The organism is Sebaldella sp. S0638, from assembly GCF_024158605.1.
Taxonomy (GTDB): Bacteria; Fusobacteriota; Fusobacteriia; order Fusobacteriales; family Leptotrichiaceae; genus Sebaldella.
Genome location: NZ_JAMZGM010000004.1, coordinates 1 through 57,671, shown reverse-complemented (window position 1 = coordinate 57,671; position 57,671 = coordinate 1). Strand labels below are relative to the sequence as shown.

Below are 57,671 nucleotides of genomic sequence, written 5' to 3'. Positions count from 1 at the left end.
GCTTTTCAGCAGAACAGGCCCTGTGAGATAATCCCCTTCGGGAATCTCTATTACGGAATTATCAGGCGCAGAATGTATTGCTGTCTGAATGGCAAAAGTATTTAATGTTTTTCCGTCTCCTACAGCTCCAAACTCTCTGATATCCAGAATAAAAGCCGCAAATTCTGTTTTTACTTCCAGTTTGTTACTTTCACCGTCAGAATTTTTCACATAAACAGTATAATCTTTATCAGGTGTAAGATTATAAACTGTATTTATATTCTTCAAAGTTATAAATTCTTTCTTTCCGTTTACATACACTTCTGTGTTTTCTTCAGAATAAAAGCATTTTTCATTTACTATCTGAAATGTAATTGTTTTTGCTGTTTTACAAAGCAGCTTTATTTCCATTTTATCTTCCTTTCTTATTCTTTCAGTCCGCTTGAAGATACACCGTCAACAAAGTATTTTTGCGCAAAGAAGAAGATTATTAGCGAAGGCAGCAATACAATTACAGACATTGCAAGAATTTTATTCCATTCCACTGCGGCACTTGCATCCATTGATATTTTCAGTGCTATGGAAACAGGATATTTTTCTACACTGGACAGATATATCAAAGGACTCATAAAATCATTCATTGTCCACATAAACTGAAATAATGCCACTGATATTATTGCCGGTTTCAAAACAGGAACCAACACATAAATCAAAGTCTGAAAAGTATTACATCCGTCTATCTCCGCTGCTTCTTCCAGATCTTTAGGTATTCCTCTGAAAAACTGCACAAGCATAAATACGAAGAATGCATCCACCCCAAATGCCGAAGGTACTATCAGAGGCAGATAAGTATCCAGCCAGCCAAACTGTTTATATATCAGATACTGAGGTATTCTTACTACTATTTCAGGCAGAAGCAATGTTCCTATTAATATTCCGAAAAGTATTTTTTTTCCGGGAATTTTGAACCTTGCGAATGCATATGCTGTAATAACAGTGGAAATTATAGTAAAGAAAACTTTTGGAACAAGTATCTTAAAAGTATTTATAAAATATGTGGTAAAACTATATTCTGTCGAAGTCGCCCATCCTTTTGCATAGTTATCAAAGTTAAAAGATTTTGGAATAAAACCTACAGAACTGAAAATTTCCGCATTGGTCTTAAAAGATGAACCAATCATCCATAAAAGAGGATAAAGCATTATAAATCCTACTATTATAAGGACAAAATATCTTAGAGCCGAATTTATGCTGTTTTTCATTTTCATTTTTTTCAGTCTTTTTTCGTTCATTTCCATTACATCTTTATCTATAACGATATTTTCATTCATGTTATGCCTCCCCGTCTGAATAATACACCCAGTGTTTTGAAGTCTTAAATGTAAGTGCAGTAAATATAAGAATAATTACGAATAATATCCATGAAAGCGCACTTCCATAACCCATACTGAAGTATTTGAATGAATTGTCATATATAAGCAGTGAATACAGGTATGTCGAATTCAGCGGTCCGCCGTTTGTAATAATGTAAGGCCCGTTAAATTCCTGGAATGCCTGTACCAGCTGCATAATAAAGTTAAAGAATATTACTGGTGTCAAAAGCGGTATTGTTATACTAAAGAACATTTTCATTTTTGATGCCCCGTCTATCTGTGCAGCTTCATAAAGCGTTTCCGGTATATTTTTCAGTGCCGCAAGAAATATAACCATTGCAGAACCAAACTGCCACACTCTCAGTAATGTAAGTGTAAACAGTGCCGTTGACGGATCACCAAGCCAGCTTATAGTCCCAAGTCCTATTTTTGTTGTCAAAACATTCATTAACCCCGTATCTGCAAATAAAAATCTCCATAAAACCGCAATAGCTACATTTCCTCCCAGTATAGAAGGAATATAATAAGCTGTTCTGAAAAAGTTTACCCCTTTTAGCTTAAAATTCAGTATATATGCTATAAATAGCGCAAAAGCAAGTTTTATAGGAACTGTTAAAAACACATACTTAAATGTAACAATTAATGATGCAAGAAACTTTTTATCCTGTGTAAAAATCTTTATATAATTTTGAAACCCAATAAATCTTGGCGCAGTTATAAGGTCGTAATCTGCAAAACTCAAGACCAGCGTCGATACAAACGGAACCAGCTTAAATACCAAAATACCGATAATCCAAGGTGTCAGGTAGATCATTCCCATCTGTTTTTTGGTTAGTTTCATCTTATTTCACCTCTCTTTATATAGCTTTATTAATTTTTTATACAGGAAAGTCTTGAGTTACAGACTTTCCTGTATACTTCTGCCATTCTATCTTGTTATGCTGGCCAATATATCATTTCCGTCAGTTAATAATCTTTTTGCTGCCTGTTCTGCAGTTATTTTTCCATATCCTAATTCTTCAAATGTAGAATTATAAAGTTCCTTAAATTTGCTGTGCTCTACAAGTGTAGAAAGTCCGAATCCCTGACTTGCCTGCATTTTTAAGTATCCTTCATATGAAAGTCCTTTCAACATATCTTTGCTTTTTAACACATCCTGTGCTGCCTTGCTCGAAGGTATCCCTCTTGAAAGCCCTAATATTTCCACTGCTTCCGGGTCATTAAGCATAAAGTCGATGAATTTTGCCGCCATTTCAGGATTTTTTGTTTTCTTATTTATTGCAAAAGCCAGTGAAACTTTTACTAAAGCTGCATTTTCTTTAGCTGCTCCGTTAAGGGTAGGAAATTCCCCTACTACTAACTGCTGACCCTCTTCAAGAGTTCCCTGATATTTTTCCACAGAACTGTCCCACTCATAAACTCCTGCATATTTACCTTTTATCCAGTTTACATCTTCATTCAAAGGTACATTTCCCGCTGATAATTTCACAGGTAACGGAACTAATACATGCTCGCTTACAAGTCTCTCAAAAAACTTCATACCGTCTGCAAGTTCTTCTTCTGTATAGTTGATCTGTTTCTGATCGTTAATAAAAGGTTTTCCTGTTTTCTGTTCCAGATAATAAAGCATCATCTGAAATGCATACTCTGCATTTGCCTGCATTGGATAATAGTCATCCCCTAATTTTTCTTTAAATACTTTTCCTGCGTTAAAAAGCTCGTCCCAAGTTTTTGGAATTTCAAGTCCGGCTTTTTGAAATGTGTTAGAATTATAATAAAATTCTTTTGCAGTAATTCCCACGGGAACAGCATTTAATTTTCCGTCTATTGTAGTTTTTGCCAGTTCTTCTTTTGTGTAGTTATCTAAGTGTAACAGATCAGCTGCCTGATTTAAGTCGTAATATCCGTTTCCGTCTTTAGAAAAAGCATCCAGCCAGTTATGATTTACCTGCATAATATCCGCTGCTGTTCCTCCGGCCATCTGAGTAGTTATTTTCTCATAATGTCCTGCCCATCCTGAATATTCAGCCTTAATTTTTACTCCCGGATTCTTTTCCTCAAAAAGTTTTATTACCTGAAGCGTCTTTTCATGTCTTTCATCTCCGCCCCACCATGAAAATCGGAGTGTAATTTCTTTTCCGTCTCCTCCTGCGTCTCCCCCTGATTTTTTATCTCCGCCGCAGCTTATCACTAATAAAAATGTCATTAACAACATAAATATTTTTTTCATATTTTCCTCCTGAATTTTATTTTCTTAGATTTATTTTTTAGGTTACAATTTATTTTGTTTTTCCCTGATTCTGAATTATTTCGCTGTAAGCCATAAGAAACGGTCCTGTTCCTTTGGCATCATTTGATATAAGTCTCTCAGAATAATAATATTCCTCACTTCCGTCTCTGTAAGGCGTATTTCCCAGTCCTGCTACTCCGCATATGCCTCCCAGAGTTATTTTCCCGTCTTTTTCCGAAAGATATTTTTTTACAGTTCCGTTAAACGCTCTGCTTCCAGATTCTTCATATGCCTTGTCCAAGATACCCAGACGACACCCTTTGAGTATAGAATAAGCTATCATCAGCGTCCCTGAAGTTTCTGCATAATTTTTAGGATTATCGCCCTTGTTTATTACCTGATACCACATTCCGTTTTCTTTATCCTGAAAGTTCAAAAGTGCATCTACAGCTTTTTTGAATACCTCCTTTACCTTTTCTTTTTTTTCATATTTATCATCAGTTATTTCAAGTACATCTACCAGCGCCATTACATACCAGCCCATTGCTCTTGACCAGAAATTTTGTGAAAGACCTGTTTTTTCGTCTGACCATCTTTCTTTTTTTGATTCGTCATATCCATGATAGTAAAGACCTGTTTTATCATCTTTCATGTGTTTCTCCACATTTAATATCTGATTGTATATATCGTCGTAATTCTTTCTGTTATCAAAAATATTCTCATATTCCAGATAAAACGGCAGTGCCATATACAGCCCGTCCAGCCACACCTGATTAGGATATATATTTTTATGCCAGAAATTCTGCTCAAGCGTTCTCGGATGTGTTTTTACCTGTTCATAAAGCTCTTTTATTGCAGTTTCATATCTCCCCTCTTTTGTCTTTTCATATATAGGAAACAGTACCTTTCCTGAATTCAAATTATCAATATTATATTCGGAAATTTCGTAATTTTTTATTTTCCCGTCTGCACCAATCCATTTTTCTATATTTCCGAAAACAAAATCATAATACTTTTCATCACCGGTTGCATTATACATATCCATAATTCCTGTATATATGCAGCCGTCTTCATAATTCCAGCTTTCTTTATAAAAACTGAAATCTTCCATTATCTGCCTAACAAAATTTTCTAACATTTTCAGCTCCTTCTATATTTTTCATATATATTCCCTAAAAATTTCCGTATAACCTCAGACATTTCATTTTGCCTTTATATATACCAATAATTGTCACATGAGGCTTTAGGATTAAATTGATAAAATTATGTACAGAATTTATAAGTAATAAACATATTATTTTTCACATAATTTTATTAAAAAAACCATACTGCCGTAAAAAGTTGCAATACCCAAATTTTGAAATATGGCAATTAATACTCAAATAAATATAATTTTTAAATTTGGGTATTTACAAACTTTATAACTTGAGAAATATGAGTTTTTTCTATATAAACGGGTGATATCCCTTATAGAAAATGTGATAATTCCGAAAAATTTTCCTGACACCTTATCTTATTCTGCTTTCAAAAACCGAAAATCTAGTTAAATTTTTCCAAAGCTTCAAGCATTTCAGCAAACAGTGTCTTTGCATCTTCCTCTTTGAGCGAAGCTCCCTGAGGATCATTTCTAAATGCTTTATAAAGCATCTCTTTATCTCTGTTCAGACAGGCTTTTACTATTAGACCCTGATTTTCAACATGCGGTTTCATCAGTTCCAGTATTTTATCATCTACCTTGCCTGCCATTATAGGACTCACATAATTTGTAGTGAAAAAGGCATTTGTTTCTACTACTGCTCCTTTTTCTATATTTTCCACCTGTCCGTGATTCGGCATATTTATATTTGTCACTGCATCCTTTAGTCCCAGTATCCCTTTTATCTGTCTCACAAAATCTTCTCCTGAATCTTCTTTTTTCTCAAACTCTTTCTTGCCGCTCAAAAGATCTTCTGTTTCTTTTATTAATTCTTTTCTGTTTGATATTCTCCAGTCTACAAGTGTCATCTTAAACATCCACTTTTCATTATCTTGAAGATACCAGTCATTTGGCACGAATTCTGCAAGATGTCGGTCTCCTGCGGCTGCTATACAGTTATATTTTCTAAATAAGTCAAATTTTACTCTTTCCGCTGAAACAAAGTGATCATTAAACCAGTTTTTTTCTCCCTTTTGAAAACCGCTCTCTTTGTATTTTTCCGCGAAGTCTGTATATATGGGAAGAAGGTCAATTCCTTTGTAAGAAGCTTTATCTATCCATGTAAAATGGTTTATTCCTTTTACATTTACCATTATCTCTCTAAAATCTACGTTTTTTAATCCTGTTTTTTCTTCAAGTGCGGCTTTCAGAAGTTTTTGCGTACCGAATACTTCATGACAGCATCCGTAAGCTTTTATTTCAGGAAATACTTCATATAATGTCTTTATACAATTGCTCATAGGATTGGTAAAGTTTACTACCCATGCTTTCGGACAGTATTTTTTTACATTTTCGGCTATTTCAGCTATCATCGGAACAGTTCTCCATGATCTGAATATTCCTCCTATACCTACTGTATCTCCCACCGACTGATATATACCATACTTTTCCGGCATATGAACATCTATTTTCATCTCTTCAAAACTTCCTGGTAATATTGATATAAATACGAAGTCTGCATCTGTAAGTGCTTCCTCTATTTTTGCCACTGCTTTATATTCCCATCTGTCGGAAGTCTTATTTCCTATTGTTTCATTAGCCTTTGCCGCCTGGAAATCTATGTCATACAGCCTGACCTCACCACTTATATCATTATCCTGGGAAATATCATTCATAAAAATTCTGGCCCAGTTATGAGAACCTCCTCCAATATATGCTATGTTAATCTTACTTACTTTTGTGAGTTCTTCATTATATTCCATTTTTCCCTCCTGATATAATTTCAAATTGAAGTTATAATATATTTCAAAATATATTACTAAATATATACCTCGTTTTTGTGAAAAAGTCAATATATAATATATAAAAAAAATACCTGATGATCAGGTATTTTATATCAATATATTTATTTAGCACATTAATTGCAGAGAAAATTATTTCAAATAAATTTTAAGTATTTTACTGTTAACAAAATATATAAAAATATGAAATTTTAGTCTGCTAAAATAACTGTAATATATTACAGTTTAAATTTTTAGATTTCCTATGCATGAAAGAAAATTATTTCTGGATTCTACAATATGCAGACTCAGATTTTCCACAGCTTTTTCTATATCTTTTTCTTTTATTGATCTGATTATTTCCAGATGTTCCAGTATAGCTTCTTTTCTTTTTTCCAGTTTCTGTTTTGAGATATTTCTGAGTCTCTGGTTATGTTCATACACATTGCTCATCATATTTATCAAAAACTTATTTCTCGAAGCATGAAGTATAAAATTATGAAAATCATTATCCTTTTCATCAAGGACAACGGAATTTATTTCTTTTGATTTATCATATTTTTTAAATGCTTTCTCAAAGTCATCAAGCTCTTGTGTATTCAGATTTTCAAAAGCCAGTCTCAATATTATAGGCTCTATAGTTTCCCTCACCTGAAAAATGTCATTGATATCCTTTAGTGATATTTCACTCACAAATATCCCTTTTCTTGGTATTATAGTTATCCAGCCTTCATCTTTCAGTGTATTTATCGCTTCTCTTATAGGAGTTCTGCTGAAATTCAGCTCACTTGATATTTCGCTCTCTTCTATCTTCTGATTAGGAGGGTATTCGCCGGAAATTATCTTATTCTTTATATAATTGTATGCTTTTATTTTTAAATTATTTGAATCCATATCTTCCACCTTTAAATATATTTTTAAATATATTATATTATATTTTTTCTCTTATTTCAATTGTCTTCTTTATATATATTTCCTCAGATTTTCCGTGCTTTCCCCAATTATTTTTATACAAGTCCGAAATAATTTTTTGCATTTGTATAGCTTATATTTTTTACAATATTACCTAAAAGTTCTGTATCATTGGGGAATTCACCGTCTGTTACCCATTCTCCAATAAGATTGCATAGAATTCTTCTGAAATATTCATGTCTTGTATATGATAAAAAGCTTCTTGAATCTGTGAGCATTCCTACGAATCTTGGAAGAAGCCCCAGATTAGCAAGATCTGTCATCTGCGTAATCATTCCCTCTTTTTGGTCATTAAACCACCATGCTGAACCAAACTGAATTTTTCCCGGAGTTTTTCCATCCTGAAAACATCCGAGCAAAGTTCCCAACACGAAGTTATCTCTTGGATTCAGGCAATAAAGTATAGTTTTGGGAAGTTTATCACTGTGATCAAGGTTATTCAGCAAATCTGAAAGAGCTCTTGCACAGTCGTAATCTCCTATAGCGTCAAATCCTGTATCAGGCCCCAGCTGACGGAACATTCTTGTATTGTTATTTCTCATTGTACCTGTATGTATCTGCATAGTCCATCCTCTTTTAGCGTACTCTTTCCCAAGAAACAGCATAAGCTGCCCTTTGTAAAGTGTCAGGTCAGACTCGGTAAAACTTTCTTTTAACAGTGCTTTTTTGAACACAGCATCCATTTCACTGATATTCCCGTGTCTGAACAGAACAGGTTCCAGAGCATGATCAGAAAGTCTGCATCCAGCTTCATGAAAATACTCTATTCTTTCCACTAATGCACTCAAAAGTCCGTTTATATCATTTATTTTCTTATCCACAGCTTTTTCCAGCATTCCAAGCCATGTCACAAAACCGTCTTTTTCAATATTTATAGCTCTGTCCGGTCTGAAAGTGGGAAATACCTTTACGGGAAAATCCTTATCTTCTTTTATAGCTTTATGATATCTCAGATCATCCGCAGGATCATCAGTGGTACAAATCACTTCTACATTTGATTTTTTTATTATTTCTTTAGCTGTAAAACTATCGCTCTGTATTATTTTATTGGCTCTTTCCCATATATCCTCTGCTGTTTTGCTTCCCAGTATATCATCTATACCGAAATATCTCTTAAGCTCAAGGTGCGTCCAGTGATACAAAGGATTTCCAATACAATTTTCAATTGTTTCAGCCCATTTTATGAATTTTTCCTTATCATCTTTTGCCCCGGTAATATATTCCTCACCTACACCATTGATTCTCATTGCCCTCCATTTGTAGTGATCTCCTCCAAGCCATAATTCAGTGATATTTTTGTATCTTTTATTCTCTGCTATCTCCTGCGGGCTTAAATGACAATGATAATCAATAATCGGCATATCTTTGGCATATTTATTATACAGTTCCACTGCCACATCGTTTTTTAGTAAAAAGTCCTCATCCATAAACTGTTTCATTTATTTTCCTCCTAAAATCATTAAATAGCTTCTTCAGTATTTATGTCAAATAATTGACATTTTTCCATATCAAATTTGAATATTCCGCTGTCTTTCAGTCCCAGACTTTCTTCCTGATTCAGCGTCAGTCTTGCTGTTATCTGATTTCCTTCGCAGTCAAAGTAAACTATCTCTTCATTCCCCATCTGTTCTTTTACCAGTATGTTTCCTTTCAGTGCATTCTTCTCTCCTGCATTTCCAAGTGTAATGTGTTCAGGTCTTATTCCGAATGTCACTTCTTTTCCTATATATCCTTTTGCTTTTTCTCTCACATTTTCAGGGAATTCCAATTCAGCACCCTTTATTTTCATTATTATTTTTCCGTCTTTTTCTTCTAATATTCCGTTCAAAAAATTCATTGTAGGCGACCCTATGAATCCTGCCACGAACTTATTCGCAGGATGGTTATAAAGATTCAGCGGTGTATCTACCTGCATTATTTTACCTTCCCTCAGCACACATATTCTGTCTCCCATTGTCATTGCTTCCACCTGATCATGGGTTACATAAATCATCGTAGAACCTAATTCCTTATGCAGCTGACTTATTCTTACCCTCATAGATACTCTCAGTTTCGCATCAAGGTTACTTAAAGGTTCGTCAAAAAGAAATACTTCAGGCTCTCTTACTATTGCTCTTCCCAATGCCACCCTCTGTCTCTGACCTCCTGACATATCTTTTGGTTTTCTGTCCAGAAGATTGGTAATCTCGAGCTTTTCAGCAGCATCTTTTACTCTTCTGTCTATCTCAGCCTTTGGTGTTTTCTTTAATTTCAGTCCGAAAGCCATATTTTCATAAACACTCATATGAGGATAAAGTGCATAGTTCTGGAAAACCATTGCTATTCCTCTATCCTTTGGTGCTACATCATTTACCAGTTTATCTCCGATATATATTTCCCCGCCTGTGATTTCCTCAAGACCGGCTACCATTCTAAGTGTCGTTGACTTGGCACATCCCGAAGGACCTACAAAAACCATGAATTCTCCGTCTTTAATCTCAAGATTTATCCCGTGTACTGCTTTAAACCCGTTAGGGTATTGTTTTTCCACTCCTTTTAACGTTACTTTCGCCATGTTTTCTCCTCCATAATTTTTATTTTTATAAAACTATAATGTTACACCTGACTTAAATATAGCCAGTTCTTTAAATTCATTTATTTCATTTCTCGTTTTTTCACCGTTTGCTACTCTTACTATGTAATCAATAAATTCTTCAAGAAGCACTTCCATATCCATATCATGGCTTATTAATTTTCCCGCGTCGAAGTCTATCCACTTAGGTTTATTTTCTGCAAGCTCTGTGTTTGTAGAAATTTTTACAGTAGGCACAAAACCGCCGTAAGGTGTCCCTCTTCCTGTGGTAAAAAATACCATATGGCATCCTGCCGCAGCCAGTGCTGATGTTGCTACCAGATCATTTCCCGGTGCAGAAAGCAGATTTAGTCCGTTCTTCTTTATTTTTTCTCCGTATTTCAGTACATCTCTTATTTTTGCAGTACCTGATTTTTGTGTACAGCCAAGAGATTTATCTTCAAGAGTAGTTATTCCGCCCTTTTTATTTCCCGGCGAAGGGTTTTCGTATATTACCTGATCATGTTTTATAAAATAATCCTTAAAATCATTGATAAGACTTACTGTTTTCTCAAATATTTCACTGTTTTCGCATCTCTCCATCAGAAGTGTTTCTGCCCCGAACATTTCGGGAACTTCTGTTAAAAGTGTAGTCCCGCCGTAATTAGCCATATAATCAGAAAATTCACCAAGCATGGGATTTGCCGTTATTCCTGAAAAACCGTCTGATCCGCCGCATTCCAGACCAACCTTTAATTCTGAAATACTTGTTTCTTCCCTTTTGTCATTCTTCATTATTTCAAAAAGCTCTTTCAAGAGATTTTTAGCTTCCTCAATTTCGTCACTTACCTGCTGAACAGCAAGAAATCTCACTCTTTCTTCATCATAGTCACCAAGTGTATCTTTGAAAACATCAATCTGGTTATTTTCACATCCCAGCCCCATTACCAGTATACCGCCCGCATTAGGGTGTTTTACAGCATCTTGTAATATTATCTTTGTATTTTCGTGATCATCACCAAGCTGTGAACAGCCGTAATTATGTGACAGTATATTTACTCCGTCAATCATGGATATATCATTTTCTTTGAGAAATTCATTTACTGCTAATTTAGCTATTCCGTTTACACATCCCACAGTAGGTACAATCCACAATTCATTTCTTACACCTATTTCACCGTTTTTCCTTCTGTATACATTTATCTTTTTTTCGGGAATCTTAATAGCATGTTCCTGAAATTTCGGACTATATTCATAATTATTAAGGTCTGAAAGATTAGTTTTTACATTATGAGTATGAACCCACTCTCCCGCAGCAATATCTTTTGCCGCCTTTCCTATAGGCATCCCGTATTTTATTACATTTTCTCCTTCTTTTATGTCTGCAAGAGCTGTTTTATGCCCTTTATCTATATCTTCTGCAAGTACTGTATTTTTATCTCCGTCAGTTATTACTTCTCCTTTTTTCATAGGTTCCACTATTATTGCTACATTATCGCTCTTATTGATCTTAATGTATTTTTTCATGTCTTCACCTTCCGTTTTGACTATTTTTTCGCAAAAATATATTTTGTAATATATCACTAAATATATACCCCATTTTTTATTAATTGTCAATAATATACTTTACATATAAAATAAATTTTTACTGTAATTGACATTCAGGGTAAAAAATAGTATCATTTTGTACATACACGAAAAGGATGTGATAAAATGACTGAAACAATAAAGATTATGGAAAATCATAGATCCATAAGAAATTTTACAGATGAACCAGTATCCGAAGATATGATAGATGCAGTAATAAACGCTGCGCAGCATGCCCCTACTTCTATAAACGGACAAGGAATAAGTATTATTGTCATAAAGGATAAAAATACAAGGAAAAAAATGGCTGAACTTACAGGCGGTCAGGCTTGGGTGGCACAGGCTCCGGTATTCTTAATTTTTATTGCTGATTTATATAAAACAAGTATCGGTGTAAAAAATGCAGGATATGAACAAATTATCCATGAAAGCGTCGAAGGTATGATGGTGGCATCTGTAGACGCCGGCATAGCTCTCGGCACTGCAATAACTGCTGCTGAATCACTTGGCCTTGGAATAGTCCCTATTGGCGCAGTAAGGAAAAATCCCCAGACCGTAATAGATCTTCTCGATCTTCCGGAATACACTTTTCCTATGGTTGGTCTTGCTATAGGAAACCCAAAAGATCATTCAAAACAAAAACCGAGAATGGATATCAAAGCGTTTCGTTTTGATGAAAAATATGATAAAGACAGACTTCCTGAATTAATAAATAATTATGATAAACAAATTGCCAAATATCTGGATGAAATTGGAAGAGAGCAGGAGAAATCATGGAGTAACTTTGTTGCTAATGCGTATAAAACGGTTTATTTCCCTGATGTGTATCCTACAGCTTTAAAACAGGGATTCAAATTTAATAAATAAACAGATCAGCCTTAAATATGGAGGATTTACAAATAAAGGGACCGTATCAAAAATGCAGTCCCTTTTTTATTATATCACTAATCCCGTTAACTTAAAAGTATCATTATTATACTTATTTTACTCTATTTACGCCAGTTCACAGTCGACAAACTGAATCTTTTCACCATTTTCATCAATATATGATAATGCCAGATAGTCAAAACCGTTGCAAACAACATCTTCCCATGACATTTTGCTGCCGTCTGCCAAAACCACATCTCCGTTTTCATCAAATTCATAGTCTTCTTTCTCATCTTCATAATCAATACTGTAACCTAATTCTAAAATAATTACCGAGGCTGGAATATCCAGCTTTTTCAAATCTCTGTTTTGGATCTGTTCCTCTGTATATACGTCGCAGAACATATTATCATATCCGTGCTTTGTACCGTCAAAAATCAATATTTCTTCATTTGTTTCAGGATCTCTGGCAGTAATTTTTCCGGGAGCAAAATCAGTATCTACAATATAATCACGCTCTTCACCGGTTACCGTATACATATCCCCGTAATACCATATTTTAAGCAATTCATTACCAGCAGCTGAGGAGATAGTCATAATTGAGAAGTCCTTTTCTTCATAGTTTTTCACATTATTTTTCAAATATACAGGAATCTTCATTTTCACACCTCTTCTATTTATCTTCTGTTATCATTCAGTTTATTCTTCGGTTTTTACCTTTATCCACTTATTAAATTCTCTTGTACTGCTTATATTTTCAAAAATCATATCAAATGAAAGATTTAATTTATTATCTTTAAATATAAATACTCTGTCCTTAGCTTCTATGCTGCATCCTTCCCCTTTAGTTTCCGAAGGAATTTTTATATATGTACGGGCTTTATTCTCCAGAATCTTTATATTATTAATCCCTGAAACACTTGTATCCGGCACAAATTCTCCCAATACTGTATCTTTCTCACTATCAATATTTATTTTTTTATACTTAAGTTCACTTATAAAAGACTCATAATCTTCGGAAATCTTCAATTCCAAGCCATTGCCTATCTTTAGTATACTTGTAAATTCCGCCGCAGGATCAGGCTTTACAGAATAACTGTATCCATGTCCGTCATACCCGGTCATTCCATTTTCCAGATAGTAAGCAATAAAGCCAAAATCTTCATAGTTCATTTTATTTTTCATTATCAGTTTTTCTGCTGTTGTTGTATCACACTCTGTTGTTACCCCCATATAAATTACCGGACCGAATTCATATGAAAGTTTATCTTTCATTATATATCCGTCTACACTTTCTAAATACTTCCCATTATCATAATATTCAGCTCTTGAAGAAATTTTTACCCACTCACCCTCTGTTTTCTCAATATAAACAAAAGTATTATTCTTTAATTTTGCTCTTATTTTCGCACTGTTGTTTCCGCTTTCCTTTACTTCTGTGTATCCTCTTGTATCTTTTATAATGCCATATTTATAATTCTCCGCAAAAAGCGAAAAAGATACTAAAAATACCAGAAAAACAACTATTTTTCTCATAATATGCTCCTTTAAAATAAAATTTTCAATTAATTTTATACTATTTACCAGTTTAAGTCAATTTTATTTATTCTGCGATATTTTTTTAAAATACTGCAAAATAAAGACTATTGTTTCATAAAACAATTACAATGCTTCCGGTAAAAAATTGATTCTTTTGTGTATTTTTTTTATTTTTTGCGTCGCAAAATTGTCTTTTTGTTCTGTCAATATTGTCTGCAACTGTACTATATTATATAATTTCATATAGAAAAATCTGTAAAAAGAGTACGTTTAATATAAAAACATAAATTTCCATATACAAAAGAGTAAGAAATTTTTGTTTCATAGGTACGCAGTTTTTTCAAACTTAATTATTTATCAAAGGAGTAACATATGAAAGTCATTAAATATTATTTTAAAATTCTGAATAAGAAAAGCCAAATATTACATACCAAAAAAGAAAAAGCAAAATTTATTCTTAGAAGTCTCACTTCTTTCCCGCAGCATTACAAATTAATAAATTTTATACTCTCACATGAATATCTTGTAAATACAGAGTTCAAACATAAAGCATTTATTACAAAACTTCACAGACCATACCTGTATAAAAATCTTAGTGCAGAAAAAAAAGTAGAAGCATTCGTAGATAATTATACATTTATTGACAAGGTTTTTCCCGACTCCCTGAAAACAAAACTTTATAAAGATAGAATTGCTGAAATTGCAGCATTTGATGTTCAAAACGGAAAAAAATATACTATTGACCTGATTATGTACAGCGAATACGCTAAAGAAGGTGAGTTAAGCTTAAAAATCAAAAATGAAGATAATATACTTCTTGCCACATTAACATTCAGTTTTATCCGCGGTAACACATATGAGGTATTTATAGGCGGCATTCAGGGATTAAAGAAAGAAATGGATCATACTCTTATAAAAGACGCAACAAAAAATTTGTATGGTGTTTTCCCCAAGAAAATTCTAGTCGAATCATTATATATGTTTCTTGATGCTTTGGAAATTAAAATGGAAAAAATCTGTGTCGGAAATAAACAGCATCCTTTTAATACTTTGAGATATAAAACAAATATAAAAATTTCCGCAGATTATGACAGTTTCTGGGAGAGTCTTGAAGCTGAAAAACTGAATTCAGGATTATGGAAGCTTCCACAGCAGATCACAAGAAAAGAATTAGATGAAATTCCAAGTAAAAAAAGAAGCCTTTATAAAAAAAGATACACCATGCTAAATGAAATCGAAGAAAAAATATATGTTACATTAAGCCTGACAAACTAAAAAAGCCTTTGACATAAAATATTAAATTTAAATTTACTTTCTTAAATTAGTTAAAAACAGAAAAAGTCCAAAAGTCCTTTTTCTGTTTTTTATTGTTTATTTTACAGTCCCGCCTACTATTTCTATTTTTCCGGTATCAGTATTTATCTTAGCTTTTGCACCTATGGGAACAGTAACAAACGGTCTCATATGACCTGAACTAAAATTACTTACCACAGGTTTTTTCAAACTTCCGAAACTGTCATAAAATACTTCCTGAAGCGGCATATCCTCAGGTGCTTCCTGATTTGCCTTAGTAAAACTTCCCAGTATTATTCCGCTTGCATCATCAAATTTCCCTGCGAGCTTTAACTGCTGAAACATTCTGTCCACTCTGTAAGTGTATTCTCCCACTTCTTCAATGAATAAAATTTTCCCTTTTGTATCTATCTCATATTTTGTCCCAAGAGAAGCTACTATCAGCGAAAGATTTCCGCCTACTATTTCTCCTTCTGCTTTTCCGCTGCTTATTATTCTGAGATCAGCTCCCAGATAGTCAGAAAGAACATATGATTCCTTATCTGACATTATTGTGTCAAAAAACGAAATTCTTGTTATATCATCAAAATTAGTATAATTGGAACTCATCGGCCCGTGAAATGTCACAAGACCTGTTTTCTGAGTAATTGCCATAAGCAGAGTGGTAATATCGCTGTAACCAACGAATATTTTCGGATTTTTCCTTACTGCGTCAAAGTCAATCATATCCAGAAGACGTATGCTTCCATATCCTCCCCGTACACAAAATATAGCCTTCACTTCTTTATTCTTAAACATGTTATTTATATCTTTTGCCCTTACTTCATCAGAACCGCCGAAGTTATACCATTTTGAGTAAAATGAATCACCAAGAATAACTTTAAATCCTCTTGCTTCAAGGTCTTTTACCATTGTATCAGCTGAAGCCCCGGAATAATTCGCAGGAGCAATTACACCAATAGTATCTCCGTATTTTAATGCCTGTGGCTTTACCATACCGTCTCCTAAAATAATTGAAGTAAATAAAACTAATAAAAACAAAACTTGTCTTTTCATATTAGAGCACCTTTTTCCTTTATCTGTATTATTTTTTACATTATATTTAGATATATTTTATCATATCCGCCACATAAAGAGAAATTAATATTTCACATATTTTGATCTATCTTTTAAGTCGACATTATAGTTTCCGCTTAAAATCAGCTGCTGTTTTAGCACTCTTCCCAACTATTTACCCAAAAGAAAACCTTATCTCTAAGCGGCCAGAATAAAGTAATAACAGGCCTGAAAAATGACCATATTTTCAAACGTATTCTCATATTCTCCTGTTTTCTTTTCTTTTCGTCAAAATCATCAATAAAGTAAGTATAAATATCGAGACCATTGGAATAAAGCTTTTCTCCAAGAATTTCCTGGAGTCCAGCCCCGAATTCATCATCAAGTCCATATTTCTCGACATCTATAATTAATTCGTAATCATTTCTCCTCATATTATAATATAGAAGTATTTTTAAATCTTCATATTTATTTTGTAACTCTGCTATAGCATTTTCAGTTGCTTTTATTAATTTTCTCCCCATCACACATCTTCCCTTTCTTCTTTTATAATTCCGCAAATTTCTAGAATAGTCTCATAAATATTATTGAACATCAAAAGAGTTTTCTTTAAATAATTAACATTATTTATTGTTAGCTTTCCCTCTTTATAGTCTGCAATATTTCTGTATCTGCAGCATAGTTCCAATCTTGTAAATACCTCTTTCATCTCTTTTTCTATTTCTGAATTTGGATGATATTTTTCAAAAATAAAAATAAGAATCTGATTTTTCACCTGTTTTATCACTGACTGATGCGAATCTTTTTTAATGCCGATATTTCCCGCTACCCCCTTATAAATATAAGAAACCCGTATAAACATAGAATAATAATATCTGCTGACCGCTGAGTTATTGTACTCTTCCCGGTGAGAATATATCCCCACTTTTTCAAATTCTGCTGATTTACTTTCCAGACACATTCTCGTACTTTTATATAATATCATCCGCCCCTCTCCCCCATAATTTCATTAAATTATTTTTAAATATAACATACAAAAAACCACTTGTCAATACAAAAATTTCAATATAAAAAAACCTGATATATGTAAATAATATCAGGATTTAAACACCTTTTTATTTTTATACTTTTTTATACAAAAAATACCCTATATTTCAGATGAAATATATAAAAAATAAATTAAATTGTCTGTTTCAAATTTTCTACACTTATTTCAAGCACTCTGCTCAAAAAAGGAAATTTTTCTTTCATCATATCGAATTCTTCTCCTGAAGTAAGGTACTTTGCTGTTCCTTCTATAACGAATCCTGTTCCCTGATAATCTTTATAGCCCAGAACCTCTTTACTTCCCAGAGTTAATATCACCTTATTGTTAGCCTCTATATTTTTCTGCGTTTTTCTCATACCCGCAGCAGGAATAAGCAGTTTATTGTCACCGCTCTTTACCAGATAACTGTTCCATGTATTTACCACATGAACATTTCCCTCTGACCATGATGTAATAGAAACTACTCCTTCTTTAGTAAGTACCTCATTGAATTTTTCATTAAACATATTTATTCCTCCTCATTTTGAATTATCGACAAGTTTTATCCGTAATTATTTCGAAAAAAAATCAGATTTAAATTTGAAGATTAGGTATTATTGAAAATAAAATATTTTCACAGCTGTTTCTATTTTTATTTATCCATAGTTCCGGATATGAACATGGTAAAATACTATCCGTTAAACCAATCTGCAGTTAAATCCTGATATTCTTTTGTAAGCTTTTTTTCAAGCTTTTCTGTGAGCCATTTCAGATTTTTATCTTTTAGATATAATTCCATCTGCTTTTCAGCATCAAGCATTACATCATTTATAAGACAGTCCACTTTTCCGGGACATTCTTCTTTTGCACCTTTTTTATCATGCAAGGCACATGTTCCTATAATATTCTTGCAGCGAAATATCTGCTTTTCACCTTCTACCGCCTGAACCACATCCCAGAATGATATATCCAAAGAATCCTGTGCCAGCTGATAGCCTCCGGTAACTCCCGGTGATGCCTTTACTATACCGCTTTTAGAAAGCTTAGTAAAAATTTTGGACAGATATGTTTCAGATATACCCTGAAATTTAGCTAATTCTTTCACTGTCAAAACCGGCTTGATCGACGGTATCGCCAGATAAATCAGACAATGCAGAGCATATTCCACTCCTACACTGTATTGCATATTACCAACTCCTAATTACAGACAACTATTATCTGTAATTAATTTAACACAATTGTACCGCATATGTCAAGAGTTTTTTATTTTTAATATTTTTGGCAGTTAAATATCAGTTTTTACATTTGTATATTCAAAAAAACTTGAAAAATTAAAAAAAATATTCTATACTACTTATAGACTTTAACATTACCAATAAATATATTTTTATGGAGGAGGATTCTTTATGGATTTCAAACTGATAATAAATATTATCGGATTAATAGTTTTAATCTTTGTATTATATAAAATGCAAAAAAAGCACCTCTCATTTACTAAAAGGGTGTTTGCAGCACTTGGTCTGGGGATTGTTTACGGGCTTATACTGCACTATGTGTACGGACCTAACTCTGACACAATCAGCGTTACAAAAGACTGGTTTAACATAATAGGTTCCGGTTATGTAAGACTTCTTCAAATGATAGTTATGCCTCTTATAATGGTTTCCATCACTTCGGCAATCATTAATCTTAAAGATAGCAAACAGCTCGGTAAAATGGGCGGAACTATTATAGCGACTCTGCTGATTACAGCTGCTATTGCAGGTTTAATAGGAATTATGGTTTCATTATTTTATAAACTCGATGCTACGGGAATGCTTCAGGGAAGCGCAGAAATGAGCAGAGCCGAATATCTTCAAAACAAACTCGGCGAGGCGAATTCTTCATTCCCGCAGAAAGTTCTGGATTTTATCCCGACAAATCCGTTTTTGGATATGACAGGAGCCAGAAACACATCTACAATAGCCGTGGTCATTTTCTCAGCATTTGTAGGTATCGCAGCTCTTGGTATACAAAAGAAAAAACCAGAGTCTCTTGAGACTTTCAGAAATATCGTTAATTCTGCACATGATATAGTTATGAGAATGGTTACGCTTGTATTGAGACTTACTCCTTACGGTATTCTTGCCCTCATTACGAATGTACTGGCAAGCAGTGATTTCCTGCAGATTGCAAAACTGCTTAAGTTTATACTGGCATCTTACACTGCATTGATAATTATGTTTATAATACATATGATTATTCTCATGTTATTTAAGCTAAATCCTATCATTTATATAAAAAAGGTATTCCCTGTTCTTACATTTGCATTTACTTCAAGAACAAGTATGGGAGCAATACCTCTGAATATAGAAACACAGACTAAAAAACTGGGAGTATCACAGGGAATTGCGAATCTTTCTGCTACATTCGGAGCTTCTATAGGACAAAACGGATGTGCTGCTATATATCCCGCTATGCTGGCAGTTATGATTGCACCTACTGTAGGGGTAAATCCTTACAGTATCGGCTTTATAGCTAAATTGATTGTCATTATTACCATAAGTTCTTTCGGAGTAGCAGGAGTTGGCGGAGGAGCGACATTTGCAGCGCTTATAGTCCTTTCGTCTTTAGGATTCCCTGTAGGGCTGGCTGGTCTGCTGATTTCCGTGGAACCGCTTATAGATATGGGAAGAACTGCATTAAATGTTAATGACTCTATACTTTCAGGAGTTGTCACAGGAAAAATGCTGCACGAACTGGATACGGACATGTATAATGATCCTGCCCTTGTTTCTGTAGAAAGTGACGAAGCACACGCATAAAATCTGAGATTATATATAATTTCCCTGTACACATCCGGTTTTCTCCGGATTCTGTGCAGGGATTTTTATTTTTCTTTGTTAAATAAACGTTTTACTATAATTGAAGAATTTGGTATAATATCAGGTACAAAGTTTTGTATTTTCACAGAAAGGAGATGCCTTATGGCTAATTATTATGACAACGAAGATTTTTTCAGCGGCTACATGGAAATACGCAGTCAGGAAATGAACTATAATAATTGTATTGAAGAACCACTTATGCTAAAGCTCGCAGGGGATGTTTCCGGCAGAGATATTATTGATATCGGATGCGGCACGGGAGAATTATCCTCAAAGCTGGCCCAGACAGCTGATTCTGTACTAGGTATAGATATTTCGCATAAAATGCTGAATGCTGCAAAAGAAAAAAACAGCGGTTCCAACATTGAATACAAAGAATTATCCATGGAAAATATAGGAACACTTAACAGAGAATTCGACTTAGCTGTTAGTTCACTGGCATTTCATTATGTTGAAAATTTTGAAAAACTGATTTTGGATATTTCAAAGCTGTTAAGAAAAAGAGGGAGTCTTATCTTTTCTCAGGAACACCCCATGGTTACAGCGAATAAAGAATTAAAAGACTGGATCAATGATCCGGAAACAAAGAGCCGCTGCTGGCCTGTGAGCAATTATAATGAAGAAGGCGTAAGATACGAAGACTGGTTTATAAATAATGTAAAAAAATATCACAGAACCCTGTCTACAATAATAAATACCATAATTAAAAATGGTTTTGAAATTCTGGAAATTGCTGAAAGCCGTGCAGACGACGAACTTATTTCCAAAAATCCAAAATTTTTAAACGGAAAAAATTTAGCACATTTTTTATTTATAAAAGCAAGAAAATTATAAAAAGAGAGGAAAAATATATGAGATTATCAAAAGCATTTGTAAAAACATACAAAGAAGCTCCGAAAGAAGCAGAAGTAATCAGCCATAAGCTTATGCTGAGAGCTTCTATGATAAAAAGACTTGCAAGCGGTGTGTATTCTTATCTCCCGCTCGGTAACAGAATATTAAAAAAAGTAGAAAACATAGTAAGGGAAGAAATGGACAAATCCGGCGCACAGGAAGTTTTTATGCCTGTTATTCAGCCTGCTGACCTTTGGAAAGAAAGCGGAAGATGGGTTGCTTACGGACCGGAACTTATGAGAATGAAAGACAGACACGAGAGAGAGTTTGCCCTTGGCCCTACACATGAAGAAGTTGTTACTGATATTGTGAGAAATGAAATAAGTTCATATAAAGATCTTCCTATGAATCTGTATCAAATTCAGACAAAATTCAGAGACGAAATAAGACCGAGATTCGGACTTATGAGAGGAAGGGAATTTATCATGAAGGATGCATACAGCTTTCATACTACTGATGAATCCCTTGATGTTGAATACCTGAATATGAAAACTACTTATGAAAATATATTTACAAGATGCGGATTAGATTTTAGAGCAGTAGAAGCTGATTCAGGATCTATCGGCGGAGATGTTACCCATGAATTTATGGTTTTGGCTGAAAGCGGTGAAGATGATGTTCTTTACTGTGATTCATGCAATTATGCCGCTAATAAAGAAAAAGCCACAAGTAAAGTGAATTTTACAGAGTCTGATGAAGAGGCAAAAAACATAGAGCTTGTGGAAACTCCCGCTGTATGGTCTATAGAAGATGTAGCTGCTTTCTTTAATATCCCTACAAGCAAAACTGTAAAAGCCATTGTTTTGAAAGAAGCTTTTGGTGAAAATGACAAATACTATATGACTTTGATAAGAGGAGATTTTGAAGTAAATACCGTAAAAGTAAAAAATCTGGTAAATGCAGCAGTGGAATTGGAAATGGTAAATGATTCCGACATGGAAAAACTTGGACTTATAAAAGGTTTTATAGGCCCTGTGGGTATAAATAACGAAAATATAAAAATAGTAATGGATGAAAGTGTAAAATTCATGAAAAACTTTACACTGGGACCTAATAAAAGAGACTATCACTACATAAACTCAAATATCAGTGATTTCAAATATGATATAACAGGTGACATAAGAGAAGCCAAAGAAGGGGAGACATGCCCAAGATGTGACGGAACTCTTAAAATTGCCAGAGGTATTGAAGTAGGTCACATATTTAAGCTTGGAACAAAGTATTCAGAAGCTATGAAAGCAAACGTTCTTGATGAAAACGGAAAACAGGTTACACTTAAAATGGGATGTTACGGAATTGGAGTTTCAAGAATAATGTCAGCTGCAATTGAGCAGAATTATGACGAGAACGGAATTATATGGCCTGTGAATATTGCACCATATGAAGTAGATGTTATAATTCCTAATATTAAAGACGAAGATCAGGTAAGGGTAGCTGAAGATGTTTACCAGCTTCTAAAAGATCATAATATTGATGTTATCCTTGATGACAGAGATGAAAGAGCCGGGTTTAAATTTAAAGATGCTGATCTTATTGGATTCCCGCTGAAAATAATTACTGGAAAGTCTATTGCAGAAGGAAAAGTAGAAGTAAAAGACAGAAAAACCGGAAATGCAGAAAATGTTGAAATAGGTTTGTTGCTTGATTATGTAAAAAAATATCTGGGAAAATAAATCTCTTGTTATTGCAGCCTGTTCAGCCGACAGATATTAAAAAATCTTTTAAAGATAGAAATAAGGAGTTTTTATGAGTATATTTGAAAAACTTTTTTCTAAAATGAAAAATTTGGATTCGGAAGAGGATTTTGTTACATCTGAATTAAAAAAAGAAAAAAATACAAATTCTAAAAATAATAATTCAAATTCCCAAAATATTTTTTCCAAGGAAGATATCGCTGAAGACGACAATAATAATATAAACATGGAAAACATAAGCGAACTTTTGAAACCTGTAATAGAATCTCTCGGTAACATTAATTCTGACAAAAATGTCTACGATATTAAATTTAATGATAATGATTTTAAAGATGTCCGGACAAAATATACCAGCACTTATATCATAAAGGACGGAAAGCGTGTTTATGAATCCAGTTCTGGTGACAGTGAAGTCGCTGAGGCCGTAAATGAACTTTTTGATAAAGTTTTCAATAAAAAATAATAAAAACAGAGCTGAAATAGTTTAAGTTCAGCTCTGTTATTTTTTACTCCAATTTATTTTCATTAAAAATCCTTATAAGAATCTGCTCTCTTTTTTCCAAATTTTTCTGATTCAGATATATTTCCTCAGCTAAATAAGAAGATAATAATTCAGGGGATTTTTTTATAATAAAAGCGTAAATCAGAGCTTCAAATACAATACTGATATCATAACTTCCATCAACACTGTATTCTAAATACTCCTCTTCTGACATACCAGCATCATTCAAAAAAATCGATAATTCATCTTCGTCGAATTCTTCTCCTGATATTTCATCTATCCACTTTGCAGTAAAATCTGATAAAAAAACCATATCTGATATTAAAAATCCGTATAAATCATTAAGAATTTCCTGATATGATCTCTTGAAAATTTCTGCTGTCGTATTTACAAAATCAGTAAGTTCATCAATCACCCAGTTTTTTCTTTCTATATCATCAGCCAGATTCCCGTAATAATCTTCTCTTGGCAGTAATATCTGAACCTCTTTCCAGATATTACAAAGTTTTTCCCCGAACAGAATATCTTCCAGACACATCAGCTTTCACTTCCTCGTACTTTAGTTTTTTTAATATATTTATATCATTACTTCTGGTTATTTCAAAATTTTTTTTACTAAACAAATCAAAATAAAAAGCCCGAATCAAATTTTCCATTCCGGGCTTTAAGTATTTAAACCATTTTTTTTATAATCTCATAAAGTTTCTTAACATCTTCTACTCTTGTAAGCCCTGTTTCCTTATCTATTATCGATCCGTATATATGAGGCATTATTCTTGGTATTTTGCTTTCCACACATACTTTCAGGATTTCCTCAAAGTTTTCAAGGTCTATTCCTCCTGTCGGCTCTATTAGTTCCAGACCGCCTCTTTCACTTGCCTTTACTACTTCTTTTAGTTCCTCTATTGATTTCAGTCCTCCCATTGGAAAAAACTTTACTGAATGTGCCTTCATATCTTTCAGCATTGCCACTGCTGTATCTACATCCACTATTGCAGGCTTTTCTTTCTCACTAAGCTCTCCTGTGTTTATCTTTACTTTCCCCGGCTCTCCAGTAGGACTCATTAACACGTTTATATACGTTCTGCCATACCCTTTCGCCTTCAAAGCTCCCGCTGCATATCCTGCCCCAGTAAATACCTGATTTACATGTCCTGGATCTGTCTCACACGATATTAATGCCGCTTTTTGAAACTGGCTCGGATCTCCCGCTCCAAGTCCTACAGATACTACTCCCAGTTCTTTCAGATATTCTTTTACCTCTGCCACTCCGTCTTCTATTTTGTCATAATTCTTTGATAAAAGGCCTACTACTACATGACCTTCCGCTGCTTCATATATTTCTTTTGCATTTGCCAGATCTTTTGCGAGTACGTTTAATGCCACTCTTCCTTTATAAAACTTTATTTTAGTATCAAGCATTTCTTTTCCTCCTGTGTTTATTTGAATAAGTACTTTCCCGGTTCATCTAAAAAACCAAATCAGGAAAGCACAGATTTTACTATATTTTTATTTATATCAGCCCAATATTTCCTCTATTCTCTTAAATATATTGCCTATTTCCTTTTCATCCACTGATCTCATATCAAAGTGTATTTTTCCCTGATTCTTATAATAATTTCTTGTATATATCGCAGGATTTCCGCTTTCCAGTTCATTGATCAGCTCTTCTGCATTTAGTTTTGTCTCTTTCAGCTTCATCTCTGTTCTGTATATCTCTCTTCCTGCTTCATCTTTTACCACCGATATTTCTGTCCCCTTTATTCCTTTCAGTTCCTCCGCCAGAAGCTCTGCCTTTTTCTTATTTTCCTGTTCTATTTTAGCTTCATCCTTTTGACTGTACTGTTCAAGCGCACTGAGGAGACTCATGATTACCCCTTTGTCCACTTTCATTGCTCTTCCTATTCCTTTATACTGAAGCTTACAATTCTTAATCAGTTCCTTTTTCCCTGTTATAAACCCTGAAGCCGGTCCTTCTATTGCCTTGGAACCGCTGTATATAACCATATCAGTTCCCATTGCCGCATATTTTTCCAGATCTTCCTCTGCTGCTGCATCTACTACTACCGGCAGATTATATTTCTTTCCTATCTCTATTGTTTTTTCCAGACTAAGCATGCCTTTCTGTACACTATGATGCGACTTTACATAAAATATTCCCACTGTATTTTCATTTATATTTCCTGTTATATTTTCTTCGCTTGTAAGGTTCGACTGTCCCACTTCCACCAGCTTACCGCCTCCAAGCTCTATCATTGTCTTTATAGGTGCACCGTAGTTTACCACATGACCTTTTTGTATAATTATCTCTCTTTTATCAGTATTTAGTATATGAAGGTTTTCTGCCATTGTCTGACTGTCTTTTGTAATAAGAGAAGCAGTAGCTATTGCTATTCCCGCAGAAGCAGAAGATGTAACGCAGCTTGCCTCAGCCTTTGTATAAGTGGAAACTATTTCTCCCGCCTTATTCATAAGGTCTTCCATTACTACGAAATTCTGGCTTCCTTCTTTGAATCCTTCTGTACTCTTATCTGATAATACAGACACTCCTAATATTGTCATTCTTCCGCTTGCATTTATTACTTTCTGCAAACCTATTTTTTCGTATATATTCACTTTTCCTCCTTAGAAACGGATAATAATCCTGTTATTGGCAAATTAATTCTGCTGTATACATTCATATACTTTCCCGCCTACTATACTGTATTTTCCCTTTACATACGGTTTCTGTTTCACAGTTTTATCCACAGAATCACTTAATTCCATATAATTATCCACCAATTCAAATATAGTAAAATCAGCCCTGAATCCTGTTTTTATTTCTCCTGTTTCCCCCAGCGAAAGTGCTTTTGCGGGTTCTCTTGTCAGCTTATCTATACAATCCTCCAGCGTGAGACCAAGATATAACATTTTATTCAGCGTGGTTATCTGGCTTTTTACAGGCTTATCTATATTTTTATCATAAAGATCCGTACTTAAAAAGTCAGGAATAAATCCTTCTTTTATACCTTTGGCGCCAGTATCAAATGAAAAGCTTGAATTTCCATGCCCTACATCAAAAAGTACCCCTCTTTCCCTTGCAGCCTTTGCCTCAGGAAGAATTCCGATTTCTCTAATCAGATTATTTACTTTATTGTGAAAACAATGCGTTATTATATCTCCTTTTTCCATGAGATTCAAAACCTCTTCTACTTTTGGAGGTGCATTTCCTATATGTACCATAATAGGAAGTCCCAGCTTTTTAGCTGTTTCTTTTGCTATCCTTATAGGCTCTATACCATTTTCACCTACTACAGAGCTGGAAGCCCTTGCTTTTATTCCTACTATAACACCCTTGTATTTTTCCACGGTTTCCTTTACCTTGTCAAACTCAATATTGGATAAATCAGCTAACTCGCTAAGGTTCATCAACCCGGGCGATGCTATATTCAAAAAGGCGTATACTCTTGTCTTTGCCTTTTTTATAATACGCTCATAAAAATCCTCAAAAGTATCAGCACCTGCTGTTCCTGCATCTACTACAGCAGTAACACCCTGTTCTATACCGACTTTGTCAGGATCTATTCCTATGGCTGTTTTCCCGTGATACACATGTGTATGTATATCTGTAAAACCAGGAGCCACTGCCAATCCTGCAATATCCAGTATTTCTTCATTCTCAAGCGGAACCAGTTCGTCTGCTATTTCCTTTATGAGTCCGTTTTCAATTCTGATATCCTTTCTGCTCATATGAAAACCATTGTTTTTGTCAATCAACACCCCATTCTTAATAATCATAAGTTTCCCTCCTTTATGTTTTTACAGTATTTTGATTAATAATTTTCAAAATACTCTCCCCTGTCTGCTGAGTTAAAACAAACAGAGACTAAAAAAAATTTTTGCTGCCAAAGAAGCCTTTTACCTTTTCACCTCACTAAAATTACCGTGAAGCAGTTCTTCCACTTCTTCCAATGCCGACACCGGAGTATCTCCGTATGTAGTATGTCCCAAAACAGCACTTGCTACTGCAAAATCAACCATTTCTTCAAGTTTTGCTTTCTTCAGATACTTATAAAGTATACCTGAAGTGTAAGCATCTCCTCCTCCAATTCTATCATAAATTTCAAGTTCTTGATATTCAGAAAAGTAAATTTTTTTATTTTTATATGCGAATCCCTTTAATTTTTGGGAGTTCAGACTTTTATTATCTCTTATTGTTCCTGACACAAGTTTTAGATCATACTTCGCTGCAAATTCCGGAATAAGATCTCTTAATATTTCTTCTATTTCCACATTTTCTTTTTCACTTTTTATACCGAATATATTGCTGATATCTTTTTCACTGGCAAAAACAATATCAGAATATTCTATTATTTTTTTATAATTTGGTATAGCATCTTCATATTTTTTCTTCCACAGTTTTTCCCTGTAATTACAGTCAAAAACAACCAGAATTCCTTTTTCTTTTGCTCTTTTGGCAAGGGAAAACATGGTATTTCTTACATCATCATTCATGGCAAGGCTTATCCCGCATAAATGAAGCATATCCACATTCTCCAGAATATCATCCATATTATAATCTTTCAGCTTTGATTTACAGAAAGAACTCCCTCTTCTGTCAGTGTATGTAACTACTGAGGGTCTCTTCCCAAAACCTTCCTCAAGAAAATATATTCCGATAAATTCTCCGCCCCTTGATATCTTTTCTGTATTTATACCAAGACTTTGTATCTGCGAGACTGCTGCATCCCCAAGCGGATTTGCCGGCAGTTTTGTAATCAGTTCTGTTTCCAGCCCGAATCTGCCAAGCTGTCCCATTACATTTAATCCTGTTCCGGAAAACATATATTCCAGCATATTTGACTGAAACAGTTTCTTTTTGCCGGGAACGCTGCATCTCATCATTACTTCTCCAAATGCTGCTACTTTCACTGACATCACCTTTTCTATATTATATTATTTTTTTTCTTTAAACTTAAAGTTTATCCACGGACCAATAAATGAAAGTAAAAACAATTCTTCTTCTATAACCTTGCCGGCTCTGTTTTTTCTGTTATCTGCCGGCATATCTTTTATTACTATCTGTGTTTCACCTTTATACTTGCCGAATTCATTATTTCCTATTACGATATCACCGTTTTTCTGCATATCGTAATTTCTAGCAGGAATATCAGCGCCTGTATATCTCTTTCTTACCTCTGTTGATCTTATCATATACTCGCTTATATCACCTCTTCTAAGATGATTTTCCTGAAAAAGTATTTTTCTCTCGATATCTGTTATACCATCCTCAAGTTCCACATCCAGTTCAAGAAGATAAGGATTCAGTTCGCCCAAGGCTTTCAGTTCCTCGTCACTTGCATAAGCATTCCCTATTACCACATCGTCTATCAGTCCTGTTGCCCACAAATGCTTTGCCTGAATGGTTACAGGAAGCCCTCTGTGCATTTCAAGGGTGCACAAGCCGTCATTTATACTCCACGGTCCAAAGTCCGCAGTCTGTGAAGAAATAAAAGCCGACGTTCTTATCCCTTTTTCCTTAAATCTTCTGCTGCAACTCAAAAAATATTCATATTCAAGCCCTGTATATTTCTGAGGATAAAAATTGTGACTTCCTATTAAGTTATCCTTATTAGGCGAATAACTCAGTATATTATTCAGATAATCTATATCATTACTCATATTGAGTTCTATTTTCAAATCTGTTTTATCATAAGTAAGCTGTGCTTCTTTCAATCCGTCAAATCCCAGATCAAGACGTATTCCCGCTGCACCGAGTTCTTTGAAAAAAGTAAGATCATTATAGCTTATATTTAATTTATCAAATACTGCCGGTGAAATATCAAGTATTACTTCCATTCCAAGCTTGTCTGCAAAATCAATTATTTCGATAAATTCCTTCTTTATCTCTTCCACAGGTTTGTCCACAGATAAGAGACATGTAAAAATTTTTCTAAAGCCGTATTTATGTGCTTTTTCTATATATTCCTTATCCCTTTCAGGCGTTGATTTTTCAGGGTATATAGATATTCCAAGTTTTCTTTTCATTTTTTCCTCCTGTAAATTACAAAATATATCATTGCGAAGGCAGATTTACACCCGCGCAATGATAGTCTTTCTATGCTTCTTCTGTTGTCTTGGCAGCAGCTTCCTGTTCAAGAAGCTGTTTTTCATACATTTTGAAGAAAGGATAATAGATAACCAGCCCTATAAAGAAGTTCACAAATACCAGAATACAAGCCATTACACTCCAGTTTGTACTTATCAAAGCTCCTATAGGTGCGGGAACTGTAAACGGCAGTTTTGCCATCATCATAGGTATCATCCCCACCCTTGTTAAAATATATGAGATTATTGTACATATTATCGGTACTATTATAAACGGTATTGCCAGAATAGGGTTCATAACTATCGGCGCACCAAAGATTACAGGTTCGTTTATATTAAAGATTCCCGGAAGCAGGGATAATTTACCCAGATCTTTTAAGAATCTTGATTTTGATATCAAAAACAGGAATACCAGAGGAAGAGTCATACCTGATCCGCCTATCCACAAAAACCATTGCAGAAACTGCTCAGTAAAAATATTAGGCAGGGCGTGTGCACTTGCACCTGCTGTAAATGCGTCCATGTTCTCAGCTATTGTAGCATCCCATATTGGTCTGATAATCGGACCGAGTATTGCCGGCCCGTGAATTCCCAATACCCAGAAAAACAGTATAAGGAAAACTGTTAATAATCCTCCGAGCAGTGAATTACCTGCGAGAATACCTTTTAACGGAGCAAGCAGTGTTGATAAAGCTTCACTTATATCAAATCCTAATAAGTGTCTTATTACCCAGAAAAGTAATATTATTGCTATTGCAGGAAATAATGCCGCAAAAGAGTTTGATACTGCGGGCGGAACACCGTCAGGCATTTTTATTACTATATCTTTTTCTTTAAAAAATCTATATATTTCCACTGATATTATTGCTGCCAGTATAGCTCCAAAAAGACTTGATGCACTTAATTTTGCTATAGGCATCCATCTTCCGGCTGCTATTACACCGTCTACACCTTTTGAAACCTGTGTCGGCACTACTGATGAGATAAGAAATCCTGCCACAGCAAGGAATCCTGATGTCAATTCATCCAAATTATAACTTTTTGCCAGCTGATGCGCTATACCAAAAGATACATATATCGACATTATACCTACTGTATATCTAAACGGTATATCCAGCGAAGCTTTAATAGGAGCTATCAGCTCATCATATCCCGGTATTGGTACATTCAGGAAAATTACAAAGAATGATCCCACGATAGTCAAAGGAAGCATTGATATTATCCCGTTTCTGACTGCTCTAAGGTGTCTCTGCCCGCCTATTTTATTAACAGCAGGTGCCACCCTTTCTTCTAATATTGTCATAATTTTACTCATAATTTTCTTTCCTCCCTAAAATTGTTTTTTTATTGGTTTGTAACACATCTAAAACACATTGAATTTTTATTCTACTCATGTTTTACCTCATTATATTTTTAAGTCAAATTCCCGTTATTTTTTCTGCCGTTTTCGTTTAAAATATTTTTTTTGCTTTCATCGTTTGTAACTAGGCAATAATAATGGTATAATATATAATAATTGAAAATCACATTATGCTGTTTTCGTGTACTTTTCAAAAAAATGTGTTTTTCCCAATCAAAAAACGAGGTGATTTAATGGAATTTTTTTATTACAATAACTATAAAATAAGTTTCGATAAATTTCTTTCTAAACATGAAAAAGTTCTAATAAAAAACTTTATACATAAAAAAATCGAAAAATACTCTGTTTCAGAGTTCCTGTCACAACTCGATGTAAACAAGAGTGAACTTCACACTATTTTAGACAAATTTCAAAAGAAAAACGTAAAAATCTATTTTAAGGAAGATATTTATTCATACATGTTTCTTTCAGGCTATGAAACTACCAGCAATATAGTAATTCTCCAGTTCAGCGACATGCTTAAAAATATTTCGCAAATGAATACTATCCCGGATTTTCAGTCTGTGATAACATTACAGGAAAAGTTTACCCTGCGTTTCTTCCTGAAATACTGTCAGGATATTAATGACAGCAAAAAAATGGAAATATCAGTGGAAGACCTGAAAGAATCTATTGAAGTGGATTCCTATTCCAGATTTTATGACTTTGAAAAATTTATACTAAAAACTATAGCCTCTGATATAGAAGAGAATACTCCTTACATCGTCTTTTATGACAAAATAAAGTCAGGAAGCAGTGTTAATAATAAAATAGTCAGTTTAAGCTTCATTATTACGAATAAAAATTTTTATGCCAATTCCAAATTTGCCATAGAACTTCTGGAAAAAACTTCACAGTACATAAACTTTAATACCGCTATTACCAAAATTACCGAATTGCTTGGTGTCTACCCTAAGGATATTATTCTGAACGGAATAAAAAATCTAGGGAAAAACCATACTATTGAGAATCATCTTGAAAATATAATAAAAGAACGTTTTTTCGAAAGCCGTTCTCTTTTAGTACATATAAAAGAAAAAGCAGATAATATTATCCTGCTTCAAAAAATACTGTTCACGGAAATGGAAAAAATAAAAGAAAGCGAGATTTTTGATGACCAGATAGTAAACAGCAGATTTAACAAAAAATTCTATATGATTAATATTGATAAAAAAATCTTCTTTGAAACTAAATCCATCAGAATAGAAATACTCGAGCTTTCAGATAAATTTTATGATATAAAAATATATAAAAAAACTTAGAAAGTATAAAAAACGTCATAATCTAATGATATTTTTACAATTGAATATTTATAAAATAATTTCCAATAAATCTTCCTCTAAATACTTTAAAAAAATTAATATATTCTTTTTTACATAAAAAAATGACAGGATTTCCTATTAAAAATACTCTGTCAAAAAATTGTGAAAAATAGTAAACTTTACAATATTCAAAAATGAATTTCCATAAAAAAATGGAATTTCCAAATTTTTGTAATTAAAACAGGACTGCTAAAAACAGAAATATTCTCCGTTTTTATACAGTCCTGCTATTAATATTTTAGAGGTAACAAACTATTTTAAATCTTCCATTTTTACTGCCTGCATATCACCATAATTAACGTTCTCCCCAACCATTCCCCATATAAATGTATAGTTGTGAGTTCCTACTCCTGAATGAATAGACCAGCTTGGAGATATTGCCCCCTGCTCATTTGCCAGTACCAGGTGTTTTGTTTCATCAGGTTTCCCCATAAAATGAAATACTCTTTGATCTTCTGGAAGATTAAAGTAAAAATATACTTCCATTCTTCTGTCGTGTGTATGACACGGCATTGTATTCCACATATTGTTAGGTTCCAGAATTGTCATCCCCATAAGAAGCTGACAGCTTTCGCATACACTTGGATCTATATACTTATATATTGTTCTTTTGTTTGAAAGTTTTTCGTCACCCATATGAGCCGGATTTGCTTTATTTATATCTATTTTTACAGTAGGATATTTTTTATGTGCAGGTGCTGAGTTCATATAGAACTTCGCAGGATCATTCTTATCAAGAGATCTGAAAACTACATCCTTAATTCCAAGTCCTATATACATTCCATCTTTAGGATTCAGCGTAAAAGCCTCACCGTCAAGAACTACTTCTCCTTTTCCTCCTATATTTATTATTCCCATTTCTCTTCTTTGAAGGAAATAATCAGTACCAAGAGCATCTCCCACTTCCAGTTTCAGCTCTTTTTCCACAGGAAGGATTCCTCCTGCTATTATTCTGTCTACATGTGAATATGTTAAATTTATCTCATCTTTTCCAAATACTTTTTCTATTAAAAACTTTTCTCTCAAAGTTTCTGTATCATAATTTTTTACATCATCAGGATGACTTGCATATCTTACGTCCATTTTTACTCTCCTTATATCATTATTTTTTTATAATTATATTTTATCTTACGAGCCATCCGCCGTCAACAGCCAGAATATGCCCTGTTACATAATCAGATGCCTTGCTTGCGAGAAATACAATACTTCCCATTAAATCAAACGGTTTTCCCCATTTACCTGCCGGTATTCTTCCCAGGATCTCTTTGTTTCTACCTTCATCTGCTCTGATAGGTGCAGTATTCGCAGTTTCTATATATCCCGGTGCAATTGCATTGACCTGTATATTCTTTTCGGCAAGTTCATTGGCAAAAGCTTTTGTTAATCCTGCCACACCGTGTTTACTCGCTGTGTAAGGCGGTACAAATTTCCCTCCCTGAAATGAAAGCATAGAAGCAACATTAATAATTTTTCCTCCGCCCTGTTTTACCATTTGCTTTGCCGCGTCCTGACTCAGATAGTACACAGCATTCAGATTTATATCCATAACTGCCTGCCAGTCTTCATCTTTGTACTCAAGCAGCGGAGCTCTTCTTATAGTTCCTGCATTATTAACAAGAACATCTATTTTCCCGTATTCTTCAACACATGCATTTACAGCTGCTGTTATCTGATCTCTTTTAGTAAGGTCTGCCTGAAAGAATTTTACTTTTGCTCCTTCGGCAGTGATCAGCTTTTCTGTTTCCTCCCACTCTCTGTCATAAGTTACTATAAATAAATCAGCTCCTGCTGTGGCAAGTGCTATTGCATAACCTTGACCTAGCCCTGTATTGGCACCTGTTATAAAAACGGTTTTCCCTTTCAATGAGAAAAAGTCCATTGAAAATCCTGTTAACCCTGACATTTCATCATCTCCTTATTTATTTTATTCTAAAATGTTGTTTATTCCTGAAATAACTGATATTACTTAATCTCTTTCAATCGTTTCGTATTATGAAACTAAGTTTCGTTTTTTATTTTGTAAAAAAAATTCATCTTTTACAATACTAGTATACATCATTTTATGTTTTTTCAAAATAATATATAATATATTAATAAATTATTTTTGATTCACAATATATATGATCAAGTTAATTCAGCCAATATAAATATTTTTATACATATGACTTACCAAAATATGCACACCTTGATAAAATATCATTTATACCTTATAATAATCTTATTCGGAATTCTTATTACCGAAATCCCTGCGGCAGATCTGCCGATACGCTACCAAAAGGAGGAAGCATGAATAATGCCAACAATGTTTTATCCATTTTAAAAGCATTCGACCTGCTCGAACTTTTAAGCAAATATGAAAACGGTCTGTCTCTTACAGATCTTTCAAATAATTTGAAATGGAATAAAGCCACTACACACAGAATAGCAAATACTCTTCTCGCAAGAGGATATATCACGCAAAATGAAGAGACTCTGAAATATAAAATGTCTTTCAAAATACTAAGTCTTGGCAGCAGGCTTCTTAACGAAACTAAGTTTAATGAAATAGCCGCCCCATTTTTAAAAAATCTCCTATGTGCAATAAGCGAAACAATCCATCTGGTATTTCTCGACGGTCTCGGAGTTGCATATATAGACAAGCTGGAACCAAAGGATATGCCGTATAGAATGAATACCTATATAGGTAAGAGGAATCCCCTTTATTCCACAGCTGTGGGAAAAATCATGCTTGCATATAATTACATGGATAATCTTGATGAGATATGGGCAGGATTTGATCTGAAGTCTTATACTCCGAATACCATTACATCTATAGATAAAATGAGAGACGAACTAAAAACTATTTTGAAAAACGGATATGCATATGACAATGAAGAACAGGAATTAGACATTATATGTATCGCAGCTCCTGTATTCAATAATCTGGGAACTGTTAACTACGCCGTAAGTGTGTCTGTTCCCAAAAACAGATTTAGTGAAGAAAAAGAAAAAAATATACTAAAACATCTTTTGGAAACTACTGAGGAAATTTCCAAAAATCTGGGTTATTCCCCAAAATAAAATAAAGAGGTTTGACAAAATACATAATTTTGCCGTGACCTCTTTTTATATATTATTATATTTTCTGTATATTGTATCCCGCCTTATGAAATATAACAGTTTTAGCTGCCAATTATAACTGCAAGTGCATATGATTTTTTATATCTCAAGAATATCCCCGTAATTCATTATTTTCCCCGAAAGTCCCGCTGTCTCTATCTTTTCAAGCCATTCTTCAGGGTTTTGTTCTATAAGAGGAAAAGTATTATAATGCATTGGTATATAATGCTTTGCCCCAAGCCATTCAGCAGCTGTTACCGAGTCATCTATCCCCATTGTAAAATTATCCCCTATGGGAAGTATTGCATAATCAATTTTATTTGTCTCCCCTATAAGCTTCATATCAAGAAATAATGCTGTATCTCCTGCATGATATATTGTTTTTCCTTCTGCATAGATCAAAATTCCTGCTGCCAGTCCGCCGTAAAGCATCTGACCGTTATCATTTATGCTGGAACTATGTATTGCCTGTGTGAACTTTACACTCACAAAGTCAAAATCCTTTCTTCCCCCTATACCTGTGGGAATCACCTTTACTCCTTTATTCGCAAGCCATTTGGCAAGCTCATTTCCTGTTACTATAACAGCATCATCTCTTAATGCCAGTTCAACTGCATCTCCTACATGGTCTGAATGTGCATGTGTTATTAATATCAAGTCAAGTTTTGGAATATCTTTAAGTAAAGTGGGATTTTTGGGATTATCCTTTAGAAAAGGATCTGTTATTATATTTTTACCATTAGTTTCTATAAGGAAACACGATTGTCCTAAAAATTTTATTTTCATTTTATTGCCTCCTGTATCAAATGTTTTTATTAATTTTACCACTGCCTGGATTATTTGTACAGACAATTTATATTTTATATAAAAAAAATACTATCAGTCGGGTAACTGATAGTTTCTATATATAAAAAGGTAAATTTTCGGGTATCTACTTTTTTTCTTAAATTCATTATATGATTAGAGACTTAGTCCTTGCTTTATTTAAACTTTATTTTTGATTTGACGGTCAATTAAAAATAAATGACGGAAATCTTTTTACTCAGGGATTTTAAATATTGATAAATTTTTCATTTTATAAGTCATTTGATTTTATTACAATAAAAAATATGTTATAATATAGAGAAATATAACGAAATAAAGTATTGGAGTATAGTATGTTAAATTATTCAGATATAAAAAAGTTTGCTTCTAATAAAGCTGTTTTTTCCCGTGGCGAAAGTTATTTTTCTTCGGGACGGATAAGCTGTCTGAAAAGTACGGATAATTTCGGCTTAAACTGGGAAAGCAGAGTAATCGGCGAAAATTCTGTCTATGATGTAGCTGTGGGACTAGATAAAAATTCCAATATTATAGACTATCGCTGCCACTGTTCCTGTGCTGCCTTTAAGCAGTTCAGCGGTGCCTGCAAGCATATTGTGGCTGTTCTTATTAAGTTAAGAGATCTTCAGGAAAACAGCCTGATACTTCCCGAACAGGAAAATAATTTTATTTTTCGCTCCGAAGAGTCTGTACCTGAGGCTGAAACTGAAAAATACGAAGATGTTGACATAGAAAATATGCTCGACAGACTTTTTACAGATAAAGCAAAAAATACTAACAAAAAAGCAGATAAAAATAAGTCTGACAGTACCAATATAAGAGCCGTGGAACTCCTGATGGATGACTACAAAACTCTTGAAAAAAGCAATTATAACAAAGAGCTTCTTGAAATATCATTTGAGCTTACCCTTACTAAGTTTGACCCCTATCTGGAATATAAAGTAGGATATTTGAACAAACATAAGTATGTAGTAAAAGATGTTAATTTCTTTACCACTGCCCTGAGAAGAAACAGTATTTTCGAACTGGGGAAAAATCTTACATGCGATTTCAAAAAAGACCAGTTTGATGAAAATTCAAAAAAGATTATTAATTTTCTATTTTACTGCGCTGACAAAGAAAGGAATTTAAAAAATATCATAAAAGGAAATTTTTTCAATTCTTATCTCTACAGCGGAAAAAAGCAGTTTTTACTTCCAGAAGACCTGAGAAAGCTTTTTGATCTTTATGAAAATGAGGAAATTAATATCAAGACAGACACTGCTTCTCATGCTAAAAGTAAAGCTGTCACTGTAAAAACGGGTCTTCCGAAAATTGACTTTTATCTTTCCAGAGAAAACGACCAGCTGATTCTGAACACTGACGGTGAAAAGATCTGGGATTTTGATACTCTTGCTAATTCAGGTATATACATTCAGGGAAATACTGCATATCTTACAGATGAAAATGATAATAAATTTTTAAGACCGCTTTTCAAAATAAACCAGCTGGATATCAGCGATTTTAAAATACCCAAAAATAACGAAGACATATTTATTAATAATGTCATCCCTAATATTGTAAATAAAAGTAATTTTTATCTTCCAAAATCACTTGTATATGAGGAGAACTATTCCAAACTGGAAACAAAGGTCTATATAGAAACACATGCACAGCATTTAATGATACGAATTCACTTCTGTTACGGCGATTCTGCTTTTTCTCTTGACGGTACCCCGCTGACAAACGAAGATAAGATTCAGAAAATCGATCATTCAAAAGAAAGTGAAATAATAGAATTTTTCCGCAGATACAGGTTAAATTATGAAGACAGGACAGAAAATACCGAAGCTCACTTTATTATGAATATTGAACAGGATATATATGACTTTTTATTTCAGGGAATAGATGAATTGAAAAATATAGCTACTGTTTACGCTGATAAAAAAATTGAATCTTCCAGAAATAAGAAAAATTTTTCTATGAATGTATCACTGGAAGATGATTATCTGAATATAAACTTTGAAATAGAAGATATGACACCGGAAGAAATGGAAGAACTTTATCACAGCTACAGAATCAAAAAACAGTTTTACCGACTGAAAAACGGAAGTTTCGTAAACTTTGAAGATGAAAAACTAAAAAAACAGCTTGATTCCATAGAAAAAATTTTCCCGGAAAATTCCAAATTTTCTTCAAAAATATCAATTCCCCAGTATAAATCTTTTTATATAGATCTGTTAGGAACTGAATATTTTAATGATAAATACACAAAAAGCGAGAGCCTTGAAAAATATATCAAAAAAATCAAAAAAATAAATGTTGAAAAATATGATGATTCACTGCTGGAAAATGTAAAACTGCGTGATTATCAAAGATTCGGCATCCAATGGCTGGAATCTCTCTCCCAGATAAATCTTGGCGGAATACTTGCTGATGACATGGGACTGGGAAAAACATTGCAGGTCATTGCATTGCTTACGAAAACAAAGCTTTCTTCACCTGCGCTTATTATAGTTCCGAAAACGCTTTTATATAACTGGGAAGAAGAGTTCAAAAAATTCTCCCCTAACCTGAAACTGTTAATTGTGGAAGGTTCTATCTCAATGAGAAAAAAACTTCTGAAAAAAGCTGAGGACTATGATATTATAATCACTTCTTACTCGCTTTTCAGAAGTGATATTGATATATACGAAAAATATACGTTTAGTTTCTGCTTTCTTGATGAAGCACAACATATTAAGAATCCGGGCATTAATCTTACCAAAGCCATAAAATCCGTTAATGCCAGACACCGGTTTGCCCTTACAGGAACCCCTATAGAAAATAACCTCAGCGAGCTTTGGTCTATATTTGACTTTATTATGCCGGGATATCTCGGAAGCCACGGATATTTCTCGAAAAACTTTATGACACCTATTATGAAGCAGAATGATAAATCTGCTCTGGAAGCATTAAGTTTTCACATAAAACCTTTTATCTTAAGACGTATAAAAAAAGATGTGCTTTTGGAACTTCCGCCGAAAATAGAAACAACACAGCTTTGTGAACTAGATACAGATCAGAAAAAACTTTATCAGTCACAGCTGGAAGTTGCCAAAAAAGAAATTGAAAATGAAATAAAAAACGAAAAATTAAGCAAAAGCCAGATAAAAATATTCTCTTTGCTTACAAGACTCAGACAAATATGCTGTCACCCAAAGCTTTTTATTGATAATTATTCACACAGCAGCGGAAAATTCGAGACTCTTTTTGAGCTTTTTGATGACCTGATCTCAGGTAATCATAAAACTCTGGTCTTCTCACAGTTTACCACTATGTTAAAGCTGATATCCGGTGAATTGAAGAAAAAAGGAATTGAACATTATTATCTTGACGGAAGCATGAAAGCCCGTGACAGACTTGAACTTGTTAATTCATTTAACGCTGGAGATACCCCGATATTCCTTATATCGCTGAAAGCCGGAGGAACAGGGCTGAATCTTACGAGTTCCGATACTGTAATACATGTCGATCCATGGTGGAACCCAAGTGTGGAAAACCAAGCCTCGGACAGATCACACAGAATCGGACAGAAAAACAGCGTACAGGTTATTAAATTAATTACTAAAGGAACTATTGAGGAAAAAATCATGAAACTTCAGAATAAAAAGAAAAAATTAATTGATAATGTTCTTACAAGTGAGGGGAGCCTTATAAATACTCTTTCAGAGGAAGATATCAGAAATCTCTTTGATATTTAAAAATATACTCATAAATAATAAACCGCAGAAAAGTGAATTTTTGTAATAAACAGCAAAGATCATATTTACTGCGGTTTTTTTATTATTTTCACCTGAAAAAATGTAATAAAAAAGAAACGGTTTCTACACAGACCGTTTCTTTGTACATTACATATCACGAAGTCTTTCCAGTTTTTCTTTTAGTCTTTCTATTTTATCTTCCTGCTTTGTTATAGCCAGTTCTGCTTTATGTATTTTTTCCAGAATCATTTCCACTTCATTCTTCTCCGGCTCAGGACCGTATATTTCTTCTTTTATCTCCTTGAACTTCTGCTTAGGTTCCAGACTGTTTACAATCTCCGTTTTCTGCTCAATATCAAGATCCTCTTTTTTCATATCTGAAACCAGTTTTACCGGAAGATCTATAGCTTTTTCCACGTGTGTTTCCTCTACCAGATCATATTTATCAATCATTTTAGTCACATAATTTTTTTCAAAGCCAAGATTTTCGAACCATTTGTTAAAGCATCCGTCAGCATATCCGCCCAGTATCTTTCTTGCCTCGCTCAATTTTCTGGCTATTTCGCAAAGTTCTTTTGTAACCGCTTCCTGATTGTCAGTTATTGTTCTCTCTATTTCATACAGATAACTTTTATCAGCTTCTTTTATATCATAAGCCTCAAAGTCAAAACTTCTGTACACCGTAATTACTTCAGGTGTACCAGTGTTATTATCGTCATATTCCTGCATTTTTTATCTCCTGTTCTTCAGTATAATTTCATATTTTTCTGTTAATTCCAGTGCTTTTTCTGACTTTCAGACAAAACACCGTACTCATTCCCGGCTCTTGATAAAAGCTGATCAGAGTTTTAAAATGACATATATTATTTTACTTTATTTTTCTGATATTTTCAACTTTTGTTTATAATAAAAAGACCATAAAACGGTCTTTTATCTGTTATTCATCATATTCAGAACTTTACTGTCTATCAAAGTATATTTATAAGGATTCAGACTCACTTTTGCGATCTTAAAACACTGCAGCCCAAGGGGTATTCCTATTACTGTACACATCATGATTCCTCCTGATATCAAATATCCTATATAAAGCCATATTCCTGAAAAAATTATCCAAAGTGTACTTGCGATCGGCTTTGGATCTACGGCATTATTCAGGTGCTGTCGTTCTACGACTTCTTTTCCGAAAGGTGCCAGTGTAAGTCCTGCCAGTTCAAAACATGCTCCTGAAAATGGAATAGTAACAATAAAAACTATGCATAAAATTCCGGAAAAAACCCATCCCAGTGCTAAACTAAGACCACCGAAAAATATCCATATAATATTTAATAATGCGTTCATAACTCTCTCCTTTTTTATAATTTCGTTAAATTATAACATTTTAGTCACAAATTATCAAACATTTATTAATTTTTATTTCCAAATTGATTCATAGAGACCTATTTCCGTGAATACTGCTTCAAATGATGAATTTGACGGACTACACGCATATATACCAATATTTACTTCATTTTCCGCTTCAAACAGATGAAATATTCTCATTTGCTTAAAGCTCACACCATCTATGGAATTTTCCAGACAAAAATCCTTTCCTTTACGGCTCAGACGATAGTACATTTCATTTATATCTGCATCAATATCAGTTGTTGCCCAGTCTGAATAGCCATTATTAGTCACGACACTTCCCAGTCTTTGATAAATCCCGTTTTCATACTCTATAGATGCCTTGAACCAGTTATCACTGTTTTGATAAATGATAAGCCCGCATTGGTCATAAAGCTCTTTTGAATCAAAAGCACTTTTTACGACAAATGAAAAAGTCTCTTTATCAGTACTGAAAAGAAATGCCGGTGCATTATCATTTCTGAAACCGTAATGAGTTCTCTGCCAAAAATCTGTTTTTTCTTCTGTTATTATAATTATCTTTTCATTTGACACCGTGAATTTTTTTGGTTCATTGATCCAAAAACCGCTTTCCGCATTTATATTTTCCATTTTATCTCTCCTTGTAAATATATATATTTTTTATAAAAGAACTTAAAACATCCACTCTTATATGGTAATAACATTACTTCATTCTGTCAACTGCCGCATTAATAAATTTTTATTTTGTGTAAAATGCAAAAAGGCGGCAATGCCGCCTCTTTTACCCAAGTAAGAATACTAAGAAAGAACGAGAAAAATTTCTGTATCTAAATAATATCATTATTTATATTGATGTTAAACAATATATTAGTCTGTGTCTGATTAATATATAAAAATGAAATTTCTTTTCTTAGCATTTATTACCATTTATTATCATTTCATTTTTTTTATATTTCAGTATTCTGAAAATTTCAGCTAGATTAATTCTACTCCATACTGATTAAGTGCCGATATAGTCTTATCGTCAGGCTTCACTTCTGTAATTACCCCTTTGAAGTCTATAAGGTTAGCAAAATTAAATAATCCGTCCTGTTTAAAATACATACTCGGAGCAAAAAGATAAGATTCTTTCGATATGTCCATAATTGCTTTTTTAGTGTGTGAATCCTCAGAATTCAGTGCTGTAAGACTTCCGTCATCCAGATTTATTCCTATGCACCCTATAAAACACTTTCCGCAGCGGTACTTACTGATCTGCTCTATTGCCTGAGAGCCTATATTTCCTCCGGCAAGAGTATTATAGTCCCCTCCGATAAAGATAAATTTCTGTTCGTTCGTGGACTTTATCATTGAAGCAAGCAAAGGCATATTTGTAATAACAGTAATATTTTTGTTGCTGTTAACCAGCATTTTGGCAAGCAGATACGAAGTGCTGGAAATATCAAGAAAAATAATATCATCATCCTGTATCAGGTCAAGTGCCTTATAAGCTATCTCTGTCTTAGCCTCTCTATTCCGGTGAACCCTTGTTATTATAAAATCTTCCTCATCCACCAGTGTGCGTTCGACCTGAATAGCTCCTCCGTACGTACGTTTGAGCTTTCCGTTTTTTTCCAGAGACTGAAGGTCTTTTCTGATCATACTCTCACTTATATTAAAAGTTTTGCTCAGATCCTTAACATTTACTTTTCCTTCTTTATTAAGCATATCAAGAATTACTTCATGGCGTTCTTCTATAAACATACATATGCACTCCCATTTGTTATCATTTTATTTATATTAGCATAAATCGAGAACAAATTCAACATTTTTTCATAAACTTACTTGACAATGATAATAAATCATGGTATATATTGATAATAAATGATAATAAATAATATCAATCGATAATGAAAGGAGGTAGATATTAGAAACCCTCTATTGTCAATTATCAGAATCAGTCAGAAATAAATTTCTGCTGAGATATCTCTACATATCTTCATTCAAAAACATATGATCATCATCTTTACAGTTAAACAATCTTTGTACAGCTTTCCGGATACAGCGCCTGTTAATAGTCCATGCAGTATATACTGCAGAATATATATAATATCTGTGATTTTATAAACCGGCCGGAACGGATAACTGTTATTTATTACCAATTCATACTTAATACCGGACAAAATTATACCTTTTTTTCTGTTTATCATATTATAAAACGGAAAATTAACACAACTCTGGATTTACAAAACGACATCGTAGTGTTTCACAAGCTGCTTATAGCATAAGAACTTGAGAAAGAAGGAGACGTTTATGAATCAAGAAAATCAAATTAAAATCAAAATCCAAAAATTCGGAGCTTTTTTAAGCGGTATGGTCATGCCTAACATCGGGGCATTTATTGCCTGGGGGCTGTTAACGGCACTTTTTATTCCTACAGGATGGTTTCCTAATGAAAGACTGGGAAGTATGGTAGGACCTACACTGAATTATTTAATGCCGGTTTTGATTGGTTATACCGGTGGTTGGGCAGTATACGGCCGAAGAGGAGGCGTTATCGGTGCTATTTCCACAATGGGTGTTGTTATTGGTGCTGATATTACTATGTTAATCGGCGGAATGATAATGGGACCTCTCGGTGCATGGATAATGAAACAGGTCGATAAACTATATGAAGGCAAGGTCAAACCGGGAATGGAAATGCTTGTTGATAACTTTTCCATGGGTATAGTCGGTCTTATTATGATGATATTCGGCTTTGTCGCTATTGAACCTGTTATTTCTGTCATATTAAGTATAATGACTGCCGGTGTGAATTTCCTTATTAACGCTAAGCTATTGCCATTAACAGCATTATTTGTCCAGCCAGGTCAGGTATTATTCCTGAATAATGCTATTAATCACGGTATTATGACACCTATTGCAATAGAACAAGCAGCTAAATTCGGAAAATCAGTTATATTTCTTGTGGAAGCAAACTGCGGATGCTGGTTTGGTATCACTCTGGCCTTTATGTTCTTTGGAAAAGGTATGGCAAAAAAATCTGCTCCTGCGGCTGCACTTATTATGTTTTTCGGAGGTATAGGAGAAGTTGTATTCCCTTATGTATTAAGTAAACCAAAAACTTTGCTTGGCGCTATACTCGGAAATATGGCATCTCTGTTTATCCTCACTACATTTAACGGAGGAACTGTTGCTGCTGTTTCACCGGGAAGTTTTCTTGCACTTGTTGCCATGACACCGAAAGGCAGCTTCATAGTTAACATTGCCTCATATTTTGTCGGAGCGGCTGTTGCCATGCTTGTAGCTTCTTTCTTCCTTATGAGAGACAAAACAGAGGAATATGAAACAGAAACTGTCCTGAATGCAGAAGGTATCGGAGAACCCGCAGCCGATCTTAAAATAACAACTCCATCAGGAAATATTGAAAATATTATATTTGCATGTGATGCAGGTATGGGATCAAGTGTTATGGGTGTTTCCGTTATGAAAAGCATGCTGAAAAAAGCCATGATTAATAAAAATGTCGAGCATGTATCTGTAGCCGAAATTCCTGAAAAATCTGATTTGATAGTTACTACTAAATCCCTTGAAGGAAGAGTAAAAGATGTAATAAAAAAATACAATAAAGATATTCCTGTTTTTGCTGTGGATAATCTTATGAACAATGCAGAATATGAAAAAATAATAGAATATCTGAAAACACTGTCTTAATACGCAAATAATAATTGCAGAAATCTGTAATTTTAGAAAACATACCGGTATAAGCGACAATTTTAAAATTGTTGTATTATGAAAAGTTATCTGTAAAGGGAGGTAGTATGTGTAAAAGTATAATATGTGAAGAAAATATAGTTTTACGGGCTGAATTTGACAATAAATGGGATGCAATCAGAGCCTGCGGGGAAATATTGGTAAAACAGGGTTATGTAGCCGAAGAATATATTGATGACATGCTTGAAAGAGAAAGAGTAGCCACTGTACATATCGGCAATCATCTGGCGATTCCCCACGGAATTGCCAACTCTGAATGTCATATCTATCATTCGGGAATTTCATTTGTACAGATTCCCGGCGGTGTATCTTTCGGCGAGGACACTGCCTATCTTATGATAGGTATCGCCGGAAAAGACGGAACACACATTGATATATTAAGCAACATTGCCCTTGCATGCTCTGAGCTGGAAACTATTGAAGTATTACGTTATACAGATGATAAAAATCTTATTATTAACATTTTCAAATATGAATGTTTAAAATATCAGACTGATATAGAGTTTATAAAAAACAGGAGGAATATAAAATGTTGGTAAACATGAGAGAAATTTTGGATATTGCAGAAAAAGAAGGGTATGCTGTTCCATGTATCAATACCCCTAATATGGAGACTTTACGTGCTGTGGTAGATGCCGCCGAAGAGCTGAATACACCTGTAATTATAGATCACGCACAGGTTCACGATACAGTTATTCCCATTGAAAAAATCGGTCCAGAAATGGTCAAATATGCAAAACATGCGAAAGTCCCGGTATGTGTCCATCTTGATCACGGTGTAGATTTTAACTTTGTTATGAAGGCTATCAGGCTTGGTTTTTCTTCTATTATGTACGATTGCAGCGCGCTGCCTTTTGAGGAAAATGTAAAAAATGTAAAAGATTTCGTCAGAATAGCAAAAGAACTGGATATTACCGTAGAAGCTGAACTCGGTGTAATGGCTTCTTCTGATGAAGATACACATGGTGATGCCGAATCAAGAGTGCTTACAAACGAAGATATAAAAGAATATTTTACAAAGCCTGAAGAAGCTGGGAGATTCGCAAGGGAAACAGGCTGTGATGCACTGGCTGTATGCTTTGGTACAATGCACGGTATATATGCCGAGCCGCCTGTTCTTGATATTCAAAGAGTAAAAGAAATACGTGCTGCAATGCCGGATGACTGCCGAATAGTTATGCATGGTGCATCAGGAGTAGAATTCGATCAGGTTCAGCAGGCTATTGATGCAGGCTGTTCAAAAATAAATTATTATTCATACATGTCAAAAGCTGCTGTGAAATTTGCCGGAGAGAAAATCAAGGAAACAGACGGCAAAATTGGTTATCACGAGTTACAGGAAGCAGTTTACGGTTTAATGAAAGAACATGCAAAAGAAGTCTTAACAGCATTTAGAAACGGAAAATAGATGGAGGTAATAACAATATGGATATTAAAAAAATGCGCTTTGGTTTGCTGAAAGCTAAGGGAATTACTGAAATAAGAGAGAGAAACCTGCCTGAAATGGGTGAATTTGATGTGCTTATAAAGCAGGAAACATGCAATATCTGTACTACTGATTACGGACAGTTTATGGGATTAAGAGAACATCAGGGATATCCAATGGCCGGAGGACACGAGGGTTCCGGAATAATAATAGAAAAAGGCAGTAAAGTAAAAGGATATGAAATCGGCGACAGAGTAGCTCTTTTATATGATGCCTGCGGACGTTGTGATATGTGTAAGTCTGGACAGGAGGGACGTTGTGCTGATGCAGATATACTGGATAAATTTTCAGAAGACGGCTATAAAGGATTCTTTGGATTTGCTGACTATATGGTTGTTCCAAGCAGAAGAATAGCTAAAATTAACAAAGACCTTCCTTCAGCAGAAGCCGGATTTCTTGAGCCGCTTGCTACAGTGGTAAAAGGAGTAAAGCTGGTTAAGGCAAAACCAAATGAAACTATTGCAGTAATAGGCGCTGGAACTATGGGATTATTAAATGCCCTTACATTGAAGGCTTATGGATGTAAAGTCATTCTTACGGAAAGTTTTGATAATAAACTGGAAAATGCAAAATCCCTTGGCTTTGATGTAATTGACATAAAAAAAGAAGATCCTGTAGAAGGTGTGATGAGACTCACAAATGGCAAAGGCGTAGATGCAGTGGTCGTAGCTGTGGGTAATTCCAAAGCAAATAACCAGTCTGTAGGGATGTTAAAAGAAGCCTACGGGAGAATTCTTGTTTTTGCTGCCGGATATCCTGAGCCGAACTTTGATATCAGCTCTAACCTGATTCATTATAAACGTATGGAGATTATCGGAACTTTTTCAGCAGATTATATCGATTTTATGGATGCTGCCGAATTAATGAATTCAGGTGCAGTTAAGGTTACTAATCTCCTTGAGTCTAAGACTTTCAAGCTGGATGACTTTAAAGATGCGCTGGAATATGCAGCTGTTCCCGGAAAATACAGAGTTACAGTAGAACTGTAAATTATGAATTCCATATTATTCTGAATAATTACAGATATATTTTAAGCAGTTTATTAAAACAGACATATTTTGTGAAGCTGTCTTAAATATTTTACTTTGAGACAGTCTTCATAAATATATTTTGTTGTATATTCTCCTCTGTTTCCCGAACATTATATTGAATATTTATTAATGTTACTTTTTATATCTAAAATATTTGTGTTAAAGTTTTTTTGCATCATTTGAGTTATTATAGTGCAAAATTAGATTTTATGTTTTCTTTGTTTTCCGGAATTTTGGGGTAATATACTATTGTAGAAAATATCACACTCAGCCAAAATAAATTTTTATTAAAATCATTGGGAGAAATTATTATGAAAAATTTAGTAAAAAAGATTATCCGTACTTTACTTGATGTTCATGATTATATTACAGCCGATGAACTTGCCAGAATAGTGAATGTCTCCATCAGCAGTATTAAACACAATATTAAAGATGTCCGTGAAGAACTGAAAAAGCACGACATCGAACTGCTCAGTATCCCCAGAAAAGGTTTTTGTCTGGATATTGACAATAGTCAGAGGGCCCTTACCCTTCAGGAAATAGATAACGCTAACTCTCCTGACTCATTTTCATTCAGAAAAAATTATATTTTGGATACTCTGTTCCAGTATAATTCTATTTACACCATACAGCTTTTCGCAGATGAGTTATACGTCAGCCGCAGTATTATAAGAAAAGATCTGCAATATATTACGAATATTCTGGAAAGACATGATCTCGCACTAATAAAGAAAAGAAATTTTGGAATTATAATTGATGGTAATGAATTTAACATAAGACAGGCTATGATTGAACATAATATAAAAAAATACTCAGTTTCAGATTCTTTTGAACCGCCTGAAAATTTGGACAGACGCCTTGACAGCAAAAAATACTCTTATTTCAAAAATACTTATGAAAATATTGACATGTCAAAAATTCTCACTGCTGTGCAAAAACTTGAAGAAGAACTGAATATTACATTTGCTGACGATTCTTTTTATCAGCTTTTGGAATATATCACTGTCAGTCTTATTAGAATAAAAAATGAAAAATTCATTACTAACCCGATACCAAAAAGTTCTCTTGGTATAAATGAGGCATGCTTTATTGCGGCTCAGAATCTTTTCCGCCATATTTTCAAAACGGATATAAACGAGCTGGAGCTGGAAAGTGCTTACCTCGCTGCAAGACTCATGGTGTACCGTACATGTACAAACTACATCTTCACCTCAAATAAATACTACAAAAGCATAGCAAAAAAATTCATTTCAGGAATAGGAAGTGTAATAGGCGAAACCACTCTTCCTCAGAAAAATCATCTGATCAGGGATATCGCAGCTTTTTATGAGATCATAAAATTCCGCAATGACTATCAGATAATAATCTGGAATGACATACACCACGATATAAAAGAAAGATTTGCAAGCCTTTACGGTATGTGTCTTGCACAGCTTCATGATATCGAAACAGAACTTAATGTAGACTTTACACAGGATGACGTAGCATGGATAGTTCTTCTTATACATAACACTATTGTAGAAACTGTAAAATCAAAAGAAGCAGTTCTTATTACCGCTTCCGACAAGCAGACTTCCAGATATATGGCGAATAAATTAATGGAGAAAATTATGGGACTGGATGTAAAAGAAATTAGTCATTATAAGAATTTTAAAATGAAAAAATCACTAAAGGCTCCTCTTGTCATCACTACAGTAGCACTTGATATTAATAATTCTGCATTTATAAGCAAAGAGGTGAATGAACACGATATCGAACTTGTCCAAAAGAAAATCGGGGAAAAATTCTATGATGAAATTATTTCCAGCAACATATTTGAGGAAGTATTTCACAGAGAACTGGTCTTATGCGATTTATACGCTAAAGATAAAAAAGACGCCATTTCCAAAATATGTAATCTAATGATGGAAAAAGGCTATGTCAGTGACGGCTTTGTAGAAAAAGTGCTGGAACGTGAAAACAAAACACCTACTTCTATTGGTTCACAAATAGCCATCCCCCATGTTTTCAAAGACTGTGTGAAGAAAACAGCAATTGCCGCAGTTAGACTAAAATATCCCGTATTATGGTGCGGGGAAGATAAAGTAAAAATCATACTGCTTATGGCATTGGACATAAACTCAAAAAATAAAATGAAAAAATTACTTCAAAAACTTTATACTTTTATTGATAACCCCGAAAAACAAGTACATTTACTGGATGTAGAGAATTCCGAAGAGATGTTTCAGGTTTTACTGAAACAAAACTAATATTTCGGCACGATACAGATATATATAATTTCTCTGCTGTTAAATGGTTTTAGTAAAAATATATAGTTTTTAAACATTATTAATTTATACAATTTTTTCAAAAAGACAGTATCAAAAAAATAATATATAAAGGAGATAAGAAATATGGCAAAACTAATGGAAATTATGGGTAAATTCCCTTTTGAACCTGACAAGAAAAAACCTATGTTAATAAGAAAGCAGGACTATTCTATGGCTCTTTACCCGCCAAATAATGCATTTACCAGCGATAATACGTATACTATTGTTACCACTGATACTTTTATGCTTGGAATATATGAATTAGGGCCGGGAGGTTCATTTGATCCTCTGGATATTCATCCGGGTGACGAAACATATTACATTCTTCAGGGTCCTATTGTACAAAGAAGCGGAAACGGTCAGTTTGCATATCTTGAAACAGGAGACGGTCTCTACATGCCTGAAGAAGCATGGCATAAAGCCCATAATTTTTCTGATAAAACTGCGAGAGTCCTTTATTTTATTACTCCTAAAGCATGGGGAGAAAATATTCCGCCTGCTGTTATTCCTACTGATGCAGAGACTAAATTTTATAAAGGACCGAATAACGCTAATCTTCCCGATATGAGAGGAGTTATAAAAGATTACGCAAGACAAGGCTGTACTGATGATATAGGAGCATGGCCCGTGAGCGGCCCTGAAGCAAGAAAAGCTCCACAGGCAGTATATGCTGTAAGAGACGGGGATAAACTTAATAATGTTCACGGTACCGCTCATCCTATGCTTATGAGATTTATATCAAGCAATGATTACGGGCATATGGGTGAATTTATTCTTCCAGCGGGAGGATACGGCCCTCGTTGTTCAGATCCCGACACACATAAAGGGGACGCCGCATTATATTGCGTTGACGGCCCTGTAACAGTTAACCTCGTAGATATGGAAGAATCTTTCCAGCTTGAACCTGAAGACAGCTTCTTTATTCCTGCCGGAGTAAAATATCAGCTTGTAAACTTTCAGAATCACCCAGTAAAAATAGTTTTCGCCATAACTGACTTATAGTTTTTGAATTTATTTAAATGTGAGGTGTTTTTATGTATTTTAAATTTGGTGTAGACAGTTTTATATGGGCAGAAAAATTTAGTGAAAAAGATTTATGGATTATTCCCAAAGCAAAGGAACTTGGATTTGAAGTCATTGATTTTGCCATAGCAGATCCGTTTTCTTTTCCAGTTAAAGCTGTAAAAGAAAAACTGGAAGAAGTTGGAATTGACTGTGTATGCACTACTACACTTACTGCTGAAACAAATCCTATCTCTCCTGATCCTGAAATACGAAAAAAAGCTGCTGATGCTATGAAAAAATGTGTTGATATATGTGAAGAATTGGGATCACCAATTCTAGGGGGAGTTAACTATGCAGCATGGGGCTATCTTACAAAAAAGCCCCGGACAGAGGAAGAATGGAACTGGGCTGTAACTAATATGAAAGAAGTCTGCAAATATGCAAAAGAAAAAGGCAGTGTCATTATCTGTGTAGAATGTGTAAACAGATTTGAAACTCACTTCCTTAATATAGCAGAAGACGCAGTAAAATTCTGTAAAGATGTCGGCTATGACAATATAAAAGTTCATTTAGACTGTTTTCATATGATAAGAGAAGAAAAAAACTTTACAGAAGCTGTAAAAACATGCGGAAAAGAATATCTGGGATATATTCACGTAAATGAAAACGACAGAGGCATTCCCGGAACAGGACTTGTTCCATTTAAAGAGTTTTTCCTTGCTGTAAAAAATATTGGGTATGACGGTCCCCTTGTTATAGAATCTTTTGACCCAAGTTTTGAAGAACTAAGCGGTAACTGTGCTATATGGAGAAAATTTGCCGATACAGGCGAGGAACTGGCCGTTAAAGGGCTTGAAAATCTGAAAAAAATAGCCGAAACTATCTAATCAGAAGAAGGAGATTATTATGAATATTGCATTAGGCTGTGACGAAGCCGGCTTCGATCTGAAACAGATTATATCCGCCAAACTGAAAGAACTGGGACACAGCACGGAAGATTACGGCTGTTATGATAAAAATCCGGTTTTATATCCTGATATTGGCAGAAAAGTAGCAGAAGCGATATCTGCCGGAAGGCATGAAAGGGGTATTCTGATTTGCGGTACAGGTATAGGTATGTGTATTACTGCCAACAAAATTCCCGGTGTCAGTGCAGCTGTCTGTCATGACAGTTTCTCGGCAGTCCGTTCAAGATGTTCCAACAATGCCCAAATTATGTGTATCGGAGCAAGAGTTATAGGAAACGAACTGGCAAAGCAGCTTTTGGAAATCTGGCTTTCTAATGATTTTTCAGGCGGAGGAAGTACGGATAAGATAGAAATGATTAATGAAATAGAAAAAATTTACCGGCGTTAATCTTCATTTATAGAAAGGGGTATTATGACAAGAATAATTAATAATCCGGATTTCGTGGTGGAAGATATGTTAAAGGGATTTATTAAGGCAAATAAAAACCTTATAGCTGCCACTGATAATCCCAGAGTAGTAAAATATATAAATACACCTATAGAAGGAAAGGTAGGAATTATCACAGGCGGCGGATCAGGACATAAACCGGCATTTATCGGATATATTGGAAAAAACATGTGTGATGCTGTTGCTGTCGGCGAAATTTTTTCTTCTCCCACTGCAAATGCTTTTCTTGATGCAATATCTGCTGCCTCTGCCGGTAAAGGCGTGGCTTGTCTTTACGGAAATTATGCAGGCGACAATATGAATGTAAATATGGCAATAAGAAAAGCCAAGGCACTTGGAATAGAAGTAAAAACAGTAGTTGCAAATGACGACTGTGCCTCTGCCGGAAAAGATGAAATGGAAAAAAGAAGAGGTGTAGCTGGTGAAGTTCTTATGTGGAAAGTAGGCGGAGCAAAAGCTTCGCAGGGAGCCAGCCTTGATGAAGTAATCGCAGCTGCGCAGAAAGCAATTAATAATACCAGATCTGTAGGTATTGGCACTGCACCATGCACTATTCCCGCTGTTGGACATCCGAATTTTATCATAGAAGAAGGAACAATGGAAGTAGGAATAGGCCACCACGGCGAACCGGGAATAGCCGTAGAATCATTGAAAACCGCAGACGAAATAGCAAAAAAAATAACAGATATTATTTTGCCCGATCTGCCTTTTAACTCTGGAGATGAAGTAGTAATTCTTCTCTCAGGTCTTGGGGCTACACCTGTTATGGAACAGTATATAGTTTATAATGAAGTAGACAATATACTGAAAGAAAAAGGTATCAGTATATATAAAGCATATGTGGGTAACTACTTTACCTCGCTTGAAATGATGGGTATTACACTTACAGTTATGAAACTGGATAATGAATTAAAAGAACTAATTGATACGCCAGCAGAATCAGTGGGATTAACACAGTTTGAGAAATGAGGTAATTTATGATATTTAAAAACAGTACTGCCGGAATTATAGTTGATAATCTAATCACGACAATACAAAGTAACAGAGACTATTTAAGTGAAATTGACGGAAAAATAGGTGACGGTGATCATGGAATTAATATGAACAAAGGATTTACCATGTGCCGTGATAAACTTGCCGGTAAAAGCTACTCTCTTTCAGAAGGTCTGAAAATATTAAGTGAAACCCTTATGGATGACATTGGCGGTTCCATGGGACCTTTATACGGAGTTTTCTTTGAAGAAATATCACTTTCAATAAACAAAGAAGACATTTCTGCCGAATCCTTTGCAGAGATTCTCAATAATTCCATTAAAGCAATAAAAGACATTGGAAATGCAAAACCCGGAGATAAGACTCTGCTTGATACTTTAGTCCCTGCTTACGAAGCATTTGAAAATGCACATATAAACGGAAATAATTTTTATGACTCATTAGATGAAATGAAAAAAGGTGCCTATGAAGGCTGGCAGTCTACCAAAGATATGGTGGCTAAAATAGGCAGAGCTTCAAGGCTCGGAGAACGGTCAAGAGGTGTTTTGGATGCCGGAGCTACCAGTTGTTATCTAATCATTGATTCTATGTCTGATTCGATTAGAAAGATACTTTCAGAAGAATCAGACACCTAAATAAGTCCCATTTTCTAAATTTATATATAAAATGTAACCGGCTGACAAGATATATCAGCCGGTTTATCATTATGATGATTGTCATTTATTATAAGATCCATCCATTAAAAAACTATACCTGTATTTCTTTTTACTATTAAAAAGCAAATTTTTGAAGTAATTCAACTAGAAAAACAGATAAGCATGCACACAAGGAAACCCTGAATAGATCATTACCTCTATATGCCAGAATAAGTGCCGTCAAAAAGCCTGTAGAGGCAGACCATATATTCCCGGTTGCATATAATATTCCCGGAAAAATCATTACTGCCAAAGTCACATAAGGTACATAGTACAAAAATGACTTTATATAAATATTTTTTATTTCCCTGTTAAAAAGTAGTAACGGCATCAAACGTATCAAATAAGTCACACCAGCCATTACCAGTATATATACATAAACATTACCCCTCATACTCTTCCTCCTTCAGCGGAAAAATAACGGTTGCTGCTCCTGCTATTAATACTGTGAGAATAATGATTCTGAATCCAGGTGAAATTAATGATAATATCTGTATTTTTGAAAAAGTAAAACTTAACAGCATTGATAATATAATAAGACCTGCCAATACTTTATTTCCTCTGGCGGGCGGCACTATAACTGCTATAAACATAGCATAAAGTGCTATACTCAGAATCCTTATAATCCCCAAAGGCAGAATATCTCCTGAAATAACTCCTAAAAATGTCCCTAAAACCCATCCCGGCATTGCTACACTCATAGCACCGTATATATAAAAAGGATTTAATTTTCCGTCAGTACATACCGATACACCAAAAATCTCGTCTGTAATTCCAAAAGCCATAATAAACTTATGTATCAATGGAGTTTTCTCTTTCAATTTTTGAGATAAGGCACATGACATCAAACAGTAACGTAAATTGATAATAAGCTGTGTTACAGCCATTTCAAAATATAAAGCTGATGCTCCTATTAACCCTATTGCCGAAAACTGACCTGCCGATGTATAATTAGTCGCTGACATAAGTGAAGACTGAAATGAAGTCAGCCCTGTATTTCTGGCTGCAATTCCAAATGTAAAAGATACCGCGAGATATCCGAGACATATTGGAATACCATCTTTGACCCCCTGTTTCCAGTATGTAATATTTTTCCCCATATCATTACCTTTCAAAATAATTTCAAAAACAATATCTATATTTTATCATCTTTAACAGTATTAGTAAAACATATATCTTTCAAAACCTAAATTTCTAAATAAGAAAAAACAGGCAGAAAACCTTAGATCAAATTTTTTCTGCCTGCATCAAATATCTTTTTAATTGTAAAAGCCAAACTATCATCAGAAAATACAATTAAAAATCATATTTCTGTTCTGGTCTATTTTCCCAGTTTAATTACATTTTCCACTAATATCTTACATCTTCCACAGTCTATTCCAGCACCTGTTGCCTGACCAACTTCATCAACTGTCGCGGCCCCGTGTTTTACGGCATTCACTACTGCTTCTAGAGAGACATCTTTACACCCGCACACAGAACTCAATATCTGATCCAGTTCAGTTTTACAGCTGTCACATTCAAGACAAACCCCTGCTATTTCCCTCACTTCTTCCTTTGTTCTGGCGTCTTGACACATTGCCTTACGTATGGTTATGTAATCTACATTATTCTTTTCGCAAATTATTCTGTTTCCAGCCAAAATTCTTCTCCTTTTTCATTCCAATTTTTTACTACAATATATTTTATCATTTTTCTATTTTATGTCAAATCAAACCTAATTTTACCGAAATATTTTTCTGATTAAATACAATTTGTATGATTTTCTATCACTAAAATTATTTGTTCCTACTTTATATACACCGATAATTTTGTCGTCATTCAATTAAAGAGAGTTTATTAACCATTGATTTTCAAGGGATATCTTTTATTTTTTCCAAAAATTGAATCACAAAGATTTAACTAAGATATTTATGAGTTTATTCAAAGGCAAAAATTGTATGATAACTATGCTAGAAAAGATAATAATAATTTTTTATTCAAAATCAGGTTTGGTAGGCCTGACTTTTTTATGTACAAATGTATTGAGAACTATTTATATATTTTCTTGTCTTTTCCTAACTAAGCCTGTGTTTCTTATTTTATTAATATAAATATTGCTACTTTAATAAATTATATTTTTCAAACAGAATTATTTTTAAGCATTTAATTAAATTAAGTTCTGCTCTCCAAAAATACATTATCTTTTTTATTTCTCAAAGTAAAATTAACAAAACTTTACCTTTTTTTGCCATTTGCCGAAGCTCGGGTATCAATTTCAAGATTAATAATTTTTTATTTTATTGCAATATTTATTTTTTTATTATTTACATATATTTAAGTATCTAGCAATTTATTATATTCTTTTCTTTTTTTGTATAAATTAATTCTTATTATCATAAATATTACCTGTATAAGTAAAATTAGATAACAACACTTCATAATAAGTTAAAGAGACGCATTATAAGGATTTTTTTGGCTTTTGATCGTTAAAACTCGCTAAGTATAAAAAACTACGAATTAATAATATTATATGAATAGCCCATTCTCACTTTTATCTTCTCCCATTATTTCATTTTTCTAATTAATTATATCTATTAAAATTTTATAAAATAAAAAAACAGGTTTTTTCAAACCTGTTTTTTATATAAATTATTATTATAATCCTGTTCTGTCTAGAGAGATATTTAATCCTGCTCTTAACTTAGTATCTCCGTATCCTGAATAAGTATCATCGCTTCCAGCAGCTTCTCCTCTTTGTTGGTCAATTGCATCCCATTTAACATAAGGCATTACAGCAATTTTTCCTACTGAAGTATCGAATGTGTGCTTGAATGAAGCTTTTGGACTTAAATAGAATCCATTGTTATACCATCCGTTACCTGTTTGCATTTCATACTCATTTTCGATGTCTAATCCTACACCAAATCCATAGAATCTAGGTGAATCATAAGAAATTACACCATCATAATCTAAGTATACTGTATTTCTACCATCTGAAGCTGTATCTTTTGTATTAGTAGCGTCTCTTAAGTGGTTTTTAAGATCTAAGTTATAAGAAACTGTTCCGAATCTTCCTTCCATGATTGTTCCATTGAAGTTAAAATCAAAGTTTCCTCCAATACCTTCTGTACCAGCATCTTTATAATGTCTAGCGTATACTTTTTCTTCTATACCAGTTAATCCTAAGTTTTTCTGGCTGTTTACGTCATTATAATATACGAACTGAGCTGAGAAAGTCCCCTCTTGTCCTAATAATTTAAATCCTACAGTTGGTCCAAAATAGAATTCATTTCCATGTCCTTGATCTGTATATCCTTCATATTTCCATCCTAATTTCATATCTCCAACAAATGAACCTTTTGAAAAATCTTTTGATAAATATACATCATTATTCCAACCATTACCATTATGGCTTCCATTTCTAGTATAAAAATCTTTCTTTAAGAAATCAAAGTTAAAGCTTAACCCTTGCCACTCATCATCTAAAGTTAATTTACCAGAAAACTCGTTTCTCATTTCTTGACCAGTCATGTGAGTTCTATTTCTTAATCCTCCATGTAAAGCTCTCCAGTGAGAATCTAAGTTTAAATTAGTAAAATCGTCAGCGACAGATACACCCGATATAACTGTCATTAAAGCTAATAACCCGAATAATTTTTTCATTTAATTTACCTCCACAATATTTTAAATTTTATATCACTTATTTATACCACATTATTCCACATATGTAAATACTTTTATGTAAATTTATACAGTAAGACTACTTAGTAATAGTAGCAACTACACCAGAAGCAACCGTTCTTCCACCTTCTCTGATGGCGAATCTTAATCCTTCTTCCATTGC

General features: G+C 34.0%; 55 protein-coding genes (1 of these 55 running past the window's edge). 19 read left to right on the top strand and 36 right to left on the bottom strand.

The genetic code is table 11. The features are described 5' to 3' along the window. From NK213_RS02385 to NK213_RS02340, 10 genes are all read right to left on the bottom strand, one after another. On the bottom strand, positions 1–390 hold the beginning of the coding sequence (locus tag NK213_RS02385) for a glycoside hydrolase family 28 protein (RefSeq protein ID WP_253346348.1). It extends 1,149 nt beyond the left edge of the window; 390 of the gene's 1,539 nt are visible here — the first part of the coding sequence; its start codon is at positions 388–390; its stop codon lies beyond the left edge, outside the window. A 14-nt stretch (positions 391–404) separates the two neighbouring features. After that, the gene (locus NK213_RS02380) at positions 405–1,271 is read right to left on the bottom strand and encodes a carbohydrate ABC transporter permease (RefSeq protein WP_371926353.1); all 867 of its coding nucleotides are present in this window, start codon (positions 1,269–1,271) and stop codon (positions 405–407) included. 40 nt (positions 1,272–1,311) lie between these two features. After that, positions 1,312–2,193 (bottom strand): carbohydrate ABC transporter permease, encoded by an 882-nt coding sequence (locus NK213_RS02375; RefSeq protein ID WP_253346346.1) that lies wholly within the window; start codon positions 2,191–2,193, stop codon positions 1,312–1,314. 87 nt (positions 2,194–2,280) lie between these two features. Next, the gene (locus tag NK213_RS02370) at positions 2,281–3,582 is read right to left on the bottom strand and encodes an ABC transporter substrate-binding protein (RefSeq protein ID WP_253346345.1); all 1,302 of its coding nucleotides are present in this window, start codon (positions 3,580–3,582) and stop codon (positions 2,281–2,283) included. Positions 3,583–3,631: 49 nt separating this feature from the next. Then, the gene (locus tag NK213_RS02365) at positions 3,632–4,720 is read right to left on the bottom strand and encodes a glycoside hydrolase family 105 protein (protein ID WP_253346344.1); all 1,089 of its coding nucleotides are present in this window, start codon (positions 4,718–4,720) and stop codon (positions 3,632–3,634) included. Positions 4,721–5,121: 401 nt separating this feature from the next. Then, positions 5,122–6,480: an alpha-glucosidase/alpha-galactosidase gene (locus tag NK213_RS02360; RefSeq protein ID WP_253346343.1), complete on the bottom strand. Its 1,359-nt coding sequence runs from the start codon at positions 6,478–6,480 to the stop codon at positions 5,122–5,124. A gap of 264 nt (positions 6,481–6,744) precedes the next feature. Further along, complete coding sequence (locus NK213_RS02355) at positions 6,745–7,392, bottom strand: GntR family transcriptional regulator (protein ID WP_253346342.1); 648 nt, start codon at positions 7,390–7,392, stop codon at positions 6,745–6,747. Positions 7,393–7,505: 113 nt separating this feature from the next. Continuing rightward, positions 7,506–8,909 (bottom strand): glucuronate isomerase, encoded by a 1,404-nt coding sequence (gene uxaC / locus NK213_RS02350; protein ID WP_253346341.1) that lies wholly within the window; start codon positions 8,907–8,909, stop codon positions 7,506–7,508. Positions 8,910–8,929: 20 nt separating this feature from the next. Then, positions 8,930–10,024: an ABC transporter ATP-binding protein gene (locus NK213_RS02345; protein WP_253346340.1), complete on the bottom strand. Its 1,095-nt coding sequence runs from the start codon at positions 10,022–10,024 to the stop codon at positions 8,930–8,932. Between the two features lie 33 nt (positions 10,025–10,057). Next, on the bottom strand, positions 10,058–11,548 hold the full coding sequence (locus NK213_RS02340) for a UxaA family hydrolase (RefSeq protein WP_253346339.1): 1,491 nt from the start codon (positions 11,546–11,548) through the stop codon (positions 10,058–10,060). A gap of 186 nt (positions 11,549–11,734) precedes the next feature. On the opposite strand from NK213_RS02340, the gene NK213_RS02335 reads away from it, so the two are divergent. After that, positions 11,735–12,475 (top strand): NADPH-dependent oxidoreductase, encoded by a 741-nt coding sequence (locus tag NK213_RS02335; RefSeq protein WP_253346338.1) that lies wholly within the window; start codon positions 11,735–11,737, stop codon positions 12,473–12,475. Positions 12,476–12,601: 126 nt separating this feature from the next. Here NK213_RS02335 and NK213_RS02330 read toward each other — a convergent pair whose 3' ends face one another. Beyond that, positions 12,602–13,135, bottom strand: a complete 534-nt coding sequence (locus NK213_RS02330) for a hypothetical protein (protein ID WP_253346337.1) — start codon at positions 13,133–13,135, stop codon at positions 12,602–12,604. Between the two features lie 39 nt (positions 13,136–13,174). Then, the gene (locus NK213_RS02325) at positions 13,175–14,011 is read right to left on the bottom strand and encodes a hypothetical protein (protein WP_253346336.1); all 837 of its coding nucleotides are present in this window, start codon (positions 14,009–14,011) and stop codon (positions 13,175–13,177) included. A 375-nt stretch (positions 14,012–14,386) separates the two neighbouring features. Between NK213_RS02325 and NK213_RS02320 the strand changes: the two genes are divergently transcribed. Continuing rightward, positions 14,387–15,289 carry a VirK/YbjX family protein gene (locus tag NK213_RS02320; protein WP_253346335.1) on the top strand — a complete coding sequence of 301 codons (903 nt, stop codon included), beginning with the start codon at positions 14,387–14,389 and terminating at the stop codon, positions 15,287–15,289. Positions 15,290–15,385: 96 nt separating this feature from the next. On the opposite strand, the gene NK213_RS02315 is transcribed toward NK213_RS02320, so the two are convergent. From NK213_RS02315 to NK213_RS02295, 5 genes are all read right to left on the bottom strand, one after another. Next, positions 15,386–16,363, bottom strand: a complete 978-nt coding sequence (locus tag NK213_RS02315) for an LD-carboxypeptidase (protein ID WP_253346334.1) — start codon at positions 16,361–16,363, stop codon at positions 15,386–15,388. Positions 16,364–16,518: 155 nt separating this feature from the next. Then, positions 16,519–16,887: a hypothetical protein gene (locus NK213_RS02310; RefSeq protein WP_253346333.1), complete on the bottom strand. Its 369-nt coding sequence runs from the start codon at positions 16,885–16,887 to the stop codon at positions 16,519–16,521. After that, positions 16,887–17,348 (bottom strand): hypothetical protein, encoded by a 462-nt coding sequence (locus tag NK213_RS02305; RefSeq protein ID WP_253346332.1) that lies wholly within the window; start codon positions 17,346–17,348, stop codon positions 16,887–16,889. The genes NK213_RS02310 and NK213_RS02305 overlap by 1 nt, the downstream gene beginning before the upstream one ends. A 194-nt stretch (positions 17,349–17,542) precedes the next feature. Next, positions 17,543–17,917, bottom strand: coding sequence for a pyridoxamine 5'-phosphate oxidase family protein (locus NK213_RS02300; protein ID WP_253346331.1), 375 nt, complete (start codon positions 17,915–17,917; stop codon positions 17,543–17,545). A gap of 164 nt (positions 17,918–18,081) precedes the next feature. After that, the gene (locus NK213_RS02295) at positions 18,082–18,576 is read right to left on the bottom strand and encodes an Rrf2 family transcriptional regulator (RefSeq protein ID WP_253346330.1); all 495 of its coding nucleotides are present in this window, start codon (positions 18,574–18,576) and stop codon (positions 18,082–18,084) included. A 220-nt stretch (positions 18,577–18,796) separates the two neighbouring features. Here NK213_RS02295 and NK213_RS02290 point away from each other — a divergent pair, with 220 nt between their 5' ends. From NK213_RS02290 to NK213_RS02275, 4 genes are all read left to right on the top strand, one after another. Further along, positions 18,797–20,194 (top strand): L-cystine transporter, encoded by a 1,398-nt coding sequence (locus NK213_RS02290; protein WP_253346329.1) that lies wholly within the window; start codon positions 18,797–18,799, stop codon positions 20,192–20,194. 162 nt (positions 20,195–20,356) lie between these two features. Further along, positions 20,357–21,088, top strand: coding sequence for a class I SAM-dependent methyltransferase (locus NK213_RS02285; RefSeq protein WP_253346328.1), 732 nt, complete (start codon positions 20,357–20,359; stop codon positions 21,086–21,088). Between the two features lie 17 nt (positions 21,089–21,105). Further along, positions 21,106–22,821: a proline--tRNA ligase gene (locus NK213_RS02280; RefSeq protein ID WP_253346327.1), complete on the top strand. Its 1,716-nt coding sequence runs from the start codon at positions 21,106–21,108 to the stop codon at positions 22,819–22,821. 73 nt (positions 22,822–22,894) lie between these two features. Further along, entirely contained in the window at positions 22,895–23,305 is a 411-nt protein-coding gene (locus tag NK213_RS02275; protein WP_253346326.1) for a hypothetical protein, read from the top strand. Positions 23,306–23,348: 43 nt separating this feature from the next. Here the strand turns inward: NK213_RS02275 and NK213_RS02270 are convergent, their stop codons facing one another. The 7 genes from NK213_RS02270 to NK213_RS02240 all read right to left on the bottom strand — a co-directional run bounded on the left by NK213_RS02270 (position 23,349) and on the right by NK213_RS02240 (position 30,746). Next, on the bottom strand, positions 23,349–23,882 hold the full coding sequence (locus tag NK213_RS02270; protein ID WP_253346325.1) for a hypothetical protein: 534 nt from the start codon (positions 23,880–23,882) through the stop codon (positions 23,349–23,351). Between the two features lie 134 nt (positions 23,883–24,016). Beyond that, positions 24,017–24,766, bottom strand: a complete 750-nt coding sequence (locus NK213_RS02265; protein ID WP_253346324.1) for a KDGP aldolase — start codon at positions 24,764–24,766, stop codon at positions 24,017–24,019. A gap of 96 nt (positions 24,767–24,862) precedes the next feature. Next, positions 24,863–25,960, bottom strand: a complete 1,098-nt coding sequence (locus NK213_RS02260) for a DgaE family pyridoxal phosphate-dependent ammonia lyase (protein ID WP_253346323.1) — start codon at positions 25,958–25,960, stop codon at positions 24,863–24,865. A gap of 42 nt (positions 25,961–26,002) precedes the next feature. Then, positions 26,003–27,121: an amidohydrolase/deacetylase family metallohydrolase gene (locus NK213_RS02255; RefSeq protein ID WP_253346322.1), complete on the bottom strand. Its 1,119-nt coding sequence runs from the start codon at positions 27,119–27,121 to the stop codon at positions 26,003–26,005. Positions 27,122–27,241: 120 nt separating this feature from the next. After that, positions 27,242–28,255: a PfkB family carbohydrate kinase gene (locus NK213_RS02250; protein ID WP_253346321.1), complete on the bottom strand. Its 1,014-nt coding sequence runs from the start codon at positions 28,253–28,255 to the stop codon at positions 27,242–27,244. 24 nt (positions 28,256–28,279) lie between these two features. After that, on the bottom strand, positions 28,280–29,371 hold the full coding sequence (locus NK213_RS02245; protein ID WP_253346320.1) for a DUF871 domain-containing protein: 1,092 nt from the start codon (positions 29,369–29,371) through the stop codon (positions 28,280–28,282). 70 nt (positions 29,372–29,441) lie between these two features. After that, on the bottom strand, positions 29,442–30,746 hold the full coding sequence (locus NK213_RS02240) for a PTS sugar transporter subunit IIC (RefSeq protein WP_253346319.1): 1,305 nt from the start codon (positions 30,744–30,746) through the stop codon (positions 29,442–29,444). A gap of 278 nt (positions 30,747–31,024) precedes the next feature. On the opposite strand from NK213_RS02240, the gene NK213_RS02235 reads away from it, so the two are divergent. Continuing rightward, complete coding sequence (locus NK213_RS02235; protein ID WP_253346318.1) at positions 31,025–32,092, top strand: replication initiation protein; 1,068 nt, start codon at positions 31,025–31,027, stop codon at positions 32,090–32,092. Between the two features lie 312 nt (positions 32,093–32,404). Here the strand turns inward: NK213_RS02235 and kduI are convergent, their stop codons facing one another. Next, a complete protein-coding gene (kduI, locus tag NK213_RS02230; RefSeq protein ID WP_253346317.1) occupies positions 32,405–33,235 on the bottom strand; it encodes a 5-dehydro-4-deoxy-D-glucuronate isomerase in 831 nt (276 codons plus the stop codon). A 40-nt stretch (positions 33,236–33,275) separates the two neighbouring features. Next, complete coding sequence (gene kduD, locus NK213_RS02225; RefSeq protein WP_253346316.1) at positions 33,276–34,055, bottom strand: 2-dehydro-3-deoxy-D-gluconate 5-dehydrogenase KduD; 780 nt, start codon at positions 34,053–34,055, stop codon at positions 33,276–33,278. 383 nt (positions 34,056–34,438) lie between these two features. Here kduD and NK213_RS02220 point away from each other — a divergent pair, with 383 nt between their 5' ends. After that, entirely contained in the window at positions 34,439–35,212 is a 774-nt protein-coding gene (locus tag NK213_RS02220; RefSeq protein ID WP_253346315.1) for an IclR family transcriptional regulator, read from the top strand. Positions 35,213–35,350: 138 nt separating this feature from the next. On the opposite strand, the gene NK213_RS02215 is transcribed toward NK213_RS02220, so the two are convergent. Further along, a complete protein-coding gene (locus NK213_RS02215; RefSeq protein WP_253346314.1) occupies positions 35,351–36,037 on the bottom strand; it encodes a metal-dependent hydrolase in 687 nt (228 codons plus the stop codon). Between the two features lie 371 nt (positions 36,038–36,408). Between NK213_RS02215 and NK213_RS02210 the strand changes: the two genes are divergently transcribed. Continuing rightward, positions 36,409–39,795, top strand: a complete 3,387-nt coding sequence (locus tag NK213_RS02210) for an SNF2-related protein (protein ID WP_253346313.1) — start codon at positions 36,409–36,411, stop codon at positions 39,793–39,795. Between the two features lie 147 nt (positions 39,796–39,942). Here the strand turns inward: NK213_RS02210 and NK213_RS02205 are convergent, their stop codons facing one another. The 4 genes from NK213_RS02205 to NK213_RS02190 all read right to left on the bottom strand — a co-directional run bounded on the left by NK213_RS02205 (position 39,943) and on the right by NK213_RS02190 (position 42,900). Continuing rightward, positions 39,943–40,524: a hypothetical protein gene (locus tag NK213_RS02205; RefSeq protein ID WP_253346312.1), complete on the bottom strand. Its 582-nt coding sequence runs from the start codon at positions 40,522–40,524 to the stop codon at positions 39,943–39,945. 201 nt (positions 40,525–40,725) lie between these two features. Next, positions 40,726–41,133 (bottom strand): YccF domain-containing protein, encoded by a 408-nt coding sequence (locus tag NK213_RS02200; RefSeq protein WP_253346311.1) that lies wholly within the window; start codon positions 41,131–41,133, stop codon positions 40,726–40,728. A 72-nt stretch (positions 41,134–41,205) separates the two neighbouring features. Next, positions 41,206–41,787, bottom strand: coding sequence for a DUF1349 domain-containing protein (locus tag NK213_RS02195; RefSeq protein ID WP_253346310.1), 582 nt, complete (start codon positions 41,785–41,787; stop codon positions 41,206–41,208). A 345-nt stretch (positions 41,788–42,132) separates the two neighbouring features. After that, the gene (locus tag NK213_RS02190) at positions 42,133–42,900 is read right to left on the bottom strand and encodes a DeoR/GlpR family DNA-binding transcription regulator (protein ID WP_253346309.1); all 768 of its coding nucleotides are present in this window, start codon (positions 42,898–42,900) and stop codon (positions 42,133–42,135) included. 549 nt (positions 42,901–43,449) lie between these two features. Here NK213_RS02190 and NK213_RS02185 point away from each other — a divergent pair. From NK213_RS02185 to dhaL, 10 genes are all read left to right on the top strand, one after another. After that, the gene (locus NK213_RS02185) at positions 43,450–44,850 is read left to right on the top strand and encodes a PTS mannitol transporter subunit IICB (RefSeq protein ID WP_253346308.1); all 1,401 of its coding nucleotides are present in this window, start codon (positions 43,450–43,452) and stop codon (positions 44,848–44,850) included. A gap of 107 nt (positions 44,851–44,957) precedes the next feature. Then, positions 44,958–45,449, top strand: a complete 492-nt coding sequence (locus NK213_RS02180; protein ID WP_253346307.1) for a PTS sugar transporter subunit IIA — start codon at positions 44,958–44,960, stop codon at positions 45,447–45,449. Then, on the top strand, positions 45,440–46,318 hold the full coding sequence (locus NK213_RS02175; RefSeq protein WP_253346306.1) for a class II fructose-bisphosphate aldolase: 879 nt from the start codon (positions 45,440–45,442) through the stop codon (positions 46,316–46,318). The genes NK213_RS02180 and NK213_RS02175 overlap by 10 nt, the downstream gene beginning before the upstream one ends. Before the next feature lie 17 nt (positions 46,319–46,335). Next, positions 46,336–47,385, top strand: coding sequence for a zinc-binding dehydrogenase (locus tag NK213_RS02170; RefSeq protein WP_253346305.1), 1,050 nt, complete (start codon positions 46,336–46,338; stop codon positions 47,383–47,385). Between the two features lie 353 nt (positions 47,386–47,738). Further along, entirely contained in the window at positions 47,739–49,676 is a 1,938-nt protein-coding gene (locus tag NK213_RS02165; RefSeq protein WP_253346304.1) for a transcription antiterminator, read from the top strand. 144 nt (positions 49,677–49,820) lie between these two features. After that, positions 49,821–50,738 (top strand): cupin domain-containing protein, encoded by a 918-nt coding sequence (locus NK213_RS02160; RefSeq protein WP_253346303.1) that lies wholly within the window; start codon positions 49,821–49,823, stop codon positions 50,736–50,738. Between the two features lie 32 nt (positions 50,739–50,770). After that, positions 50,771–51,628: a sugar phosphate isomerase/epimerase gene (locus NK213_RS02155; protein ID WP_253346302.1), complete on the top strand. Its 858-nt coding sequence runs from the start codon at positions 50,771–50,773 to the stop codon at positions 51,626–51,628. Between the two features lie 19 nt (positions 51,629–51,647). After that, positions 51,648–52,097 carry a ribose 5-phosphate isomerase B gene (gene rpiB, locus NK213_RS02150; RefSeq protein ID WP_253346301.1) on the top strand — a complete coding sequence of 150 codons (450 nt, stop codon included), beginning with the start codon at positions 51,648–51,650 and terminating at the stop codon, positions 52,095–52,097. A 24-nt stretch (positions 52,098–52,121) separates the two neighbouring features. After that, positions 52,122–53,126, top strand: a complete 1,005-nt coding sequence (locus tag NK213_RS02145; RefSeq protein ID WP_253346300.1) for a dihydroxyacetone kinase subunit DhaK — start codon at positions 52,122–52,124, stop codon at positions 53,124–53,126. A gap of 8 nt (positions 53,127–53,134) precedes the next feature. Beyond that, the gene (gene dhaL, locus NK213_RS02140; protein ID WP_253346299.1) at positions 53,135–53,785 is read left to right on the top strand and encodes a dihydroxyacetone kinase subunit DhaL; all 651 of its coding nucleotides are present in this window, start codon (positions 53,135–53,137) and stop codon (positions 53,783–53,785) included. 136 nt (positions 53,786–53,921) lie between these two features. Here dhaL and NK213_RS02135 read toward each other — a convergent pair whose 3' ends face one another. The 5 genes from NK213_RS02135 to NK213_RS02115 form a co-directional block, all read right to left on the bottom strand. After that, the gene (locus NK213_RS02135) at positions 53,922–54,239 is read right to left on the bottom strand and encodes an AzlD domain-containing protein (RefSeq protein ID WP_253346298.1); all 318 of its coding nucleotides are present in this window, start codon (positions 54,237–54,239) and stop codon (positions 53,922–53,924) included. Further along, the gene (locus NK213_RS02130) at positions 54,229–54,945 is read right to left on the bottom strand and encodes an AzlC family ABC transporter permease (RefSeq protein ID WP_253346297.1); all 717 of its coding nucleotides are present in this window, start codon (positions 54,943–54,945) and stop codon (positions 54,229–54,231) included. The genes NK213_RS02135 and NK213_RS02130 overlap by 11 nt, the downstream gene beginning before the upstream one ends. 221 nt (positions 54,946–55,166) lie before the next feature. Further along, positions 55,167–55,487, bottom strand: coding sequence for a (2Fe-2S)-binding protein (locus NK213_RS02125; protein WP_253346296.1), 321 nt, complete (start codon positions 55,485–55,487; stop codon positions 55,167–55,169). A gap of 995 nt (positions 55,488–56,482) precedes the next feature. After that, on the bottom strand, positions 56,483–57,490 hold the full coding sequence (locus tag NK213_RS02120; RefSeq protein WP_253346295.1) for a hypothetical protein: 1,008 nt from the start codon (positions 57,488–57,490) through the stop codon (positions 56,483–56,485). Between the two features lie 97 nt (positions 57,491–57,587). Next, the coding region (locus NK213_RS02115; protein WP_253346388.1) for a hypothetical protein at positions 57,588–57,671 on the bottom strand (84 nt) is incomplete at its 5' end.

Coding starts and splice junctions, on each gene's coding strand:
- NK213_RS02340 (WP_253346339.1), bottom strand. CDS start 11,548: ATGAAAAAATACATTAAGATCAATAAGAGCGATAATGTAGCAATAATA.
- rpiB (WP_253346301.1), top strand. CDS start 51,648: ATGAATATTGCATTAGGCTGTGACGAAGCCGGCTTCGATCTGAAACAG.
- NK213_RS02355 (WP_253346342.1), bottom strand. CDS start 7,392: ATGGATTCAAATAATTTAAAAATAAAAGCATACAATTATATAAAGAAT.
- NK213_RS02370 (WP_253346345.1), bottom strand. CDS start 3,582: ATGAAAAAAATATTTATGTTGTTAATGACATTTTTATTAGTGATAAGC.
- NK213_RS02310 (WP_253346333.1), bottom strand. CDS start 16,887: ATGGGGAGAAAATTAATAAAAGCAACTGAAAATGCTATAGCAGAGTTA.
- NK213_RS02245 (WP_253346320.1), bottom strand. CDS start 29,371: ATGAAAAGAAAACTTGGAATATCTATATACCCTGAAAAATCAACGCCT.
- NK213_RS02275 (WP_253346326.1), top strand. CDS start 22,895: ATGAGTATATTTGAAAAACTTTTTTCTAAAATGAAAAATTTGGATTCG.
- NK213_RS02365 (WP_253346344.1), bottom strand. CDS start 4,720: ATGTTAGAAAATTTTGTTAGGCAGATAATGGAAGATTTCAGTTTTTAT.
- kduI (WP_253346317.1), bottom strand. CDS start 33,235: ATGGACGTAAGATATGCAAGTCATCCTGATGATGTAAAAAATTATGAT.
- NK213_RS02210 (WP_253346313.1), top strand. CDS start 36,409: ATGTTAAATTATTCAGATATAAAAAAGTTTGCTTCTAATAAAGCTGTT.
- NK213_RS02160 (WP_253346303.1), top strand. CDS start 49,821: ATGGCAAAACTAATGGAAATTATGGGTAAATTCCCTTTTGAACCTGAC.
- NK213_RS02335 (WP_253346338.1), top strand. CDS start 11,735: ATGACTGAAACAATAAAGATTATGGAAAATCATAGATCCATAAGAAAT.
- NK213_RS02130 (WP_253346297.1), bottom strand. CDS start 54,945: ATGGGGAAAAATATTACATACTGGAAACAGGGGGTCAAAGATGGTATT.
- NK213_RS02205 (WP_253346312.1), bottom strand. CDS start 40,524: ATGCAGGAATATGACGATAATAACACTGGTACACCTGAAGTAATTACG.
- NK213_RS02180 (WP_253346307.1), top strand. CDS start 44,958: ATGTGTAAAAGTATAATATGTGAAGAAAATATAGTTTTACGGGCTGAA.
- NK213_RS02200 (WP_253346311.1), bottom strand. CDS start 41,133: ATGAACGCATTATTAAATATTATATGGATATTTTTCGGTGGTCTTAGT.
- NK213_RS02285 (WP_253346328.1), top strand. CDS start 20,357: ATGGCTAATTATTATGACAACGAAGATTTTTTCAGCGGCTACATGGAA.
- NK213_RS02290 (WP_253346329.1), top strand. CDS start 18,797: ATGGATTTCAAACTGATAATAAATATTATCGGATTAATAGTTTTAATC.
- NK213_RS02325 (WP_253346336.1), bottom strand. CDS start 14,011: ATGAGAAAAATAGTTGTTTTTCTGGTATTTTTAGTATCTTTTTCGCTT.
- NK213_RS02375 (WP_253346346.1), bottom strand. CDS start 2,193: ATGAAACTAACCAAAAAACAGATGGGAATGATCTACCTGACACCTTGG.
- NK213_RS02240 (WP_253346319.1), bottom strand. CDS start 30,746: ATGAGTAAAATTATGACAATATTAGAAGAAAGGGTGGCACCTGCTGTT.
- NK213_RS02345 (WP_253346340.1), bottom strand. CDS start 10,024: ATGGCGAAAGTAACGTTAAAAGGAGTGGAAAAACAATACCCTAACGGG.
- NK213_RS02135 (WP_253346298.1), bottom strand. CDS start 54,239: ATGAGGGGTAATGTTTATGTATATATACTGGTAATGGCTGGTGTGACT.
- NK213_RS02155 (WP_253346302.1), top strand. CDS start 50,771: ATGTATTTTAAATTTGGTGTAGACAGTTTTATATGGGCAGAAAAATTT.
- NK213_RS02120 (WP_253346295.1), bottom strand. CDS start 57,490: ATGAAAAAATTATTCGGGTTATTAGCTTTAATGACAGTTATATCGGGT.
- NK213_RS02255 (WP_253346322.1), bottom strand. CDS start 27,121: ATGATTATTAAGAATGGGGTGTTGATTGACAAAAACAATGGTTTTCAT.
- NK213_RS02300 (WP_253346331.1), bottom strand. CDS start 17,917: ATGTTTAATGAAAAATTCAATGAGGTACTTACTAAAGAAGGAGTAGTT.
- NK213_RS02315 (WP_253346334.1), bottom strand. CDS start 16,363: ATGAAAAGACAAGTTTTGTTTTTATTAGTTTTATTTACTTCAATTATT.
- NK213_RS02185 (WP_253346308.1), top strand. CDS start 43,450: ATGAATCAAGAAAATCAAATTAAAATCAAAATCCAAAAATTCGGAGCT.
- NK213_RS02330 (WP_253346337.1), bottom strand. CDS start 13,135: ATGAAGATTCCTGTATATTTGAAAAATAATGTGAAAAACTATGAAGAA.
- dhaL (WP_253346299.1), top strand. CDS start 53,135: ATGATATTTAAAAACAGTACTGCCGGAATTATAGTTGATAATCTAATC.
- uxaC (WP_253346341.1), bottom strand. CDS start 8,909: ATGAAACAGTTTATGGATGAGGACTTTTTACTAAAAAACGATGTGGCA.
- NK213_RS02295 (WP_253346330.1), bottom strand. CDS start 18,576: ATGCAATACAGTGTAGGAGTGGAATATGCTCTGCATTGTCTGATTTAT.
- NK213_RS02215 (WP_253346314.1), bottom strand. CDS start 36,037: ATGAAAATAAAATTTTTAGGACAATCGTGTTTCCTTATAGAAACTAAT.
- NK213_RS02320 (WP_253346335.1), top strand. CDS start 14,387: ATGAAAGTCATTAAATATTATTTTAAAATTCTGAATAAGAAAAGCCAA.
- NK213_RS02235 (WP_253346318.1), top strand. CDS start 31,025: ATGGAATTTTTTTATTACAATAACTATAAAATAAGTTTCGATAAATTT.
- NK213_RS02380 (WP_371926353.1), bottom strand. CDS start 1,271: ATGAACGAAAAAAGACTGAAAAAAATGAAAATGAAAAACAGCATAAAT.
- NK213_RS02190 (WP_253346309.1), bottom strand. CDS start 42,900: ATGTTTATAGAAGAACGCCATGAAGTAATTCTTGATATGCTTAATAAA.
- NK213_RS02170 (WP_253346305.1), top strand. CDS start 46,336: ATGGATATTAAAAAAATGCGCTTTGGTTTGCTGAAAGCTAAGGGAATT.
- NK213_RS02145 (WP_253346300.1), top strand. CDS start 52,122: ATGACAAGAATAATTAATAATCCGGATTTCGTGGTGGAAGATATGTTA.
- NK213_RS02360 (WP_253346343.1), bottom strand. CDS start 6,480: ATGGAATATAATGAAGAACTCACAAAAGTAAGTAAGATTAACATAGCA.
- NK213_RS02305 (WP_253346332.1), bottom strand. CDS start 17,348: ATGATATTATATAAAAGTACGAGAATGTGTCTGGAAAGTAAATCAGCA.
- NK213_RS02175 (WP_253346306.1), top strand. CDS start 45,440: ATGTTGGTAAACATGAGAGAAATTTTGGATATTGCAGAAAAAGAAGGG.
- NK213_RS02220 (WP_253346315.1), top strand. CDS start 34,439: ATGAATAATGCCAACAATGTTTTATCCATTTTAAAAGCATTCGACCTG.
- NK213_RS02165 (WP_253346304.1), top strand. CDS start 47,739: ATGAAAAATTTAGTAAAAAAGATTATCCGTACTTTACTTGATGTTCAT.
- kduD (WP_253346316.1), bottom strand. CDS start 34,055: ATGTCAGGGTTAACAGGATTTTCAATGGACTTTTTCTCATTGAAAGGG.
- NK213_RS02265 (WP_253346324.1), bottom strand. CDS start 24,766: ATGCTTGATACTAAAATAAAGTTTTATAAAGGAAGAGTGGCATTAAAC.
- NK213_RS02195 (WP_253346310.1), bottom strand. CDS start 41,787: ATGGAAAATATAAATGCGGAAAGCGGTTTTTGGATCAATGAACCAAAA.
- NK213_RS02270 (WP_253346325.1), bottom strand. CDS start 23,882: ATGTGTCTGGAAGATATTCTGTTCGGGGAAAAACTTTGTAATATCTGG.
- NK213_RS02280 (WP_253346327.1), top strand. CDS start 21,106: ATGAGATTATCAAAAGCATTTGTAAAAACATACAAAGAAGCTCCGAAA.